The organism is Streptomyces sp. ALB3 (assembly GCF_044385685.1).
GTDB lineage: Bacteria > Actinomycetota > Actinomycetes > Streptomycetales > Streptomycetaceae > Streptomyces.
The window spans coordinates 1-57,047 of sequence record NZ_JBISCE010000003.1 but is presented as its reverse complement, the minus strand read 5'-3'; the positions used below and the strand labels follow the sequence as shown (position 1 = coordinate 57,047).

Genomic DNA, 57,047 nt, shown 5'->3' with positions numbered 1-57,047 from the left:
CGCCCTGGATGTGGCGGCCGCTGTAGCGAGGACCCCGGCGGCACACGTCACGGGCCCCGTCCCCTCCTCCGGGAGGAGGGGACGGGGCCCGTGACGAGGCTCTGCGCCCGGGACTACCGGGAGAGGTTACGGCGGGCCCTCGCATGCAGCGCGATTCCGGCCGACACCGAGACGTTGAGGGACTCGGCCGCGGGATTCATCGGAATGGAAACCGATGTGGTGGCGATGTCGGTGAGCTCTCCCGACGGGCCGATCCTCTCGCTGCCGAACATGAGCACCAGCCGCTCGTCCATACCGTCGAGATCAGCGACGGCGAGCTCTCCGTCCGCCTCGAACACCACCGGACGCATTGCGTTGTCCTGGAAGTACTGGAGCGCCTCGGCCCGGGACGCGAGAACGATGGGAAGGGAGAACACATAACCCCGGCTCGCCCTGATCAGGCGGCGGTCCGCAATGCTGCCGAGATCACTGTCCACGAGGACGATTCCCGAGGCCCCCAGGGCGAACGAGGTCCGGACGATGGCTCCGATATTGCCGACGATCTTCACTCCGTCGAGCAGGATGAGGTCACCGGCCGCGTCGGCCAGGTCCGCGAGACGGCGGGGCCGCGGGACCTTGGCGATACCGAACACCTTGGGCTTCTTCTCGGTCTTGAAAACCTGATTGGCGACCGATGAAGCGAGCAGCCGGACCTGAATTCCGCGCTTCTCGCATTCCGTGAGCAGGCTGTCCGGCACGGGCACGGTGTCGAGCCCGTAGATCTCGATGAATTCCACTCCGGAGCGAATACTCTGCAGAAGAGGCTCGATGTCCTCGATCAGCACCGTACGGACAACGGACCTCGAATGCTTGGTGACATCGATGATGCGTTGCACGGCAGAATCGGAGCGTTCGGTAATAACGTCAAGGCTGGCCACGATCACGACGTTAGCACGGGCACTCCCGCCCCCTTCACCGCCTGATCTTCGTACAGCGGTGCGCAATACGCGTGTCCCGCCGGGGTCCTGCTCACCGCTCCCCCCGCTCAAGGGCTCGCGGTCCACGCACAGCGCTCCGCCCACAGGCCGATGCCCGGCAGACGCGAAAGCGCACGTCAGACACACCTGAACCCTCGCCTTGCGCGAGCACGGTGACGCCCAGCTCAGGGGCACCGGCACCGCACCGCACGCCGTACCCGGCCCCCCGAGCGGCGACGCCCACCGCGCGGCTCCGGTCCGGCAGGGCGAGCCGCTCCGCCCGCCTGCCCTTACCGCGTCCCGCTCTCCAGGGCGATCCCCAGGCCGGCCAGCGTCTCGTGGACGCTGTTCCCCTCGGCGGTCGCCTCCACCGTGAAGCCACCGACCGAAGTCGGTGGATACCCGATGAGGTCGATCACGCGACTGACTTTGTACAGGCTCGGCATCTGCTCAGGGCTGTCCCACAGATAGACCGCACCCCACAACTGGCGCGCGGAATCGGAGAACCACGCCTTCAACCGCATTCCGTCCAGCGTGGAGTAGGCATCCACGGCGTAGTCCCGCAGGTATTCCCTGAGGCTCTCCACGGTGGCTTCCGACTTCTTCAGATCCCACATGACGATCGAAAGGTACACAGCTCCGACTCCCCCTCGCCACACATGGCGGCTTCGACAGTGCAGGCGAACTCTCCACCGACGTGGAGCACATGAAATCCAACGTACTATCAACGCACCCCCCACGGAAGGGGTCAATTGGGATTACGCGGTGACCGTGATATGGCATTTTACCGAATCACGGTCGGCAACCACGGCACGAGTCACGCCCGGAAGGCAGCCGTATTTCCCCCTGCGACCCACGCGAGTTCTCACTCATTCACCGATGACGCCACGATGTGGATCATCTTCCGCTTGAATGGACTCCGTAAGGACATTCCCCTGGACCACTCACGGAGATGATGGTGAAGGACCGACAGGACAGCGCTTATCCCTACCCCCGGACCTGCCCGCTCCACCCGCCGAAGGAATACGCGTCCCTGCGTGCGGAGCAGCCGATCACCAAGGTCACTCTGGCCTCCGGGCGGACCGCGTGGCTGCTCACCCGGCACGAGCACATACGACAGTTGCTCGCCGACCCTCAGGTGAGCTCGAACCTGGCCCACCCCGGCTATCCGCTCCACTTCGACGCGTCGCCGGAGGTCATGGAGCAGATGCGGCCCGTGCTGCTCGCCATGGACCCGCCCGTGCACACGGCGCAGCGCAGGACGGTGATCCCGGAGTTCACCGTCAAGCGGGTGCTCCGACTGCGTCCCCGCATCGAGGAGATCGTGGACGAGTGCATCTCCTCCATGCTCGCCGGCGAAGGGCCGGTCGATCTGGTCGAGGCGCTCGCCCTCCCGGTGCCCTCCCTGGTGATCTGCGAGCTGCTCGGGGTGCCCCGCGCCGACCGCGCGTTCTTCCAGGACCGCACCCACAAGCTGGTCTCGGTCGACGCCGATCCTCAGGAGCGCAACAGCGCGCACCAGGAGCTCCACGCGTACTTCTCCGAGCTGGTCACCGCGCAGGAGGCGGACCCTGGCGACGATCTGCTCGGCAGGCTCGTCATGAAGAACCGCGAGACCCGCACGTTCGACCACGCGGGACTGGTCGGGATGGCGAACGTCCTCCTGGTCGGCGGTCACGAAACCACCGCGAACATGATTTCCCTCGGCGTCGTGGGCCTGCTGGAGAACCCCGACCAGCTGGCCAAGCTCAGGGCCGACCCGGGTCTGGCCCCGCAGGCCGTCGACGAGCTGCTGCGCTACTTCAGCATCGCCGACCAGGTGACCTCCCGGGTGGCGACGGCCGATCTCGAGATCGGCGGGGTGCTGATCCGCGCGGGCGAAGGCGTCATCGGACTCAGCGCCTCGGGCAACCACGACGAGGCGGTGTTCCCCGACCCGGACCGCCTGGACATCGAGCGCGGCGGCAGGCACCACCTGGCGTTCGGACACGGCATCCACCAGTGCATCGGCCAGAACCTCGCCAAGCTGGAGCTGGAGGTCGTGTTCAACGCCCTCTTCGCGAGGATTCCCGGTCTGAAGCTGGCCACCCCGGTCGCGGAGCTGCCGTTCAAGGACAGCATGGGGGTCTACGGCCTGCACCAGCTTCCGGTGAGCTGGTGACGCACCGGTGAGGTCTCCGTCCTGCGCACGTCCTCCAGGGAAGGGCCCGCGCGGGACGGAGGCTCCGGGCTTCCGGCACCGGGGCGCAGGCGCAGGCGCAGGCGCACAGCATGATCCCGACAACGACCGGCCCTACCCGTCCATCGCTTCCAGGCCCCGGCGCACGAGGTACGCGACGAGCCCTTCGGCGGCGGGAACCAGGCCGAGACGGTTGTTGGTGGTGTGCACGTAGTTCGAGAGGCAGCCCGGGTACGGCGTTCCGTCGAGCCGGAGGTCGCGGACATCGCCGCCGGGCTCCGCCCCGCACACGGAACGGGCGCGGGCGGCGGCCTCCGCGCTGATGTCGTGGAACACGTCCGTGGCGCCGTCACGCCAGACCGCCGCGCACAGATTCGTCATCTGTGCCGACACGCCGTCGAACAGTCTCGGCCAGGCACGCTGCATGTCCTCCGGCGCGTACTTGCGCCACCAGTCCTCGTACTCCCGGAGGAACAGCACTGCGGCCTCCGGGTCGAGGCCCGCTCCACGGAGGAACATCGCCATGATCCTCGCCGCTTCCCCGATCGGTGCCCGGCGCTCGTCCACCCACGCCCGCGGTTGCCCGCCCAGCAGGCCGAGGACCGCCACCGACGACTCGCGGAAGACGGTCTCGGCGATCTGCAGCCCCTCCGTTCCCCCGTACTTGCGGTACTCCGGCTCGTAGGCCACCCGGTCGAGGGCCCCTATGGGCCGGCCCTCCTCCGAGGTCTCCTTCTCCAGGCGCGCGAGCTCGTCCTGCAAGGTCACCCCGAGCGCGTACTCCTCCCGGGCCTGCGCACCGAACTCCGGCATCGCACGTGCCAGACCCGCGACGACCTGTTCGGCCGCATCGGCCGAACCGGCCCCTGGCCCGCAGAGCATCCGCAGCCGCAGATGGGGGCCGCCCTGCCAGTAGCGGAGGAAGAAGAAGTGGTCCAGGAGCCCCTCGGACCGGAGCAGCGGCTCGACCACGTCGCAGAGGATGGGAGTGTGCAGCGAGTGCGGGACGTGGATGTGGACCGTCCTCCACTCACGCGTCCCGGCCTGCCCGTCAGTTGTCGGTACACAGTTCAACGAAGAACTCCTCTGCTGCGGTCCAGCCCGTGTCCGGGCCGTAGTCGTCCACCGAAGGAAGGCACTCACGGATCGACGCGATGACGTCGCCACGCGACAGGGCCGACTTGGCGAAGCTCCGGACCAGGAACGGGTTCCGGAAGTCGACGTACATCGGCTTGTGGACGCTGGCGCGCCGCAGGTGCGCGTAGTCCGCCCACCGGCGGGTCGCCTTCCGGCTGCGCCCTGCCATGACGTCACGTTCCTCGGGCGTCTGGCACAGCACGAAAGCGTGGCGGGGCAGGCCCCGCGACAGGCGCCACGCGTCGAAGGCCACGAGCGCCTCGGGCGCGTCCCGGCTCAGATCCTGGAGCAGGGGGATCTCGGCCGCGGCCACGTTCCAGGACCTGCGGTCGGCCACGACGTCACCCACGACGAGGCGGGGCGCCGTGTCGCCGTACACCGCGGGTCCTCCCGCGTCCCTGATGTCGTCCAGGGGCTTCCACAGGTACCGGTTGGACGGGGACAGCGCCTCGAGCAGACGGTAGAGCAGGGGGACCCCGATCGGAGTCATGAAGTTCATGGGCACGAGGTCGAGGGTCTCCCGCGCCTCCGGGTCCCAGAGGCGCAGCGACTTGGTGGCGGGATCCGCGCGGACCTCCAGACGCGCCGGCTCGTAGACCGTCCGCTCGGCGCCGAGCGACACCGCGCCGGGGTAGTTCACGACCCGCCGGGTCACCGAGGGGTGCAGGTTGAAGTTGAATCCGAGTACGGAGTTGAGGTCGGCCTGGCCGGGGAACCTGCGTGCGAGATGCTCCCGCTGGGCGGCCGGCAGTGACCAGTCGCCGGTGCCCTCGACGAACGAGCCGAACCGGGAGAAGTAGACGCCGTAGCCGGTGAGCAGGCCGTTCACGACCAGCGTCCGGTCGCGGTCGGGCAGCACCCCCCGGGCGAACTGCGCGCGGAACGTCACCGACTCGGTGTCGAGGAGGTCCTCCACGCCCTCGCAGGCCTTCTCGATGACCGAGGGCTCCAGGTGCACGGTGTCGTCCCCGGGGACCAGCCGCTGCCGGATCGTGCGCAGGGCCTCCGTCCGCTGCGCCGTGTACCTCCCGACCGCCTCGACGTCGCGGCCCATGAACACGTCGACCTGCTCCTGGTCCGTCAGCGACGAGAAGGCCTGGAAGAACTCGAGGAAGGGCATCGTGCTGCGGTCGCCGAGCACGCGGGTGGCGAAGGAGTAGAGACCGAGTCGCTTCACCTGGCCGTTGTCCATCATCGAGGCCAGACGCCAGAGGCCGGTCAGTGCGGGAATGCTCTGCTCCACCGTCGGCAGGTGCCAGGCCTGGGGCGCCGTGCATGCCGGAGTGTCCTCGAAGACGGGTGACTTCAGGACCTCCTCCGGGGGCGGGGAGACCTTGCACAGCTCGGCGATGCCACCGATCGCCGTGTACGCCGAGTCGAGCAGCTTCTGCCTCTCGTCGGCCGGCGCCGTGGAGAAGTCCGTCTCCAGCCGCCTGAGTTCGGAGAAGTGTCCGCGTAGCGCGGCCGTCTCCGGCGTCCCGCCGGCGGCGAGTACGCGGTCGAGTGCGATCGAGTAGTCGGGGTCGTGGTCGTCGGTCTCCGGCCGGAAGAACAGGATGCCGGCCCGGATCAGCCCCTGCACGACCTTCCGGCTCGCCTCCGCCTTCCCGGTGACGGCGGTGAGGTCGCGCAGCACCGTGGCCGCCGGAGCCGATCCTTCGGGCATCGCCGCGAGCAGTGCGTCGAGGAGTCCCTCCCGGCGCACGCGCAGCACCCTCTCGGTGGCCATCCGGCCGTCCTCGCGGGAGCCGGGTACGACACCGACGAACTCGACGAACTCGTCGCCGGCCCGCAGGGTGGAGTTCAGCACGAGGTGCCCCGGCTCCATACCGCCCGGTACGAGCGGCAACCCGGCGAGCACCCAGTTGACGAGGAGACGGTTCAGCGTCGTGACCGACTCCTGCGTCCCGCCGTCCCGGACGCCCGTATCCGCCGGGCGCGGGTCGTCCGGAGGGAACGCACCGATCTCGGTGAACCGCCCGAAGGGGGACGGCTTCAGACTCGCCCGGTAGGCGAAGTTGACGAGGGACGACTCGCGCAGCCGGGCCTTGCTCGGTTTGAGGGCCGCCGCCTCGTCACCGGAGACGAGGTCGCGCAGGCCCCGGTACAACCGGTCGCCGGAGAGCTGGATGCTGCGGGCCATCGCATCGTGCTCGAAGAGGGTGCCGAAGCCGTCGGCGGCCCGCGCCTTCTCACGCTCGAGCTCCTCGCGCCCCGCTCGCTCGCACTGCTCGGCACGGACACCGAGCGCGCACCAGGTCTCGACCTCGGCGGCCACCTCGGGGGCGAGATGCGGACGGAGTGGCCGCAACCGTGCCGCCGCCCGGTCGTGCCGCAGATTGTGCACGTCACGCCGCAGCCTGATCAGGTCGGCCCGGACGTCGTCCCCCAGCGTCGGCACGAGCTCGCCGAGCCGGTCGGCCAGACCGACGGCGAGCTCGCCGATCTCGTCGCGCAGAGCGTGCAGTTCATCGATGCGCGACCAGGCGGCGGTGAACGACATCGCCCCGAGCTCGCCCAGTGGGAGTCTGCTGCGTCGGTAGACGACGTACGGACTGATGTTCACACCCATAGGAATCCCCCAACTTCGTCACGCCGGCCCGGTACACCGCGTGCGGACTTCGGGGGCCGGGCAGCTCAGAGGCGCCCCGCCGCACGGAGCCCGCCCGTCACTTCGCCACGCACCGGTCAGTTCGCGCTCGACAACATACGCACCGGCTCTCGACCGGCCGGCGTCACACGAGCCCCGTCCTCGTCCGGGGCACGACGCCCGCACCCCTGAACTCACATCCGGGGGCGGCGCTGATCCTCGCATCGCGCAGAGACGCCAGGACTGCAGAAGGCCACCGCCGAGGAACACCCCGACGGTGGCTCAACTGTTTCCCGGTCCCTAAATTCAGGACGAGGACGACGAACTCGTCGAAACACTGGTGGTCGTGCACGAGGCGGCCATCACCTGCGCCAGGTCATCGTTCTCCCCGGCACCTGCGATGAGTTCCGAAATCTCGAGCACATCAAGTTCGATCTGCTGCTCCATTGATTACACCCCCTTTCGTCAATGTGCTTCGAATCTAGGCATTCGACCGATCGCAAGGCAAGCGACTATCGGAGTGATGCAGATCACACCGGAGGCGGGGTTCCTTCCCCTCGTCTCTCTGAGTTACGGTCGATTACAAGATCACGTGACGGACCGTCCGGCGCCGTCCGAAATCTCGGGGGTTTCATTCGTGCACTTGTTTGCCACCATCCCGCAGCCAGTTGGTTCAAAATACAACGACACGTTCGGGCCCCTGATCCGCGAATTGTTCGCGCCGGATCGGGTAGGTGGAGCAGGCGGTCACGGCCCTTACTACTTCGTGCGCACCCAGGACGAGCGACTGGGCACGGACGTCCTGCAGATCAGCATCGAAGGGGTGTCCGACGAGGGCTCCACCCGCGCTGACCTGCACAGAGCAGCCGAACGACACGGGTGCTCCGCCCAGGTGGACGCGATACCACTCACTTCGGTTCCCTCACCCCTGTGGAACGCGGGCTTTTCCGGAACCGGATTCTCCGCTTCCTCCAAGCGGCTCTTCCAGGAGGCCGCACCGACTCTCGTCTCATTCCTGAATCGTGCGGCAGAGACACCTCAGTCACCTCCGCCGGCACTCGGTGCCATCCGCCTCATGGCAGCGCACACCAGAGCGACTCTTCTGAGATCCCCGCAAAGAGAAATCGAAGGATACGAATTCCGCAAGCTGCTTTCCCTGCGCCTCCTGAGCTACCGTTCGCATTTCGAGGCGATTTATCTGCGCACCAGGGATCCGCAATCCTTCGACGCCGCCTGCGCCCGGTTCTACGAACAGGTGGGTGCCACCGTCCGGGAATTCATCACGGCCTGCGGCGATCCGGACAGTGATCCGGAGGACGAGATGGTTCGACTCTGGACGAAATCCATCACGTCCGAATCAAGCCATCTGGCCGAGAGTTTTTCGGACGGGTCCTTCGTCAATGCCGGACACACGCTCGAAGACCTCGTGCGGAAGCGGGGCGCCCCGGTCGAACCGACCCGCTTCCACACGCCACCGATCCCCGAGCTGGACCACCTGATGCACCGCGACGCCGACTTCCTGGCCTTCCGGCTGCAGACCAGCCTGCTGTACAGCTGCCTGTACACCCTCGGTTTCAGCCTGGCGGAGAGGTACGTCTTCTGCTATGTCGTCGCACGAGCGAACGAAGAGGTCTGCGGAAAGTCGATGAAGGAGCTCCAGGACGAGCTCGACGAACTGGCCCGGAGCATGGCGTCGGGAACCACGACGACCGCCGATTAGCGCGGCAGGGGCACGGGGAACATCCGGACGCGGGAAGAAGAACCACATGCATCTGAACAGGCATCAGGAGCACATCTCGGCCGAGCTGCGCGGTCTCGAGGAGCTCGTCTCGCCGTACGGACTGGTGTCACGCACCGCGCCGCTGCCGGTGCGCGAGGGCGAACCGCCCTTCGCCGTCCAGCTGGCCCATCTCGGTGTCCCGTCCCGTGCTCTCCCCAACCTGCGGACATGGGCCCACGACGAGGACACCGGTAACTCCGACGGCGCGGGCACGGGGCTCACGCCCGAACGCGCCAAGCTGGTCTCCATCGCGGAAGCGCTCGAGCGGTACTCCACCTGTGCGTGGGACGACGACGCGATGGTGGTCGCCGCCGAGAACGACCTCACCGAGGAGTTCGTGTCGCCGTCCCGGTGGCCCAGCTGCTCGCCCACCGAGCTGGCCCGCGACGACTGCAGCCTGACGGCGTACGACCCGTCGGTCCCGATCCGATGGGTGCGCGCGTGGTCGCTCACCCGGCGGATACCGGTGCTCGTGCCGGCGATCTGCGTGTACCTCCACATGCCCTACCAGTCGAAGTCCGAAGAGTTCATCCGCGGGATCACCACGGGTGCCGCGGTGCACTCCGACGTACGCAGCGCCGTGCTCGGCGGGTTGCTGGAGGTCGTCGAGCGGGACGCCATCGCGCTGGTCTGGCTCCAGCAGCTGCGGCTGCCCGAGCTGGTCGTGGATCCGGCGCGGCTCGACGCAGGCGTCCGGGAACTGCACCGCGTCGGCACCTCCACGGACCTGCGGGTGAGACTGTTCGACGCGACGACGGACTTCGGCGTCCCGGTGATCTACGCCGTGCAGCTCTCCGACGTCGACCCCGCGCTCGCCCAGATCGTCGCCGCCACCTGTGACGTCCGTCCGGAGCAGGCGCTGGGCAAGATCTACCGCGAACTGTCCTCCCTGCGGGTGGCGTTGCGCGGATACCTGTCGGCGTACGCCGGGCGCGAGCCCGATCCGGCCAAGGTGAGCGTCGTCGGCGGTGCGGTCCACAACGCGTCGCGCGACCGGCGGAACGTGTTCGGCTTCCTGCTGGACGGTGAACGCCCGACGTACGACCTCGACGGCATGCCCGGACTTCCCGCGGAGGCGGACCCCTTGGACACCGTGGTCTCCCGTCTCGCGGCACGGGGTGCCGAGGTGCTCGTCACGGACATCACCACGGACGAGGCGCGCCAGGTGGGCATGCGGGCGGTGAAGGTGCTCGTGCCCGAGGCGATGCCCGTGTCGTTCGTACACACCGAGCGGTACCTCGGCACCCCGCGCCTCTACGACGCGCCGCGCGCGATGGGGCACCCGAGCCACGCCGAGGACGCGGTCAACCCCGTGCAGCAGCCGTTCGCATGAGCGAGAAGAAGGAGCAGAGCAGCATGCCGCACGATCCGGGTCAGCAGTGCCTGTACCTCGTCGGTGACACCTTCGGCCGCCGGCTCATGGAGCACCGCGGCGTCCCACCGGAGCGGCAGGTGTCCTTCGAGGACTTCCTGAGCGAAACGCCCCCGCCCGCGGATGTCGTCGTCCCCGTGCACGCCGGCGGGGACCCCGAGTTCCGCGACGAGACCGACCGGGTCTGCGCGGAACGGAGCACACCGTCCGTCGGGCTCCAGTTGCTGCCGACCAAGATCCTCTGCGGGCCTGTCGTGGTCCCCGGCCGGACGGCCTGCTACGCGTGCTTCAGGAAGCGTGCCGCGCAACACGCGGGCAGCGCCCGCCCGTACGACATGGACGCCGCCCTGTCCGGCCTGCCCGAGGGGTTCGGCCGGCAGCACCTGTCCGTCGCCTCCGGCCTCCTGGACCTCGCCCTGGCCGAGATCGCCACGGGCGTCACGGGTATCGGGGGCACCGTACGTACGTTCAATCTCGTGTCCGGAGCCGTCTCGTCCGCGGTGACGGTCTCGGTGAACCGGTGCCCGCGCTGCGGGGACCGGTTCTCCCAGGCGCGTGCGGACAGCGCCATGCCGGTTCCGGAACTGCTGCGGTGAAGAGGGAGATCGATCATGGTTGCCGAGATGAAGGCCGAGCAGATCGGGCGGGCCGCACGTACGGACATGCAGTTGACCGTCCCCGTCCGTCCCGTCCTGCGACGAGGGGTGAGGCTGCGCAGGGCGGGGGAATCCGTCGTGCTCGACGGGGCCGACCGGGCCCAGGTGTTCTCCGGGGCGTTCGCGCGCGAGGGGCTCGTGCCGCTGACCGAGGCGTGTGACGGCACCCGCGACCACGCGGAACTGGCGCTCAAGACCGGATTCGACGAGGCAACGGTCTACAAGTGCGTGGCCCTGCTGTGGACGGCCGGGGCGGTCGAGGAGGCCGTGTCCGGCGAGGAGCCGGACGTCCCGCCCGAATGGGCCGTCTTCCTCTCCAGGCTGGGCAACTCCACCGGATCGAACCCGTCATGGGCGGACGCCGCGGCGCGGCCCGCCTCGCGCCCGGTGCGCCTCGAGGGAGACGCCGCCCTGGTCACCAGGGCCCGCCGGGCGCTGCGGGAGGTGTGCCCGGTGGTCACGGAACCGACCGGTCCGTCGGGCCCCGTGGACGAGCTCACCGTGTTCTTCGAGACGCCCTCGTCGGCACCACTGCTCGCCGCCACCGAGGAACGGTGCCGAAGGGAGGGGCGTCCGTTGCTGCGGGTACGCACCGACGCGCGGACGATCACCATCGGCCCGTACGCCGACCTCTCGATCACGCCCTGCCTGGACTGCGGCCGGCACGGCGAGGCGGACCTCGCCGGCGAGCCGCCGGAGCACCTGTACGACCTGGCCGTCGGCCTGGCCTCCCACCACGTCACGGCGTTGCTCGCCCGGGCCACGATCTCGCACCTCCCCGGCGACTTCACCGTCATCGACACCGCGACCCTGAGCACGACCTACCGGCCGGTCGTCGTCCGCCCGGGGTGCCCCCGCTGCTCCTACGCCCGGGGGCCGGTCGCGCCGCAGGCGCCCGCCGGTGCCGTCTACGAGGCCTCGGTCGCGATGCCCCCACGCGCCTTCCTGGCTCCGAAGGACCACCAGGCGCACTACTACGCGTCCAACCTGCGCCTGCAGTCGCAGTTCAAGGACTGGCCGAGCCGCCCGCACACACCGCTCCCCGCCCTCGATCTCTCCGTGCTCGCCGGGTCCGGACGGCACGACCCTTCCCAGGGCGACGTCCCGCTCACCCTGAGCTCCCTGGGGCTGCTGCTGAAGATCGCCTTCGGGGTGAGGGAGGACGAGACCACTCCGGAGCGCGTCAAACGATGGACCGCCGCGTCGGGAAACATCGGCAGCACCACGGCCTACGTGGTGCTGCGCGACGAGCGGGTCATGCCTCCAGGGGTCTACGCGTACGCCCAGAGCAGCCACACCCTCGTGACCGTCTCCGACGAGGTGCCTCCGGGGGACTCGCCGTGCGACGTCATCATCACCGGCGATCTCAGGAAGGTCATGACCAAGTACGGCACGTTCGGCTTCCGGCTCGTCTTCCTGGACGCGGGCTGCAACCTGGCCAGTCTGCGCGAGCTCGCACAGCACCTCGGTCTCGGCTTCACACCCAGGACGGACTGGGACGACGACGCGCTGGCCCGGCTGCTCGGCACTTCACCCGCGGACGAGCCCGTGGCGGCCTTCGCGACCCTGGGAGGTACCGCATGAGGAACGACCTGACCTCCATGACGGCCGTGCTGGAGGGCTTCAGCTCCCGGACGCCCACGTCGGACGGCCGGGCTGCCGAGCGCAGGCCGGTGCCGTTCGCGGTCTCCGTGCCCACCGAACCGCACCCGTCGGCCGATGACCTCCGGCCGGTCCACGACCTGCGAGGCACGCTCGAACGGCGCCGCTCCTCGCTGCACTACGCGCCGTTGCCGGTACGCACGGACGTGATCCTCTCGCTGTCGCGTGACGTGCTGCGTCGGGACCGTGACGACTGGGGGCTCGACGCCTCGGCGGGCGCACTGGAGGCCTTCGTCTTCGCGTTCCGCAGCGAGGGCGCCGAGCCGGGGCTGTACCGGGTGACCGCCGAGGAGACGAGCTACCTCGCCGGGCTGGAAGAGATCGGCCCGCCCGAGAACCTCGGCGTCCAGCGGGAGTTCTCCACCGGAGCGGGGATCGTCGCCCTGTACGCGAGTCTGGACCAGGCGGACACCTGGGCGGGCTCCCACGGCTACCGCATCAGTGCGCTGCGGGCGTCGATGGCCACCTACGACCTCAATCTCCGCTGCCAGGCACGAGGGCTCGTCGGCACACTGTTCGGCGGCTTCGTCCCGTCGTCCGTGCACCACCTGGTCCACAGCGACGGGGCGACCCGCCATTCCCTGCTGGCCACCACGTACGCGCGACCGACACGGAGCTGACCGCGCCTGCCGACGCCGACGACACCCACGCCACGACGGCCCGCACCCCCCTGGGAGGTGCGGGCCGTCGTCGCGTCTCCGCGAACCCGCGGAGACGGCACAGGGCCCGTACGGCGTGACGCCGTACGGGCCCTGCTTGGTGCTGTGTGCTCAGTTCAGAGCAACCGGGTTACCCCGACCATCAAGTAAACGGAATTACTTGGTGATCTTGGTGACCTGGCCGGCGCCCACCGTACGACCACCCTCACGGATGGCGAACTTCAGGCCCTCTTCCATGGCGACCGGCTGGATCAGCGCGACGTCCATGAGGGTGTTGTCACCCGGCATGACCATCTCGGTGCCCTCGGGAAGGGTCACCACGCCCGTCACGTCCGTGGTACGGAAGTAGAACTGCGGGCGGTAGTTGTTGAAGAAGGGGGTGTGACGGCCACCCTCGTCCTTCGACAGGATGTAGGCCTGGGCCTGGAACTCGGTGTGCGGCGTGACCGAACCCGGCTTGATGATGACCTGGCCGCGCTCGACGTCCTCGCGCTTGATGCCACGAAGCAGCAGACCGACGTTCTCACCGGCCTGGCCCTCGTCGAGCAGCTTGCGGAACATCTCGATGCCGGTGACCGTGGTGGTGGTCTTCTCGGTCTTGATACCGACGATGTCGACGGTCTCGTTGACCTTGAGGACACCACGCTCGATGCGGCCGGTGACGACCGTACCGCGACCGGTGATCGTGAAGACGTCCTCGATGGGCATGAGGAACGGCTTCTCGACGTCACGCTCGGGCTGCGGGATGGCCTCGTCGACGGCGGCCATGAGGTTGAGGACCGACTGGCCCCACTCCTTGTCGCCCTCGAGCGCCTTGAGCGCCGAGACCTTGACGACGGGAACGTCGTCGCCCGGGAACTCGTACTCGGAGAGGAGCTCACGGACCTCGAGCTCGACGAGCTCCAGGATCTCCTCGTCGTCCACCATGTCGGCCTTGTTCAGCGCGACGACGATGTACGGCACGCCGACCTGGCGGGCCAGGAGCACGTGCTCCTTGGTCTGCGGCATCGGGCCGTCGGTGGCCGCGACCACGAGGATGGCGCCGTCCATCTGCGCCGCACCCGTGATCATGTTCTTGATGTAGTCGGCGTGACCCGGGCAGTCGACGTGCGCGTAGTGACGCGACTCCGTCTGGTACTCGACGTGCGCGATCGAGATCGTGATACCGCGCTGACGCTCCTCAGGAGCCTTGTCGATCTGGTCGAAGGCCGAGGCCTCGTTCAGGTCCGGGTACGCGTCGTGCAGCACCTTGGTAATGGCGGCCGTGAGGGTCGTCTTACCGTGGTCGATGTGACCGATGGTGCCGATGTTGACGTGCGGCTTAGTCCGCTCGAACTTTGCCTTCGCCACTGGGGTCCTCCTGAGTGGTTCTGTACGCCTTGCTTCATCGGCGCCAGGTGATCTTTGCTGGAATGCCGGTGCCGGGGGGCATCCGCCGCTCTGCGACGGATGCCCGGCCGGGCTCCGGTGACAAGCCTAAAGCGTGAGCTCGGAAGAGTTACTCGCCCTTGGCCTTCGCGATGATCTCCTCGGCGACGTTCCGCGGAACCTCGGCGTAGGAGTCGAACTGCATCGAGTAGCTTGCGCGACCCGAGGTCTTGCTGCGGAGGTCTCCGACGTAGCCGAACATCTCCGAGAGGGGCACGAGGCCCTTCACGACGCGAGCGCCGTGGCGCTCCTCCATGGCCTGGATCTGGCCACGGCGGGAGTTGATGTCGCCGACGACTTCACCCATGTAGTCCTCGGGCGTGGTGACCTCGACGGCCATCATCGGCTCGAGAAGCACGGGGGACGCCTTGCGAGCACCCTCCTTGAACGCCTGCGAACCGGCGATCTTGAAGGCGAGCTCCGAGGAGTCGACCTCGTGGTAACCACCGTCGAGAAGGGTGACGCGGACGCCCACCATCTCGTAGCCGGCCAGGATGCCGAACTGCATGGCTTCCTGGGCACCCGCGTCCACCGAGGGGATGTACTCACGGGGGATGCGGCCACCGGTGACCTTGTTGACGAACTCGTACGACGCGTCGCCGCCCTCGATGGGCTCGATCGCGATCTGCACCTTCGCGAACTGGCCGGTACCACCAGTCTGCTTCTTGTGCGTGTAGTCGATGCGCTCGACGGCCTTGCGGATCGTCTCACGATATGCGACCTGGGGCTTGCCGACGTTCGCCTCGACGCGGAACTCGCGCTTCATGCGGTCGACGAGCACCTCGAGGTGAAGCTCGCCCATACCACCGATGATGGTCTGGCCGGTCTCCTCGTCGGAGTGCACCTGGAAGGAGGGGTCCTCCTCCGAGAGGCGCTGGATGGCGACACCCAGCTTCTCCTGGTCACCCTTGGACTTGGGCTCGATGGCGACCTGGATCACCGGCGCCGGGAAGTCCATGGACTCCAGGATCACCGGGTGCTTGTCGTCGCACAGCGTCTCACCGGTGGTGGTCTGCTTCAGGCCCATGACGGCGACGATGTCACCGGCGCCCACCGACGCGATCTCCTCACGCTTGTTCGCGTGCATGCGGTAGATCTTGCCGATGCGCTCCTTCTTGCCCTTGACCGAGTTCAGCACCGCGGTGCCGGCCTCGAGGCGACCGGAGTAGATCCGGACGAAGGTGAGCTTGCCGAGGTGCGGGTCGCTCGCGATCTTGAACGCCAGGCCGGAGAACGGCTCGTCGTCCGAGGGCTTGCGCTTGACGACGACCTCGGGGTCCTTGACGTCGTGGCCCTCGATGGCCTCGACGTCCAGGGGGGAAGGCAGGTAGCGGACGACCGCGTCGAGCAGGGGCTGGACGCCCTTGTTCTTGAACGCCGTGCCACAGAAGACGGGGGTCACGGTGACGGAGTCGGCCGTGCCCTTCGACGCGAGGGTGATCCGACGGATCGCCTCGTGCAGCTGCTCCTCGGTGGGCTCTTCGCCCTCGAGGTACAGCTCCATCATCTGGTCGTCGTTCTCCGAGACGGCCTCAAGGAGCTTGCCGCGCCATTCCTCGGCGGCCTCCTTGTGGGTGTCCGGGATCTCGACGGTGTCGTACATCTCGCCCTTGGCGGCCTCGTCCGACCACACGAAGGCCTTCATCGACACGAGGTCGACGACGCCCTTGAAGTCGGCTTCGGCACCGATGGGGAGCTGCATGACCAGCGGGACCGCGCCCAGGCGCTGCACGATCATGTCGACGCAGCGGTGGAACTCGGCACCGGTGCGGTCGAGCTTGTTGACGAAGCAGATGCGCGGCACGCCGTAGCGGTCCGCCTGACGCCAGACGGTCTCGGACTGCGGCTCGACGCCGGCCACACCGTCGAACACGGTGACGGCACCGTCGAGGACGCGGAGCGAACGCTCCACCTCGACGGTGAAGTCGACGTGACCCGGGGTGTCGATGATGTTGATGGTGTGGTCAACATCATTGAGCGGCCAGTGACAGGTCGTCGCGGCGGACGTGATCGTGATGCCGCGCTCCTGCTCCTGCTCCATCCAGTCCATCGTGGCTGCGCCGTCGTGGACTTCACCGATCTTGTACGAGACGCCGGTGTAGAAGAGGATCCGCTCAGTGGTGGTCGTCTTGCCCGCGTCGATGTGGGCCATGATCCCGATGTTGCGGACCTTGGCCAGGTCAAGCGAAGTGGTGGCCATAAGGCTCAATCTTCTCTCGGTCTCGATGGGGGAAGCGACTACCAGCGGTAGTGCGCGAAGGCCTTGTTGGACTCGGCCATCTTGTGGGTGTCCTCGCGCTTCTTGACGGCAGCGCCAAGACCGTTGGAGGCGTCGAGCAGCTCGTTCATGAGGCGCTCGGTCATGGTCTTCTCGCGACGGGCGCGGGAGTAACCCACGACCCAGCGCAGAGCGAGGGTGGCGGCGCGACCGGGCTTGACCTCGATCGGCACCTGGTAGGTGGCGCCACCGACACGGCGGGACTTGACCTCGAGCGAGGGCTTGACGTTCTCAAGCGCGCGCTTCAGCGTGATGACCGGGTCAGCGCCGGTCTTCTCGCGGAGGCCTTCCATGGCGCCGTACACGATCCGCTCGGCGGTGGAACGCTTGCCGTCGAGCAGGATCTTGTTGATCAGCGAGGTGACAAGAGGAGAGCTGTAGACCGGGTCGATGATGACCGGGCGCTTCGGGGCGGGGCCCTTACGAGGCATTCTTACTTCTCCTTCTTGGCGCCGTAGCGGCTGCGGGCCTGCTTGCGGTTCTTGACACCCTGGGTGTCGAGCGAACCGCGGATGATCTTGTAACGAACACCCGGCAGGTCCTTCACACGGCCACCACGCACGAGCACGATGGAGTGCTCCTGCAGGTTGTGCCCCTCACCCGGGATGTAGGCCGTGACCTCGATACCGGAGGTCAGACGCACACGCGCGACCTTACGGAGCGCCGAGTTCGGCTTCTTCGGGGTGGTCGTGAACACACGCGTGCAGACACCACGACGCTGGGGCGAACCCTCGAGCGCGGGCGTCTTGTTCTTCTCGACCTTGTCCTGCCGGCCCTTCCGGACCAGCTGCTGGATCGTAGGCACTACTTCTCCGGTTTCTGTGTGCCGTTCGTGAAACTAACCTGGAACACTCGCCGACCCACGCGGTCGGGTGTGTCGAATACTGCACGCCCCTGCCGGAAGGCAGAAGGAACACAGATTGCGGTGGCCACTTACGGACTCGCCATGCGGTTGAGGACACGCACCCGAGCCCAGGCACACCCCAGGCACAAGGCTTGAGCGTACCTACCTCACGGAGCTGGGTCAAAACAAATGCCGTCCACCCCCGGCCCCCGGCCTCCGCGGTCCGGCGCCCCGAGGTGGGGAGCGGCCTCCGGGCGGCAGCCTGTCGGCCGGCACTGCCCTCCTCACCAGGCAGAACGGCCCGCGCACACCCCGGCACGGCGGCCGCGACCCGGCCGTCGGCGTCCGGCGTCCGGTCACCCCTGGTGACCGACCTCACGCCCGTCGGCGCCGGGCACGCGAAAGGGCGCCCACCCCGTCCGCTCGACGGGGGTGGGCGCCCTTCTCACTCACTTCTACTGGTTGTACGGACCGTAGTCGTAGTCCTCCAGCGGAACGGCCTGGCCGGAGCCCGTGCCGAACGGCGAGTAGTCGATGTCGTCGTAGCCGACGGCCGAGTACATCGCGGCCTTGGCTTCCTCGGTCGGCTCGACCCGGATGTTGCGGTAGCGGGAGAGACCCGTACCGGCCGGGATGAGCTTACCGATGATGACGTTCTCCTTGAGGCCGATCAGGGAGTCCGACTTGGCGTTGATCGCCGCGTCGGTCAGGACCCTGGTCGTCTCCTGGAAGGACGCCGCCGACAGCCACGACTCGGTGGCGAGCGAGGCCTTGGTGATACCCATCAGCTGCGGACGGCCGGAGGCGGGGTGACCGCCCTCGGTGACCACACGACGGTTCTCGGTCTCGAACTTCGACCGCTCGACGAGCTCGCCCGGCAGCAGCTCCGCGTCGCCGGACTCGATGATCGTCACACGGCGCAGCATCTGCCGGATGATGATCTCGATGTGCTTGTCGTGGATCGACACGCCCTGCGAGTTGTAGACCTTCTGGACCTCGCCGACCAGGTGGACCTGGACCGCGCGCTGACCGAGGATCCGGAGCACGTCGTGCGGGTTGGTGGCACCGACGGTGAGCTTCTGGCCCACCTCGACCGGGTCGCCCTCGCCGACCAGGAGACGGGCACGCTTGGAGATCGGGAACGCCGTCTCCTCGCTGCCGTCGTCCGGGGTGACGACGAGCTTCTTGGTCTTCTCGGTCTCCTCGATACGGACGCGGCCGGCCGCCTCCGAGATCGGGGCGACACCCTTGGGCGTACGGGCCTCGAAGAGCTCGACGACACGCGGCAGACCCTGGGTGATGTCGTCACCGGCCACACCACCGGTGTGGAAGGTACGCATCGTCAGCTGGGTACCGGGCTCACCGATGGACTGGGCGGCGATGATGCCGACCGCCTCACCGATGTCGACCAGCTTGCCGGTGGCGAGCGAGCGTCCGTAGCAGAAGGCACAGGTGCCGACCGCGGACTCACAGGTCAGGACCGAGCGGGTCTTGACCTCCTCGACTCCGGCGCCCACCAGGGCGTCGATCAGGACGTCACCGAGGTCGACGTTGGCAGGCGCGATGACCTTGCCGTCGACGACGACGTCCTCGGCGAGCATGCGGGCGTAGACCGAGGTCTCGACGTCGTCCGTCTTGCGGAGGACACCGTCGGCGCCCTTGACGGCGATCTTCAGCTTGAGGCCGCGGTCGGTGCCGCAGTCCTCCTCGCGGATGATCACGTCCTGCGAGACGTCCACCAGACGACGGGTCAGGTAACCCGAGTCGGCGGTACGCAGGGCGGTGTCAGCCAGACCCTTACGGGCACCGTGCGTGGAGATGAAGTACTCCAGAACGGTGAGGCCCTCACGGAAGGACGCCTTGATGGGACGGGGAATCGTCTCGTTCTTGGCGTTCGACACCAGACCACGCATACCCGCGATCTGACGCATCTGCATCATGTTTCCTCGGGCACCCGAGTCGACCATCATGAAGATGGGGTTCGTCTTCGGGAAGTTCGCGTTCATCGCCTCGGCGACCTCGTTGGTCGCCTTGGTCCAGATCGCGATGAGCTCCTGCGTGCGCTCGTCCTTGGTGATGAGACCGCGCTCGTACTGCTTCTGGACCTTCTCGTCCTGCTCCTCGTAGCCCTTGACGATGGCCTTCTTGGCCTCGGGCACGACGACGTCGGAGATGGCCACGGTCACACCGGAGCGGGTCGCCCAGTGGAAACCGGCCGCCTTCAGGTTGTCGAGCGTCGCCGCCACGATGACCTTGGGGTAGCGCTCGGCCAGGTCGTTGACGATCTCGGAGAGCTGCTTCTTGCCCACCGAGTAGTCGACGAACGGGTAGTCCTCGGGCAGCAGCTCGTTGAAGAGCGCGCGGCCCAGGCTCGTACGCAGGCGGAAGGTGTCACCCGGCTGGTACTCGGGCTCGCCCTCCTCGGCGACCGGCGGCACCCAGCCACGCGGAGGCATGGTGCCCACCGGGAAGCGGATGTCGACCTTCGCCTGGAGCGACAGCTCGCGGGCGTCGAAGGCCATGGTGGCCTCGGCCGTGGAGCCGAACGCACGGTCCGTGCCCTTGACGTTGCGGCCCTCTTCGTCCGTGGTGAGGAAGAAGAGGCCCAGCACCATGTCCTGGGTCGGCATGGTGACGGGACGGCCGTCAGCCGGCTTCAGGATGTTGTTCGAGGACAGCATCAGGATGCGGGCCTCGGCCTGCGCCTCCGCGGAGAGCGGCAGGTGCACGGCCATCTGGTCACCGTCGAAGTCCGCGTTGAACGCGGTGCAGACGAGCGGGTGGATCTGGATGGCCTTGCCCTCGACCAGCTGGGGCTCGAAGGCCTGGATGCCGAGGCGGTGCAGGGTGGGCGCACGGTTCAGCAGCACCGGGTGCTCGGCGATGACCTCTTCGAGGACGTCGTACACGACGGTGCGGCCACGCTCGACCATGCGCTTGGCCGACTTGATGTTCTGCGCGTGGTTCAGGTCGACCAGGCGCTTCATCACGAACGGCTTGAAGAGCTCCAGCGCCATCGCCTTCGGCAGACCGCACTGGTGCAGCTTGAGCTGCGGACCGACGACGATCACGGAACGCGCGGAGTAGTCCACGCGCTTGCCGAGGAGGTTCTGGCGGAAACGGCCCTGCTTGCCCTTCAGCATGTCGCTGAGGGACTTCAGGGGACGGTTACCGGGACCGGTGACCGGGCGACCGCGGCGGCCGTTGTCGAACAGCGCGTCGACGGCCTCCTGCAGCATCCGCTTCTCGTTGTTCACGATGATCTCGGGGGCACCGAGGTCGAGGAGACGCTTGAGGCGGTTGTTGCGGTTGATCACACGGCGGTACAGGTCGTTCAGGTCGGAGGTCGCGAAGCGGCCACCGTCCAGCTGCACCATCGGACGCAGGTCCGGCGGGATGACCGGCACGCAGTCGAGCACCATGCCCTTGGGCTTGTTGCTCGTCTGCAGGAACGCGGAGACGACCTTGAGGCGCTTGAGCGCACGGGTCTTCTTCTGGCCCTTGCCGGTGCGGATGATCTCGCGGAGGCGCTCGGCCTCCTCGTCGAGGTCGAAGGACTCCAGGCGCTTCTGCAGGGCGGCGGCGCCCATGCAGCCGTCGAAGTACGTGCCGAAGCGGTCACGCAGCTCGCGGTAGAGCAGCTCGTCGCCCTCGAGGTCCTGGACCTTGAGGTTCTTGAAGCGGCTCCACACCTCGTCGAGACGGTCGATCTCGCGCTGCGCACGGTCGCGCAGCTGCTTCATCTCACGCTCGGCGCCTTCGCGCACCTTGCGGCGCACGTCGGCCTTGGCGCCCTCGGCCTCGAGCTCGGCCAGGTCGGTCTCGAGCTTCTTGGCGCGGTTCTCGAGGTCCGAGTCGCGGCGGTTCTCGATCTGCTGGCGCTCGACGGAGACGTGCGCCTCCAGCGACGGGAGGTCACGCGTGCGGCGCTCCTCGTCGACGAACGTGATCATGTACGCGGCGAAGTAGATGACCTTCTCGAGGTCCTTCGGCGCGAGGTCCAGCAGGTATCCGAGGCGCGACGGGACGCCCTTGAAGTACCAGATGTGGGTGACGGGAGCGGCAAGCTCGATGTGGCCCATGCGCTCACGGCGCACCTTGGCGCGCGTGACCTCCACGCCACAGCGCTCACAGATGATGCCCTTGAAGCGGACACGCTTGTACTTGCCGCAGTAGCACTCCCAGTCCCGGGTCGGACCGAAGATCTTCTCGCAGAAGAGTCCGTCCTTCTCGGGCTTGAGCGTGCGGTAGTTGATGGTCTCCGGCTTCTTCACTTCGCCGTGGGACCAGGTCCGGATGTCGTCCGCGGTGGCAAGGCCGATCCGCAGCTCGTCGAAGAAGTTGACGTCGAGCACTTGTCGTCAATCCCTCTTTCGGGGGTTCGAGCCCCCTCGCTCACGCGAGAAATCGGGGCACTTCAGCAATGGTCTGAACGGGTCCGGGGAGGGCCGGCCGGATCACGAGGATCCGGCCGGGCAACCCGTCAGACCTCTTCGACGCTGCTCGGCTCTCGCCGGGACAGGTCGATACCGAGCTCCTCCGCCGCGCGGAAGACGTCCTCGTCCGTGTCGCGCATCTCGATGGACATGCCGTCCGAGGACAGCACCTCCACGTTGAGGCAGAGCGACTGCATTTCCTTGATGAGCACCTTGAAGGACTCGGGAATGCCCGGCTCGGGGATGTTCTCGCCCTTGACGATCGCCTCGTAGACCTTCACGCGGCCGGTGACGTCGTCGGACTTGATCGTCAGCAGTTCCTGGAGGGCGTATGCGGCGCCGTAAGCCTCAAGGGCCCACACCTCCATCTCACCGAATCGCTGCCCACCGAACTGCGCCTTACCACCCAGCGGCTGCTGCGTGATCATGGAGTACGGGCCGGTCGAACGCGCGTGGAGCTTGTCGTCGACCAGGTGGTGCAGCTTGAGGATGTACATGTACCCGACCGAGACCGGGTCCGGGAACGGCTCGCCGGAGCGGCCGTCGAACAGGTTGGCCTTGCCCGAGGGCTGGACCAGCCGGTCGCCGTCGCGGTTGGGGATCGTGGCCTGGAAGAGGCCGGTGATCTCGTCCTCGCGCGCGCCGTCGAAGACGGGCGTGGCGACGTTGGTGCCGGGTGCGACCTGGTCGGCGCCGATGGCCTGCAGGCGCTGGGCCCACTCGTCACCGAGGCCGGAGACGTCCCAGCCGCGGCTGGCGAGCCAGCCGAGGTGGATCTCCAGGACCTGTCCCGGGTTCATTCGGGACGGGACACCCAGCGGGTTGAGGATGATGTCGACCGGGGTGCCGTCCTCGAGGAACGGCATGTCCTCGATCGGGAGGATCTTGGAGATGACACCCTTGTTGCCGTGACGGCCGGCGAGCTTGTCACCGTCGGTGATCTTGCGCTTCTGCGCGACGTAGACGCGGACCAGCTGGTTCACGCCCGGCGGCAGCTCGTCGCCCTCTTCGCGGTCGAAGACGCGGACGCCGATGACCTTGCCGATCTCGCCGTGCGGGACCTTCAGCGAGGTGTCGCGCACCTCGCGCGCCTTCTCACCGAAGATCGCGCGGAGCAGGCGCTCCTCGGGGGTCAGCTCGGTCTCACCCTTGGGCGTGACCTTGCCGACGAGGATGTCGCCGGCGACGACCTCGGCACCGATGCGGATGATGCCGCGCTCGTCGAGGTCGGCGAGGACCTCCTCGGAGACGTTCGGGATGTCCCGGGTGATCTCCTCCGGGCCGAGCTTGGTGTCACGGGCGTCGACCTCGTGCTCCTCGATGTGGATCGAGGAGAGGACGTCGTCCTGCACGAGGCGCTGCGACAGGATGATCGCGTCCTCGTAGTTGTGGCCCTCCCACGGCATGAACGCCACGAGCAGGTTCTTGCCGAGCGCCATCTCACCGTTCTCGGTGGCCGGCCCGTCGGCGAGGACCTGGCTCTCGATCACGCGGTCGCCCTCGGAGACGACGACCTTCTGGTTGACCGAGGTGCCCTGGTTGGAGCGCGAGAACTTGGCGATGCGGTACGTGGTGTACGTGCCGTCGTCGTTCGTCACGGTGATGTAGTCCGCGGAGACCTCCTGGACCACACCCGCCTTCTCCGCCTTGAGCACGTCACCGGCGTCGGTGGCACAGCGGTACTCCATGCCGGTACCGACCAGCGGCGCCTCGCTCTTGATGAGCGGGACGGCCTGACGCATCATGTTCGCGCCCATGAGGGCGCGGTTGGCGTCGTCGTGCTCGAGGAACGGGATCATCGCGGTGGCGACGGACACCATCTGGCGCGGCGAGACGTCCATGTAGTCGACGTCGTCGCCGGGGATGTAGTCGATCTCCCCGCCACGACGGCGGACCAGGACGCGGGCCTCGGTGAAGCGCATGTCCTCGGAGAGCGTCGCGTTCGCCTGGGCGATCACGAAGCGGTCCTCTTCGTCGGCCGTCAGGTAGTCGACGTCGTCGGTGACGACGCCCTCGACGACCTTGCGGTACGGCGTCTCGATGAAGCCGAACGGGTTGATGCGCCCGTAGGAGGCCAGCGAGCCGATCAGACCGATGTTCGGGCCTTCGGGCGTCTCGATCGGGCACATGCGGCCGTAGTGCGACGGGTGGACGTCACGGACCTCGAAGCCGGCCCGCTCACGGGACAGACCACCCGGGCCGAGGGCGTTGAGACGACGCTTGTGCGTCAGGCCCGACAGCGGGTTGTTCTGGTCCATGAACTGGGACAGCTGGCTGGTGCCGAAGAACTCCTTGATGGAGGCGACGACCGGCCGGATGTTGATCAGGGTCTGCGGCGTGATCGCCTCGACGTCCTGGGTGGTCATGCGCTCACGCACGACACGCTCCATACGGGCGAGACCCGTACGGACCTGGTTCTGGATCAGCTCACCGACGTTACGGATACGACGGTTGCCGAAGTGGTCGATGTCGTCGGTCTCGACCATGATCGAGCGACCGGACTCACCGACCGTCTCGGTCTCACCGGCGTGCAGCTTCACCAGGTACTTGATGGTGGCGATGATGTCGTCGCTGGTGAGGACACCGGCGTCGAGCGGCTCGTCGGCGCCGAGCTTCTTGTTCACCTTGTAGCGGCCGACCTTCGCGAGGTCGTAGCGCTTCGGGTTGAAGTAGAGGTTCTCGAGCAGCGTCTGAGCGGCCTCGCGCGTGGGCGGCTCGCCCGGGCGCAGCTTGCGGTAGATGTCGAGCAGCGCGTCGTCCTGGCCCTGGGTGTGGTCCTTCTCCAGGGTGGCGCGCATGGACTCGTACTCGCCGAACTCCTCGAGGATCTGCTCGGTGGTCCAGCCGAGAGCCTTCAGGAGGACGGTGACGGACTGCTTGCGCTTGCGGTCGATGCGGACACCGACCATGTCGCGCTTGTCGATCTCCATCTCCAGCCAGGCACCCCGGGACGGGATGATCTTGGCGGAGAAGATGTCCTTGTCGGACGTCTTGTCGATGGAGGAGTCGAAGTAGACACCCGGCGAGCGCACGAGCTGCGACACGACGACACGCTCGGTGCCGTTGATGACGAAGGTGCCCTTGTTGGTCATGAGCGGGAAGTCGCCCATGAAGACCGTCTGGGACTTGATCTCGCCGGTCTCGTTGTTGGTGAACTCGGCCGTGACGAAGAGCGGCGCGGCGAACGTGAAGTCGCGCTCCTTGCACTCGTCGATCGAGTTCTTCGGGGGCTCGAAGCGGTGGTCGCGGAAGGTGAGCGACATCGACCCGGAGAAGTCCTCGATCGGCGAGATCTCCTCGAAGATCTCCTCCAGGCCGGACTTGGTGGGGACGTCTTGTCCGCTGTCCAGAGCAGCCTCGACGCGAGCCTTCCAGGCGGCATTGCCGAGGAGCCAGTCAAAGCTCTCGGTCTGCAGCGCGAGGAGGTTCGGAACCTCGAGGGGCTCCTTGATCTTTGCAAAAGAGATGCGCAGCGGGGCGGTGCTGGCACCGTTGTTCGTATTCGAGGTCGAGGCGTTGCGCGAGGCGGCCAAGAGGGGGTCCTTCCGAGGGCTCGGACTCACTACGCGCGTACCGGCCCCAAGCCGTACACAGAGACAGAAATCCCAAGGTCAGGGATTATCCGGTCGTCGGTGCCAGGCGTGGGCATGCCCCTGGTGACGGGCAGGAGGCAGCTAACAGGCAGCGCAAAGGGTCAGTGTAGCCAAACGCCACACTGATGTCCAGTCGCGGTTCTCAGAGACCCACGTTGCTCTCAACAGCTGTTCTCAACACCTATGAATAGCCCTCGCGCGGTGTGCGCTCTTCTTTACTGCCCTCTTCGCTCTCGATCCATGCCTCGGAAGCGGATCGAGATGACGACGCGTCCTGAGAATTGCGCGCCGCGTGCGGTTCGTCAAGGCCCCGAGGGGCCCGGCGGACGCCCGGCGATCTTCACCTGCGCCCGGAGGACGCCGGTTGACGCCTCGCGGCGCCCGGGAGAAACGCACGGCGAAGATCACCCTACTCGTCGCACGCGGAAGATCAAGGCAGCCTCGGGGGGCACGCCAAAGGGCGACCACCCGGATGGGTGATCGCCCTTCACGCTGTGACGTCCCTGCCTCGCGGCAGGGACCGTCCTACGGAGTCAGAGGACTCGCAGGGTCACTTGACCTCGACGGAAGCGCCGGCGGTCTTGAGGGACTCGGCAGCCTTCTCGGCGGCCTCCTTGGCGACCTTCTCGAGGACGGGCTTCGGGGCGCCGTCGACGAGGTCCTTGGCCTCCTTCAGACCCAGCGAGGTCAGCTCACGCACGACCTTGATGACCTGGATCTTCTTGTCACCGGCGGCGGTGAGGATGACGTCGAACTCGTCCTGCTCCTCAGCGGCCTCGGCAGCGGCACCGGGGGCACCCGGGGCGGCGACGGCGACCGCGGCGGCGGCGGTGACGTCGAACTTCTCCTCGAAGGCCTTGACGAACTCGGAGAGCTCGATGAGGGTGAGCTCCTCGAACTGGGCGAGCAGGTCTTCCTGGCTGAGCTTCGCCATGATGGCGTCCTTCCACTAATTCGGCAGGTGCCGGATGTATATGTAGGCGGGCGTACGGGCCCGCTGCGAGCCGTGGACGCGGAGTGTTACTCCGCCACCTCGGCATCGGCGGGAGCCGGGGTACCGGCACCGCCCTGCTCGGCCTTCTTGGCACGAAGCGCTTCCGCGGTGCGGACGAACTTCGAGGGCAGAGCCTGGAAGAGCTGCGCAGTCTGCGTCTGCTTGCCCTTCATGGCGCCGGCCAGCTTGGCGAGCAGAACCTCGCGGGACTCGAGGTCCGCGAGCTTCTTGAACTCATCGGCGGTAACGGCCTTACCATCAAGGACACCGCCCTTGATGATGAGGCTCGGGTTCTCCTTGGCGAAGTCACGAAGACCCTTCGCCGACTCCACCGGGTCACCGGTGACGAAGGCAACCGCCGTCGGACCCGAGAACAGGTCGTCCAGCGTGTCGATCCCGGCCTCGTTGGCCGCAATCTTGGTCAGCGTGTTCTTCACCACGGCGTACTGGGCGTTCTCACCGAGCGAACGGCGCAGCTGCCTGAGCTGTGCCACGGTGAGACCCCGGTACTCGGTCAGCACGGCGGCGCTCGAGCTGCGGAACTGGTCCGTCAGCTCGGCTACCGCGGCAGCCTTGTCGGGCCTTGCCATGAGCGTCGGCCTCCTTCCGGGTGATGAGGACCGCTCAGAAGGGGCCGTGAAAGACGAAACGCCCCGGCGCAGGCGCCAGGGCGTAGCTCTACCGGACGAGTCCGGGAGCTCTCCATAGTCACCTGCGCGGGTCGTCCGTGCTAGACGGATCCTTCGGTCGCCGTCCCCTCTGACGAGAGTGCGGCAACGACCAGCGGTCTTTGGCTTCCTGTGGAGCTTACGTGACCGGGGCCGTTCGGAGCAAATCCGTCCCGGTTCGACCGGTCCGGGAGGTTTAAGAAGCCTCCCGGGCGGCTCGGAGCCCGCTCAGGCGGGAGTCCGACCGGAACACGCGGACGGGCCCCGCACCCTCCGAGGAGGCTGCGGGGCCCGTCCCATGCCGTTGACGCGGCTACCGGGTGAGCACGGGGGCTCAGACGGCGGCCGGGTCCTCCTCGACGAGGAGGTTGCGCACGCGGTTGGCGTCCAGCGGGATGCCGGGGCCCATCGTCGTGCTCATGGTCGCCTTCTTGATGAAGCGACCCTTGGCGGCGGACGGCTTCAGACGGAGGATCTCCTCCAGCGCCGCGCCGTAGTTCTCGACCAGCTTCGTGTCATCGAAAGAGGTCTTTCCGATGATGAAGTGCAGGTTCGAGTGCTTGTCGACGCGGAACTCGATCTTTCCGCCCTTGATGTCGTTGACGGCCTTGACGACATCGGGGGTGACGGTGCCGGTCTTCGGGTTCGGCATCAGACCACGCGGACCGAGCACGCGGCCCAGGCGGCCGACCTTGCCCATGAGGTCCGGCGTGGCGACGACGGCGTCGAAGTCCAGACGGCCCTTCGCCACCTCGTCGATGAGCTCGTCGGCGCCGACGATGTCGGCGCCCGCGGCTTCCGCGGCCGCAGCACGGTCACCGGTCGCGAAGACCAGGACCCGGGCGGTCTTGCCGGTGCCGTGCGGGAGGTTCACGGTGCCACGGACCATCTGGTCGGCCTTGCGAGGGTCGACACCCAGGCAGAACGCGACCTCGACGGTGCCGTCGAACTTGGTGGCGGCGGTGTCCTTGGCGAGACGGACGGCCTCGAGCGGGGCGTAGGTGCGCTCCCGGTCGATCTTCGCGTCCGCAGCGCGGAGGTTCTTGCTGCGCTTCACATCTACTCCTGTGGTTTTCAGAGTGTGGAGTCGTGGTGCGGACCAGCGCTTGGTCCTACCACTGAAGGCCTACGGGGCTGACTCAGCCTTCGACCGTGATGCCCATGGAACGGGCGGTGCCGGTGATGATCTTCGACGCGGCGTCGAGGTCATTGGCGTTCAGGTCGGGGAGCTTGGTCGTGGCGATCTCGCGGACCTGGTCGGCCGTGATCTTGGCGACCTTGGTCTTGTGCGGCTCGCCCGAGCCCTTGTTGACGCCCGCGGCCTTGAGGATCAGCTTGGCGGCCGGCGGAGTCTTCGTGATGAAGGTGAAAGAACGGTCCTCGTAGACCGTGATCTCCACCGGCACGACCATGCCACGCTGCGACTCGGTCGCGGCGTTGTAGGCCTTGCAGAACTCCATGATGTTGACGCCGTGCTGGCCCAGTGCGGGACCGACCGGCGGCGCCGGGTTGGCCGCACCGGCGTTGATCTGGAGCTTGATAAGCCCCGTGACCTTCTTCTTCTTGGGAGGCATTGCTCTCTCCGGGTCCTAGTGAGAGTGTTTCGCCGCCATTCCGGTCATCCGGATGGAGGCATACCGCACAACGATAACGGGTATAGCTGCGCGACCAAAAACCGAGCAGGTCAGACCGGCTGCGAAGCCCGTCTGACCTGCTCGGTAGGCATGTGTCCAGAAGCTGGCGGAAAGCCGGTCAGTTCTTCTGGATCTGGTCGAAGCTGAGCTCGACCGGGGTCTCGCGACCGAAGATCTCGACGAGGCCCTTGACCTTCTTCGAGTCGGCGTTGATCTCGTTGATCGTCGCCTGCAGGGTCGCGAACGGACCGTCGGTGACGGTGACCGAGTCGCCCACCTCGAAGTCCAGGACCTGGACCTCGACCTTGCGCGCCGGAGCCGGCTTGCCCTCGGCCTCGGCCGCCTCGCGGGCCGCCTTCTCCTCGGCCTCGGGGGCGAGCATCTTGACGATCTCGTCCAGGGTCAGCGGGTACGGGTCGTAGGCGTTGCCGACGAAGCCGGTGACACCGGGCGTGTTGCGGACAACACCCCAGGACTCGTTCGTCAGGTCCATGCGCACCAGGACGTAACCCGGGAGCTTGTTCTGACGGACGTTCTTCCGCTCACCGTTCTTGATCTGGACGATCTCTTCCTCGGGCACCTCGGCCTGGTAGATGAAGTCCTCGACGTTGAGCGAGACGGCGCGCTGCTCCAGGTTGGCCTTCACGCGCTTCTCGTAACCGGCGTACGTGTGGATGACGTACCACTCGCCGGGAAGTCCTCGCAGCTCGTCGCGGAGGGCGGCGACGGCGTCGACGGGGGCGGCCGGCTCGGCGTCCTCTGCGGACTCCTCGTCCTCGGCGGCGGCCTCTTCGCCCTCAGCGGCCTCTTCGTCCTCGCCGGACTCGGCGGCCTCTTCGTCCTCGTCGGACTCGACACGCACGGCATCCTGCTCGGCGGGCTCGCCCGCGGCGGCGTCAGCAGCGTCGACCTGGTCCGGGGCCACGGCATCCGCCGCCTCGACGATGTCGAGCTCGTCCTCGGCGGACTCGACGGCGCTCGCCGTGGGCTCGGCGTCGTCGTTCAGGTTCGGGTCAGACACGATGGCTGCTTCTTCCTGGATACAAATGGGTGGAACATGCGAAAGGGGCGCCGATGAGGCGCCCTCCGCGTGGATCAGCCGAAGACGTACTTGACGACCCGCGCGAATCCGAAGTCAATCACGGTGACGAGGCCGATCATGACGACCACGAACACGATCACCACGGCCGTGTAGGTCGACAGCTGGCTGCGCGTGGGCCATACGACCTTGCGGAGCTCGGCGACGATCTGGCGGTAGAAGAGCGCGAGACGGCCCAGAGGGCCCTTCTTCCCGCGCTTGCCGCCCTTCCGGGCCTTCTTCTTCGACTCGGGGGCTTCGTCCTCGGCATCAGGCATGTCGATGGAGCCCACGGCGTCCGTCACGCTACTCACCTGATTCCGGGTCGTGGCCGTGCCGCGCCCGGTGGAGCCGCACGGCGGTGCATTGAAGTACGTACATGCGCACACATCCTGGCGAAGGAGTGTGTAGCAGGGCCGGAGGGACTTGAACCCCCAACCGCTGGTTTTGGAGACCAGTGCTCTACCAATTGAGCTACGACCCTTTGTGGATTCCACCAACCTACCGCATCCTCCCCGGCGAGCCGGACGGGAAAACGGTGTGACTGATGAAGGCCAACGACAGGTGAGTGTACGTGCTCAGGGGCGTCGCGTCGAACAGACAACGACCGACCGGTCCTGTCCGGATGCTGTCCGACTCCTGTCCGGTCCCTGAAACCCCTGTGCCCGGGGCATTTCCGGTCTGGGAGCATGGGGGCATGAGCGCTGCAACTTCTCCCACCGAGCGCCGGGTCTCGGCCCGCATCGGTGCGATCTCCGAGTCCGCCACCCTCGCCGTCGACGCCAAGGCCAAGGCCCTCAAGGCAGCCGGGCGTCCGGTGATCGGCTTCGGCGCCGGCGAGCCCGACTTCCCGACCCCCGGCTACATCGTGGACGCCGCGATCGAGGCGTGCCGCAACCCGAAGTACCACCGCTACACCCCGGCGGGCGGGCTCCCCGAGCTCAAGTCCGCGATCGTGGCGAAGACGCTGCGCGACTCCGGTTACGAGGTCGACGCCTCCCAGGTCCTGGTCACCAACGGCGGCAAGCAGGCCATCTACGAGGCCTTCGCCGCGGTCCTCGACCCGGGTGACGAGGTCATCGTCCCCGCCCCCTACTGGACGACCTACCCCGAGTCGATCCGTCTCGCCGGCGGTGTCCCGGTCGAGGTCGTGGCCGACGAGACCACCGGCTACCGGGTGTCCGTCGAGCAGCTCGAGGCGGCGCGCACCGAGCGCACGAAGGTCGTCCTGTTCGTGTCCCCGTCCAACCCGACGGGTGCCGTCTACAGCGAGGCCGAGACCGAGGCGATCGGCCGCTGGGCCGTCGAGCACGGCCTGTGGGTCATGACGGACGAGATCTACGAGCACCTGGTCTACGGTGGCGCGGCCGCCGCCTCGCTCCCCGCTGTCGTGCCCGAGCTGCGGGACAAGTGCATCGTGGTCAACGGGGTCGCCAAGACCTACGCCATGACCGGCTGGCGGGTGGGCTGGATCATCGGCCCGAAGGACATCGTGAAGGCCGCGACCAACCTGCAGTCGCACGCCACCTCGAACGTCAGCAACGTCGCGCAGGCCGCCGCGCTGGCCGCCGTCTCGGGTTCGCTGGACGCGGTGGCCGAGATGCGGTCCGCCTTCGACCGCCGCCGTAAGACGATCGTGCACATGCTCAACGAGATCGACGGCGTGCTGTGCCCCGAGCCCGAGGGCGCCTTCTACGCGTACCCGTCGGTGAAGGGCCTGCTCGGCAAGGAGATCCGCGGCAGGCGCCCGGCTGACTCCGTCGAGCTCGCGGCCCTCATCCTGGACGAGGCCGAGGTCGCCGTGGTCCCGGGCGAGGCGTTCGGCACCCCGGGCTACCTGCGGCTGTCCTACGCACTGGGCGACGACGACCTGGTCGAGGGCATCTCCCGGCTCCAGAAGCTGCTGGGCGAGGCCCGCGACTGACGCGGGACCTCCACCTGAGAGACGTGGCCCCCGGCTCCGGCCGGGGGCCACTTCTCTGTTCGAGCCGTAACTCACAAGGGGTTCCGGCTACCGCAGGACCCCTCGCGTGCGGCAAGATCCTTCAATGGAGCGTGACGTACGGCGGTTGCCCAAGGCCCATCTGCACCTGCACTTCACCGGGTCGATGCGGCCGACGACCCTGCTCGAACTGGCGGACAAGTACGGGGTCCGCCTGCCCGAGGCCCTGACCGGGGGCGAGCCACCGAGTCTGCGGGCCACGGACGAACGCGGCTGGTTCCGCTTCCAGCGCCTGTACGACATCGCCCGGTCCTGTCTGCGCGAGCCGGAGGACATCCAGCGGCTGGTGCGTGAGACGGCCATGGAGGACGTGGCCGACGGGTCCGGCTGGCTGGAGATCCAGGTCGACCCGACCTCGTACGCCCCCTTGCTCGGCGGGCTCATCCCTGCCATCGAGATCATCCTGGACGCCGTGGACCGCGCGGCCCGCGACACCGGGCTCGGGATCCGGGTGGTCATCGCGGCGAACCGGATGAAGCACCCGCTGGACGCCCGCACGCTGGCCCGGCTGGCCGTGCGGTACGCGGACCGGGGCGTCATCGGCTTCGGGCTCTCCAACGACGAGCGGCGCGGGATGGCGCGCGACTTCGACCGCGCCTTCGCCATCGCCCGCGAGGGCGGTCTGATCGCCGCCCCGCACGGAGGTGAGCTCTCGGGCCCCTCCAGCGTCCGGGACTGCCTGGACGACCTCGACGCGGTCCGGATCGGACACGGCGTGCGGGCCGCGGAGGACCCCGGGCTGCTGCGCAGGCTCGCGGAGCGCGGGGTGACCTGCGAGGTCTGCCCGGCGTCCAACGTGGCTCTCGGCGTCTACGAGAAGCCCACGGACGTACCCCTGCGCACCCTGTTCGACGCGGGGGTGCCGATGGCGCTCGGTGCGGACGACCCACTGCTCTTCGGGTCCCGGCTGGCCGCGCAGTACGACCTCGTGCGCCGGCACCACGCCTTCACCGACGAGGAACTCGCGGAGCTGGCACGGCAGTCCGTGCGGGCCTCGGTGGCACCCTTCGAGGTACGGGAGAAGCTGCTGGGCGGTATCGACGCGTGGCTGGCTAGCTGATCCCGCCCAGCAGGGTGCGCGCGAGGGACGCGGCGAAGTCGTCCAGCGGCTGCGGGGCTCCGCCCATCTCGTAGGCGAAGGCGCGCTGGGCGCAGGCACCGAGCAGGAGGGAGGCCGCGGCGTAGGTGTCGGCCCCGGGGCTGACGCGGCCCGCGCGCTGTTCGGCGCGGAGGTACGCGTCGAGGCCCTGGATCGGCTTGTGCGGGCCCGTACCCATCTCGCGCATGGCCGCTTCGTGCCGGTCCTTGAGCCGGGGTTCGGCATACAGCGAGGCGAGCACCGGGAAGGTCTGCTGGTAGAAGAGCGCGGCCTGGCGGGCGACCTCGGTGAGATTGCGCTCCAGGTCGCCCTCGCCCGCCTCCAGGTCGCTCAGGAGCGGGACGAGTCTCGGCATGCGTTCGCCGAGCACGGTCACGAAGATCTCTTCCTTGTTCCTGAAGTACTTGTACAGCGCCGCCTCGGAACAGCCGGCGGCCTTGGCGATCTCCTTCGTCGTCGTCCGCGCGAGACCGATGCCGAGCATCAGCTCATGGGCCGCGTCGACGATGCGGACGCGGGCCGGCTTCTGCTCCATGGGTGCTCCACAAGGGTTGACGAAAGGGTGAGCGTCCACTCACCCTAAAGGTGAGTGAATACTCACCCACTGTGGAAGGACGTGCGCGATGAGGCTCACCGTGTTCGGAGCGACGGGGGGCGTCGGCCAGGAGGTCGTGCGGCAGGCACGGGCGGCCGGGCACGAGGTGACGGCGGTGGTCCGGGATCCCGCCCGGCTCCCGGACGGGCTCAGGAACGCCGCCCCGCACGCCGTCGTGCCACTGGGCGACGCGGGAGCGGTACGCGAGGCGGTCGCGGGGCGGGACGCCGTCCTGTCGGGGCTCGGGGCCCGGGGCCGGAAGGCCGGCGGTGTGGCGGAGCGGCTCACCGCGCAGGTGCTGGGGGCGATGGAGGCGGAGGGGGTGCGGCGGCTGATGGTGGTGAGCGCCGCGCCGGTCGGCCCGGAGCCGGCCGACGACCCCGTGCTGGACCGTGCGGTCCGCAAGGTGGTCGGCTCGGTGCTCAGGGAGGTGTACGCCGACCTGGAGCGCATGGAGGCCGCGCTGGCGGCCAGTGCGACGGACTGGACGTCGGTGCGGCCGCCGAAGCTGACGAACGGCCCGCTGACGGGCACCTACCGGACGGTCGTGGGAGGCACCCCGCGCAGCGGCCGGTCCCTGTCGCGCGCCGATGTGGCCCACGCGATGCTGGCCCTGGTCGACGAGCCGGCCGCGGTGAGGCAGGGCGTGGGAGTCGCCTACTGAGCCGGCGCGGGCGGACCACCGCGCGCCGGACGGGACACACCCGCCCGGCACCGGCGCGCAGCGGCTGGACGAGTCCCACCGGGCCCCAGGGACCCCAGGGGCCCGGTCCGAGGCCCCCAGGGATCCCAGGGGTCGGCCGCACCCGGAGCGCCACGTCCGCGTCAGGCCCGCCGCCCGGGGCGGCGCACGCCCGACGGCGGCGCCTCTACAGGCTGACGCCGACCGTCACCGGTTCGTTGACGAGTGTGACCCCGAAGGCCTCGTGCACCCCGGCCACGACCTCGCGGGCCAGGGCCAGCAGGTCCTCGGTGGTCGCGCCGCCCCGGTTGGTGAGGGCGAGCGTGTGCTTGGTGGAGATGCGCGCGGGGCCGGTGCCGTACCCCTTGGTGAAGCCGGCCTTGTCGATCAGCCAGGCGGCAGAGGTCTTCACCAGGCCGTCGCCCGCGGGGAAGGCCGGGGGCGTGACGTCCGCACCCAGGCGCTCTTCGGCGCGGGCGAGGAGAAGGGCGTGCTGCGCCTCGTCGAGGACCGGGTTGGTGAAGAAGGACCCGGCCGACCAGGTGTCGTGGTCCTCCGCGTCGAGCACCATCCCCTTGCCCGCCCTCAGCCTCAGGACGGTCTCCCTGGCTGAGGCGAGGGGGACGCGGTCGCCCTGTCCGACGCCCATGGCCCTGGCCGTCTCGGGGTAGCGCAGGGGGGCGGACAGCCCGCCCGCGTCCTCCAGCCCGAACCGGACGCGGAGCACCACGAAGCGGTCGGGACCGGCCTTGAAGCGGCTGTGGCGGTACGAGAACGCACAGGCCTCGTTCGGGAGGGTGACCGTCTCACGGGTGTGACGGTCGTAGGCGACGACCTCGGTGATGACCGAGGACACTTCCTGCCCGTAGGCACCGACGTTCTGGATGGGCGTCGCCCCGGCGGACCCGGGGATCCCGGCCAGGCACTCGATGCCGGCCAGGCCCGCCTCGACCGTACGGGCCACGGCGTCGGTCCAGACCTCGCCGGCGGCCAGTTCGAGCGCCGTGCCGGACAGCTCGAAGCCCGTGGTCGCGACGCGCAGGGCTGTTCCGTCGAAGCCCTTGTCGCCGATGACGAGGTTCGAGCCGCCGCCGACGACCAGGAGCGGGGTGCCGCTGTCGTCGGCCTCGCGTACGGCGGCGATCACCTCCGCGTCGGTCGTTGCCGTCAGGAGGCGGTTGGCCGGGCCACCGAGCCGGAAGGTGGTCAGGGGGGCGAGGGGGGCGTCGTGGAGTTCCTGCACGGGACAAGAGTACGGTCCGTGGCCCCGCCGCCAGGGCACGGCCACGGAGCGCCGAAGGGCGCCCTCCCGAGGAGGGCGCCCTTCGGGCGACAGCGGCGGCCGTGGGTCAGGCGAGGCGGACGACGGCGCGGGCCATGCCCAGCACCTTCTTGTCGCCGCTCGTCGCCGTCAGGTCGACGCGTACGCGGTTGTCGTCCAGCACGGCGGCGACCTTGCCGCTCACCTCGATCAGCGCCCCCGTCGCGTCATTCGGCACGACGACCGGTTTGGTGAACCGCACGCCGTACTCGACGACCGCGCCCGGGTCCCCGGCCCAGTCCGTGACCACCCGGATCGCCTCGGCCATGGTGAACATGCCGTGCGCGATCACGTCCGGGAGACCGACCTCGCGTGCGAACTTCTCGTTCCAGTGGATCGGGTTGAAGTCCCCGGAGGCGCCCGCGTACTGCACCAGCGTCGCCCGCGTCACGGGGAACGACTGCGCCGGAAGCTCCGTACCGACCTCGACCGTCTCGTGAGCGATGCTCGCCGTCATCACGCCTCCTCGGCGGCGCGGGCCACCAGCTTCATCAACGTGGTCACCACGTGTTCACCGGACTCGTCGTGCACCTCGCCGCGGATGTCCAGGATGTCGTTGCCCGCCATCGATTTGACGGCCTCGATGGTCGAGGTGACCGTCAGCCGGTCCCCCGCCCGTACGGGACGCGTGTACGCGAACTTCTGGTCACCGTGCACGACACGGCTGTAGTCCAGGCCCAGCTGCGGGTCCTGCACCACCTGCCCGGCGGCCCGGTAGGTGAGGGAGAAGACGAACGTGGGCGGAGCGATCACGTCCGGATATCCCAGCGCCTTGGCGGCCTCCGGGTCGACGTACGCGGGGCAGGTGTCACCCACTGCTTCCGCGAACTCCCGGATCTTCTCCCGGCCGACCTCGTACGCCGGGGTGGGCGGATAGGTCCGCCCGACGAAGGACTGGTCGAGCGCCATGGGCCCGGTACCTCCTGGTGAAAAGTCGAAATGGGGCGAGGGACGACCCGAGCCATCAAGATAAACGACACGAGGCCGCCCCCAATGGGGACGGCCTCGTGTACGAGCCTGTTTTCAGCGCGTTTCGCGGTGCGCGGTGTGCGAGTTGCAGCGCGGGCAGTGCTTCTTCATCTCAAGACGGTCCGGGTTGTTACGCCGGTTCTTCTTGGTGATGTAGTTCCGCTCCTTGCACTCCACGCAGGCCAGCGTGATCTTCGGGCGGACGTCGGTGGCAGCCACGTGAGTGCTCCTTGGACGGACGGATGGACGGATGAACGCAAAAAAGAGTAGCCGATCGAAGGACCGACCCCACAATCGGCTACCGTTTAGTAGCGGTGACCGGACTTGAACCGGTGACACAGCGATTATGAGCCGCTTGCTCTACCGACTGAGCTACACCGCTTTGATGCCGGGCTTCCCCGCCGAAGCGGGGTCACCCGATCACCAGAGCCCCAATGCGGAATCGAACCGCAGACCTTCTCCTTACCATGGAGACGCTCTACCGACTGAGCTATTGGGGCGAGCGAGGAAGACATTACACGGTCTGTCGCCGATCGCCCAAATCCGTTTCCGCGGTCCTCCACGGACGCCCTCACGCACCGGTGCCGCCCCTGGGCCGAGCCCCCTGATCAGGCCCTTGATCAGCCCGTACACCGTCCCCGGCCGCCGCCCCGCCGGCCCGCACGACGCCCCTCCCTCCGCCTGCCTCACCCGGCCACATTCGTAGGACTAATTGCTCCTCCTCGGAGCGGAGCCCACCCCCGCCTAGGCTCGGCGCACACTGCGTGATCTTGAATTCCTCCAGGAGCGGCGCGATGCCCGTAAGTACCGCCGACGTGTCCGCACTCCTCCTCGGCGGGGCACGGCTCGTGGACGGGCGCACCGTGGACGTACTGCTCGGCGGCCCGCGCATCGAGGCGGTCGGCACGGCGGGCAGCCTCACCACCCCCGGGCACCGCATCGACCTGCGCGGCTACCTCCTCCTGCCGGCCCCCGCCGAGCCCCATGCCCACGCCGACACGGCGCTCACCGGCGCATCGGCCGGCCCGCCGTCCCACCGGCCCGAGGACGTCCGGCGCCGTGCCACCGAGGCGGCGCTGCTCCAGCTCAGCCACGGAGCCACCGCGCTGCGCGCACACGTGCGCGTCGGTGACGTACGGGGGCTCGGCTCCCTGGAGGGTGTCCTGGCGGCCCGGAGCTCACTGCGCGGCCTCACCGACCTGACCGCCGTCGCCGTGCCCCGGCTCCTCACCGGAGTCGCGGGCGCCGGCAATCTCGCCGCCCTCCGTGACGCCGTGGACATGGGCGCGGGCGTGATCGGCGGCTGTCCCGACCTCGACCCCGATCCGGCCGGCTACACGGAGGCCGTCCTGGATCTCGCCGCCTCCCACGGCCGGCCCGTCGACCTGCACACGGACGGCGACGACCCCGGCCGCCTCGCCCGGCTGGCCGCCATGGCCGCGGGCCATCGCCCGGGCGTCTGTCTCGGCCCCTGCGCGGGGCTCTCCCGGCTTCCCCCTGACGAGGCGGCCCGCACGGCGGACCGGCTCTCCGCCGCCGCCGTGACCGTGGTCTGCCTCCCCCAGGGCTGCTGCTCCCTGGCCAGGCTGCGCGGAGCCCCACCGGTACGCCTGCTGCGTGCCGCCGGCGTCCGGGTGGTGGCCGGCAGCGGGGCCCTGCGCGACCACGCCAACCCCGTGGGCCGCGGCGACCCGCTGGAGGCGGCTTACCTGCTGGCCTCGCAGGAGGGCCTGCGCCCCGCTGACGCCTACGACGCCGTCTCCACCGGCACCAGGGCTGCCCTGGGCCTGCCGGGAGTACGCGTCGAGGCCGGCTTCCCCGCCGAGCTGCTCGCCGTACGCGGGGACGGGCTGGCCGGCGCGCTCTCCCTCGCGTACAGCAGGATCGTGGTGCACGGTGGACGTGTGGTGGCCCGGACGAGCGCCGTGCGCGAGTACCGCGACTCAGGGGCCTCCCTCGGCCTCCCCCGCCAGGGACGCACCGATTCCGGCCCCGGCGGCGGGCCTTGAGCACGAGGGCAAGCCGCGGCGTACGGTCGGAAGCATGCGCATTGTCATTGCAGGTGGACATGGTCAGATCGCACTGCGGCTCGAGCGGCTGCTCGCCGCGCGCGGTGATGAGGCGGTGGGAGTCATCCGTGACCCGCGGCAGAGCGGGGACCTGAGAGCCGCGGGAGCCGAGCCGGTCGTCCTCGACCTCGAATCGGCGTCCGTGGAGGAGGCGGCGGAGGTGCTGCGAGGGGCCGACGCCGTGGTCTTCGCGGCCGGCGCCGGGCCGAACAGCGGCACGGCGCGCAAGGACACGGTGGACCGCGGAGCCGCCGTGCTGTTCGCGGACGCGGCGGAGCGGGCCGGGGTGCGGCGGTACGTCGTGGTGTCCTCGATGGGTGCCGACCCCGCACACCCCGGGGACGAGGTCTTCGACGTCTACCAGCGGGCCAAGGGCGAGGCCGACGCGTACGTGCGTTCCCGCGGCGGCCTGGACTGGACGATCCTGCGCCCCGGCATGCTCACGGACGACGCCGGAACCGGACAGGTCCTGCTCTCCGCCTCGACGGGCCGGGGCCCGGTCCCCCGGGACGACGTGGCCGCGGTCCTGCTCGAACTGCTGGACACCCCGGCCACGGCGGGCCTGACCTTGGAGCTGATCAGCGGGAGCAAGCCGGTGGCGGTCGCGGTCAAGGACATCGCGGGCAACTGAGGAGCTGCCGGCCGGCGCCCAGCCCGCGGACCGCGGAGGACCGCGGCTCGGCCGTCCCCATGCCGGCGGCCCGAGCCGCGGTCCTCACGTGGTGGGCGATCGGGGGTAGACGCCCCTGGGTAATGACCCGCCGGCTTGGAGACTCACATGCATCTCACGTACGCGGCTTCGCCGCAGGAGCCCTCGGGCGGTATCGCGGGCTGGGCCGCGGGGCTCGTCGAGACCATGGGCGGCCCCGGAGCGGGCCTGGCCATCGCCCTGGAGAACCTCTTCCCGCCGTTGCCGAGCGAGGTGATCCTCCCGCTGACCGGGTTCGCCGCCGGGCAGGGAGTCCTCAGCCTGGCCTCGGCGCTGTTCTGGACCACGCTCGGCTCGGTGGTGGGGGCCCTGGCCCTCTACTGGATCGGCGCGTGGGTGGGCCGTGAGCGCATGCACACCATCTGGGCGAAGCTGCCCCTGGTGAAGGCCTCCGATCTGGTGCGTACGGAGGAGTGGTTCGCGAAGCACGGCACCAAGGCGGTCTTCTTCGGCCGTATGGTGCCGGTCTTCCGCAGCCTCATCTCGGTTCCCGCCGGTGTGGAGCGCATGCCCCTGCACGTCTTCGTCACGCTGACCACGCTCGGCAGCCTGATCTGGAACTCGGTCCTCGTGATGGCCGGCTACTGGCTGGGAGACCGGTGGGAGGCCGTGGGGACGTACGTCGGACTCGCCTCCAAGGTGGTGCTGGCCCTGGCGGCCGTGGCACTCGTGACGTACGTGGTCATGCGGCTGCGCGGCGCCGACCGGGCTCACCACCGCCGCAGTTCGTGACCCGGCCCGGACACCGGACACCTCCGGGACACGGCGCCGCCTCCCGGCCGGCCCGGGTGTCCCTGTCGCGGCCCCAGGACGCACGAGGCTCCGCACCCGGCGGGGGGACCCGGCAGGCTCACCACCGGTGACCGGGTCGCGGGCCGGCAGTGCGACTCCGGGGGCCGTCCGGCACTCGCGGTGCGAGGCGATCCGGCCTGCGGGAGCGTCCGCGGGATAGCGTCGGGCGCATGGACGGTGGCCTTGATCGCCGAGGTTGGCTCCCCTGCTACCTCAGCGGGGCGGTGTTCGCCGTGTGCATGGCGGGAACGACCCTGCCGACCCCTCTCTACAGCCTCTACCAGCAGAAGCTCGGGTTCTCCGAGCTGACGGTGACCGTCGTGTACGCGGTGTACGCCTTCGGGGTCATCGGGGTACTGCTGCTGGCGGGGAACGCCTCCGACGCGTTGGGCCGGCGCCCCGTGCTGCTGTGGGGCCTGGGCTGCGCGGCGGCGAGTGCCGTCTGCTTCCTGTGCGCCACCGCTCTGGGCTGGCTGTACGCGGGCCGCCTGCTGTCGGGCCTGTCGGCCGGCTTCTTCACCGGTGCTGCCACCGCGTACGTCATGGAGCTGGCACCCGGCAAGGGATCGTCCCGGGCCTCGTTCGTGGCGACGGCCGCCAACATGGGCGGCCTGGGCTGCGGGCCGCTGCTCGCCGGGATCCTCGCGCAGTACGCCCCCTGGCCGCTGTACCTGCCGTTCCTCGTGCACCTCGCCCTGCTGGCGATCTCGGCCGTCGTCCTGTCCGGCCTCAGGGAGACCGTCGACGAGCGGCGCCCCCTGAAGACCGTCCGCCCGCAGCGCCCCGGGCTGCCGTCCGAGGTGCGAACGGTCTTCAGGCCGGCCGCGCTGGCCTCCTTCGCGGGGTTCGCGCTGTTCGGTGTGTTCACCTCGGTCAGTCCGGCGTTCCTCTCCCAGTTCCTCGACGTCGACAACCACGCCGTGAGCGGGATGATCGTCGCGCTGGCCTTCTTCGCCTCGATCGCCGGGCAGTCCGCGGTGGGCCGGATCGGTGAGCGGCGGTCACTGCCACTGGGCTGCGCGGGCCTCCTCGGCGGGCTGGCGCTGCTCGCGGCAGCACTGTGGTGGCAGCTGCTGCCCCTGGTCGTGCTGAGCGCGCTCCTCGGCGGCGCGGGCCAGGGCCTCACCTTCCGGGCCGCCCTGTCCCAGGTGGCCGCCGCGTCACCCGTGGACCGGCGGGCGGCGGTGATCTCGACGCTGTTCGTGGTGGCGTACGCGGGCATCTCGCTGCCGGTGATCGGTGTGGGCGTCCTCTCGGTCCACACCGGCCTCCAGGACGCCGGGCTGGTCTTCATCGCGTGCATGGCCGTCCTGGTCACGTACGCCGGGCTCTACCTCCTGCGGCGCCGGGCCGAAAACGCGCCACGACGGGCACGAAGGGGATGAACATGCGTCAAGAGGCCGGGGGCGGCAGGTGAGCGGGACCGAGGAGACCGCCGAGGGCACAGGGCCGTTCACGACCCGGCTGACCTGGCACCTCTCCGACGGGGGCACCGCGGTCTGGGAGTCACGTCCGGCACGCAAGCGCGGCCTGCTCTCCGTGCGAACCGCAAGCGGGCCGGAGGCCCGCTCCCGGCGCGCGGACGGCGAATCGGTGGCCCGACTCGGCAGGCTGAACGCCGTAGCCGCAGGCACGTTCACGGTCGGCGGCGCCTTGTTCGCCTCGGGGGCCGCTGTCGCCCAGTTCGGCGCGGGCGACCTGACGAGCGCCTGGATCTACTTCGCCGGCGGTCTCTTCTTCAACACGGGCGGCTTCGCGTCGCTGCTCCAGGCCGTCAACGCCCCGCGCCCCGACAGCGGATTCGGGACTCCTCCCACACGGGCCTGGAGATGGTGGGTCTACGAGCCCGGCCGGATCGACTGGCTGAGCACCTTCCTGCTGTTCGTGGGGACACTGGTGTTCGGCGTCAACCTGCTGGGTTCACTGCTGCACGGGCTCTCGGTACGGCAGATGGACAGCCTGGTCTGGGCCCCCGACGTGGTCGGGTGCATCCTGTTCCTCGTCTCGGGGCACCTGGCGCTGGCAGAGGTCTGTCATGGCCGGCTGGGCATCCGTCCGCGCGAGCTCGGCTGGTGGATCGTCGCGGTCAATCAGCTCGGATCCGCGCTCTTCATGGCTTCGGCACTGGCCGACTTCACCCGTCCCGCGACGGGGAGCGTCGTGAACGTCGACGTCGCCAACTGGGGCACGCTCACCGGCGCCCTCTGCTTCTCCGTCGGAGGGGTGCTCCAGTTCTTCGAGCGCCCCCGGCCCTGACGCGCGAACGCGCCGGCGCGCCGGCGCCGCGGGCCGCAGCGAGCACTCTGCCGACGGCGCCGCACGGCTCGGCCTCACCCGGCCGACTCGCTCGACGGCAGGCCCCCTTGGGCCATCGGCCACCGAACAACGAAAGAGGGCCCGTGCTCAGCATCTCTGCTGTTCACGGGCCCTCTGGTTCCTGTGGCGGCGCCAGGGTTCGAACCTGGGTAGGCTGAGCCGGCAGATTTACAGTCTGCTCCCTTTGGCCACTCGGGCACACCGCCTGGAACGACGCGTCGGATCCCTGGTGGGGGCTCCTTGGCGACGACGTAAACGATACCTGATGCCCAGGGGTGCTCCGCCACTCGGTTGATCAGCGCCGGGCGCGGGCGGGGGTGGCTAGGCTTTGTGCCGTACCCCACCGCATACGACGCAAGGAGCCACACGTCATGGCCGACTCCAGTTTCGACATCGTCTCGAAGGTCGAGCGGCAGGAGGTCGACAACGCCCTCAACCAGGCCGCCAAGGAGATCTCCCAGCGCTTCGACTTCAAGGGGACGAACGCGTCGATCTCCTGGTCCGGCGAGAAGATCCTCATGGAGGCGAACGGCGAGGAGCGGGTCAAGGCGATCCTCGACATCTTCCAGTCCAAGCTGGTCAAGCGCGGGATCTCCCTCAAGTCGCTGGACGCGGGCGAGCCGCAGCTCTCCGGCAAGGAGTACAAGATCTTCGCCACGATCGAGGAGGGCATCTCCCAGGAGAACGCCAAGAAGGTGGCGAAGATCATCCGCGACGAGGGTCCGAAGGGCGTCAAGGCTCAGGTCCAGGGTGACGAGCTGCGGGTCACCTCCAAGAGCCGGGACGACCTGCAGGCGGTGCAGGCCCTGATCAAGGGCAAGGACCTGGACTTCGCCGTGCAGTTCGCCAACTACCGGTAGACCTGCCGCTGCCGTGCGCAGCCGGCCGTGGGCGGGGCGGGGTGTGCCGGTCGGCACTGCCCGCCCCGTCCCGTGTCCCCAGGGGCTTCACGGGCGCGGGATCAGCGGCGGTCGCGGGAGTTGCCGAACAGCAGCCGGTAGGCGATCAGCAGGACGAGGGATCCGGCGACGGCCGCGACCCAGGTGGCCGTGTCGTAGAAGTCCGCGCTGATGGGGCGGTCGAGGAAGCGGGACGAGAGCCAGCCTCCGAGGAAGGCGCCCACGACCCCTATGAGAGTCGTGCCGATGATGCCGCCGGGGTCACGGCCCGGCAGAAGCAGTTTGGCTATGGCGCCGGCCAGCAGCCCGAGGATGATCCAGCTGATGATGCTCATGTTCGCGTCCTACCCGTCGCTCGTTCCTGCAAGCAAGGACGCCTGCGGGGGCTGGTGCGGTTGCCGGCCGCGGCCCCCGTGCGACGGGTGGCGGGCGTCTATCGGGTGGCGAACGGCTGGTCGGTGCGCACGATCTCCTTGCCGAAGGGCATCAGCGAGACCGGGATGAGCTTGAAGTTGGCGATGCCCAGCGGAATGCCGATGATCGTGACGCACAGGGCGATGCCGGTGAAGATGTGGCCGAGCGCGAGCCACCAGCCGGCCAGGATCACCCAGAGGACGTTGCCGATGAGGGAGCCGCCTCCGGCGTCATGGCGGTCGACGACGGAGTAGCCGAAGGGCCAGAGGGCGTAGACGCCGATGCGGAACGCGGCCACGCCGAAGGGGATGCCGATGATCGTGATGCAGAGCAGGAGCCCTGCGGCGATGTAGCCGAGGAACATCCAGAGTCCGCACAGGACCAGCCATATGACGTTCAGGATTGTTTTCACGGTCGGTACCCTGCCATCTGCTCGAGTCGGGAGATGCGTTCGGCCATGGGCGGGTGGGTGGAGAACATCTTCGACATGCCCTGGCCGGGGCGGAACGGGTTCGCGATCATCATGTGGCTCGCGGTCTCGATCCGCGGTTCAGGCGGGAGCGGAAGCTGTTTGGTCCCGGCGTCGAGCTTGCGCAGGGCGGACGCCAGGGCGAGCGGGTCGCCGGTGAGCTGGGCCCCGGACGCGTCGGCCTGGTACTCGCGGGAACGGCTCACGGCGAGCTGGATCACGGAGGCGGCGAGCGGGCCGAGGATCATGATCAGCAGCATTCCGAGGAGGCCGGGGCCGTCGTCGTCGTCCGACCGGCCGACGGGGATGAGCCAGGCGAAGTTGACCAGGAACATGACGACCGAGGCGAGGGCGCCCGCGACGGACGAGATGAGGATGTCGCGGTTGTAGACGTGGCTCAGCTCGTGGCCGAGGACGCCGCGCAGCTCGCGCTCGTCGAGGATCTGAAGGATCCCCTCGGTGCAGCACACGGCGGCGTTGCGCGGGTTGCGTCCGGTGGCGAAGGCGTTGGGTGCCTGCGTGGGGGAGATGTAGAGCCGGGGCATGGGCTGGCGCGCGGCGGTCGAGAGCTCACGGACGGTGCGGTAGAGCTGCGGTGCCTCGAATTCGCTGACCGGGCGTGCCCTCATGGCCCGCAGGGCGAGCTTGTCGCTGTTCCAGTACGCGTAGGCGTTGGTGGCGAGCGCGACGAGGAGGGCCACGATGAGGCCGGTCCGTCCGAAGAAGCTGCCGATGACGATGATGAGGGCCGACAGGCCCCCGAGGAGTACAGCGGTTTTCAGCCCGTTGTGCCGGCGGTGCACGGTACGCCCTCCAAGTGGTGCAGCAGGGGAACCCTTGCTCGGTGGTGCTCCACTCCCCAGTGGAGCCTCCCGTACCGGTCAACGCGAGGCGAAGGGAGCTAGTTCCCTTGTGCCTGGTGGCCGGGGGCACAGGCCGCAGGGGCGGATCCGGGTGGATCCGCCCCTGGGCCGTACGGGTGGGCGCGCTCGTGAGGGTGTGCGGCAGCGGTCAGCGCGGGGCGGGGAGTCCCGCGAGGGCGCGGGCTTCCGCGTCCGGCTCGACGTCGCTGGTGCAGTGGGCGCAGCGGGTGGCGATGGAGGGGATCTCGGTGAAGCAGCGGGGACAGTCGCGCAGGGCGGCCTTGATGTCGGCCTTCTGCTCGTCCTCCTTGGCCGTGAAGCGGTTCTGGACCTTCGCCATGGGGAGGACGACGAGGAAGTAGAGGACCGCGGCGGTGATGAGGAAGGCGATGGCGGCGCTGACGAAGAGGCCGTACGGGAACGTCACGCCGTCGACGCTGTAGGAGGCCTTGCTGAAGTCTCCGGTGCCCCGGGTGACGAGGCCGATCAACGGCACGATGAACGCGTTGCTGAAGCCGGTGACCACGGCGGTGAAGGCGGCCCCGACGGCGAGGCCGATCGCCATCGAGACGACGTTCCCGCGGAGGATGAAGTCCTTGAACCCGTTCAGCACCGCTCTGGCTCCTCTGTGCTCTTCATGCGTGCTCGTCCTGCGCATTTATTTACGTGACACGTGCACGCATGACCATGCCCTGCGCGTGGCACCGGGGGCAAGCCGGTCGTAGCCGGTCAGAACAGGCTGACCGCGGCGAAACGGAGGATGAGCTGGGGGGCGCCGGACAGGGCGATTCCCGCCGCGGCGGTGAGGACGATCGCCAGCGTGAGGGGGGCGGGTACCCGGTGCTTGTGCGCCGGGGGCTCCGCCTGGGGCGTGCTGTCCGTCTCCGGGGACCTGAAGAGCGCGGCGGTCCACTGAAGGTAGTAGTAGAGCGCGATCACCACGTTGACGGCCATGACGACGGCGAGCCAGCCGAGCCCCGCGTCGACGGCCGAGGAGAAGACCGTGACCTTGGCGAAGAGACCGATGATGCCGGGTGGCAGGCCGGCCAGGCAGAGCAGGAAGAAGCCCATGGCCAGGGCGGCCAGGGGGCGGGTGGCGTACAGGCCGCGGTAGTCGCTGAGGCGGTTGCCGGGGCGGGTGCGGGCGACGAGGGCGGCCACCGCGAAGGCCCCGAGGTTCACCACGGCGTACATGAGCGCGTAGGCGACGGTCGAGCCGATCTGGGTGTCGCTGGAGTACGCGGCGGCGGCGATCGGGACGAGGAGGTAGCCGGCCTGGCCGACGGACGACCAGGCGAGGAGCCGTACGGCGCTTCGGGCGCGGGTGGCGGTCTGCCGGAGTGCGGCGACGTTGCCGATGGTCATGGTGAATGCGGCGAGGACGGCCAGGGCGGGTCCCCACACGTCCGCGTACGAGGGGAACGCGATGACCGTGACGAGGACGAGGCCGGAGAAGCCGACCGCCTTGCCGACGACCGAGAGGTAGGCGGCGATGGGGAGCGGAGCTCCCACGTACGTGTCCGGGACCCAGAAGTGGAACGGCGCGGCGGCCGTCTTGAAGGCGAAGCCGACGAGGGTGAGGACCACGCCTGCCTCGGCGAGCGTGGAGAACCTGTCCGGTACGTCGTCGAGGTGGGCGGCGATCTCCGTGAGGTGCATGGTGCCGGTCGTCGCGTAGACGAAGCTGACGCCCAGGAGCATGACGGCCGTGGCGACGACGGAGGAGAGGAAGAACTTCAGGGCCGCTTCCGAGGAGCGGCGGTCGCCGCGCTTGATGCCGACCAGCGCGAACGCGGGGAGTGACGCCACTTCGAGGGCGACGACGAGGGTGGCGAGGTCCCGGGCGGCGGGGAGGAGCGCGGCTCCGGCCGCGGAGGACAGCAGCAGGAACCAGAACTCGCCCGCGGGGAGCTTGCGGGTCTCGCCGGCCGAGAGCAGCGCGGTGAGCAGGGCCCCGCCGAGCACGAGGACCTGGATGACGAGGGCGAAGTGGTCGGCGGTGTAGCTGCAGGCCCGTGTCGCGCCGGTGAGGCAGAAGGTGGAGCGGTCTCCGGCGCGCAGCGGGACGGTCATGGCGAGGGCGGCGACGAGCCCGGCGACGGCTCCGTAGCCGAGGAGCGGCTTGTGCCGTTCGCCGGTGAAGAGGTCGGCGACGAGGACGAGCAGGGCGACGGACGCCGCGATGACGGGGGGTGCGATCGCGAGCCAGTCGACGGACTGGACGAGACTCGCCGCCCCGGTTGCGCTGTCGGCTGCCACGGTCACGACTTGCCTCCTGCGAGGAGCTTCTGCACGGCCGGGTCGGTGAGGCCGAGGAGGACGGCGGGCCAGAGTCCGGCGAGGACGGTCAGGGCGGCGAGCGGGGTCCAGGCTGCGAACTCGTGGTGCTGGATGTCGGCGACCGGCTGCGGCTGCTCCCGGTGCTCACCCATGCAGACGCGGCGTACGACGATCAGCATGTACGCGGCTGTGAGCAGGGTGCCGAGGGCCCCGATGGACATGAAGGTGAGGAAGGCGGGGCGGCTGAGCCCTTCGGCGGGGTCGAACGCGCCGAAGAGGGTGAGCATCTCGCCCCAGAACCCGGCGAGGCCGGGGAGCCCGAGCGAGGCCACCGCGGCGAAGGCGAGGAGGCCTCCGAGCCGGGGCGCACGGCCGTAGAGGGCCGCCCCGGTGGCCCCCGACAGGGTGTCGAGGTCCGCCGTGCCGTAGCGGTCCTTGACGGCGCCGACCAGGAAGAACAGCAGACCGGTGATGAGTCCGTGGGCGATGTTCGCGAAGAGTGCGCCGTTCACGCCTGTGGGGGTCATCGTCGCGATGCCGAGGAGCACGAAGCCCATGTGGCCCACGGAGGAGTAGGCGATCAGTCGCTTGAGGTCGCCCTTGGCGCCGGGACGGGCGAGGGCGAGGCAGGCGAGGGATCCGTAGATGATCCCGACCACGGCGAAGGCCGCCAGATACGGCGCGAAGGTCTGCATCCCGTCCGGGGTGACGGGCAGGAGGATGCGGACGAATCCATACGTACCCATCTTCAGCAGTACGCCGGCGAGAAGGACGGATCCCACGGTGGGGGCCGCGGTGTGGGCGTCGGGCAGCCAGCTGTGCAGCGGCCACATCGGGGTCTTCACCGCCAGGCCGAGCCCGACCGCCAGAACGGCGATGACCTGCACGGATGTGGTGAGGCCGCGGCCGTTGTCAGTGGCGAGTGCCACCATGTCGAAGGTGCCGCTCTTCAGTCCGATGAGGAGCAGCCCCAGCAGCATGATCACGGAGCCGAGCAGCGTGTAGAGGATGAACCTCCAGGCGGCGGGCTGCTTCCGGTCGCCGCCCCAGCGGGCGATGAGGAAGTACATCGGGATGAGGACCATCTCGAAGGCCAGGAAGAAGAGCAGCAGGTCGAGGACGGCGAAGGTCGCGAGGGTGCCGGACTCGAGGACGAGGACGAGAGCGACGAAGGCCTTCGGGGAGGGGCCTGCGGGGGGCTTGAAGTAGCTGTGGAGCGCGCAGAGGAAGGTCAGCAGCGCGGTCAGCACGAGCAGGGGGAGCGAGATGCCGTCGGTGCCGAGGTGGATCCGGACGTCGAGAGCCGGGATCCAGCTGATGTCCGTGGTGGCCTGCATGGTCGACGGATGGTCGTGGTCGAAGCCCGCGGCCAGGACGAGCGCGGCGAGGAGTACGGCGCCGGTGACGGTCACGCCGTGGCGGAGCACGGCCTGGTCGGGGTGCCTGCCCCTGAGCCCGGGCGGGGCGGGCAGGAGTGCGGCGGCCGCGCCGAGTAGCGGGGCGACGACGATGAACGCCAGAAGGAACTGCATCACGGATGCGCTGATATCGAGCACGGTTCACGCCCCGGCGTAGACGTTGGCGAAGACGACGGCTGCGATCGCCAGGACAAGGGTTCCGGCGAGCAGCGCGCCGAGGTAGGTCTGCACGTTGCCGGTCTGGGAGCGGCGGACCAGGGTGCCGAGCCCTCGGGTGATGCTGCCCGAGCCGCGTACGTAGGTGTCGACGACCTCGCGGTCCAGGAAGCGGACGAGTCGTGCGGCGGCTTCCACGGGGCGGACGAACAGCGCCGTGTAGAGGGCGTCGAGGTGGAAGCCGGTGACCGCGTGCCGGTGCAGCGGCCCGAGGAGGAGCCTGCCGGGGTCCGAGGGGTCCGGGGCGTCCGCGATGGTGCCGTACGCCGCCGTGTGCGAGGCGATCGCCTCGGCCTCCACGAGGGCCGGCTCGGCTTCGGGGTGGGCGGCGACGGCGCCGACCGCGGGACGGTCGGCGTGCGCCGTGGTGTGGCGCCATGCGCCGTAGGTGACGAGTCCGCCGACGAGTCCGACGCCGGTGGACAGGACGGCGGTCGTGAGGGAGGGGGTGAGGCTGTGGCCGTCGAACCAGTCGGTGAGGGCGCCGGCGGTGAGGCCGAACGCGATCGTGGGGACGGCGAGGACCCACAGGACGGAGGTCATCGCGGCGGGCTGCCTGCCGTGGTCGGGGACCTCGGGTCCACGCCCGCGGAAGGCGAGGAGCCACAGCCTGGTGGCATAGGCGGCGGTGAGGACGGCGGCGGCGAGCCCGGCGACGAGGATCGTCCAGCCGGCGGCGGCCGGGGCGACGCCACGGTCACCGAGGGCGGTGTGCTCGGCGGCGACGAGGACGGCTTCCTTGGAGAAGAAGCCGGCGAACGGGGGGATGGCGGCGAGCGCGAGGAGCGCGACGGTCATCGTCCAGTAGGCGTCGGGGATGCGCTTGGTCAGCCCGCTCATGCGGGACATGGCGGCGAGTGAGTTGGTCCCCGCCGCGTGGATGACGACGCCCGCCGCGAGGAAGAGCACGGCTTTGAAGGCGCCGTGCGACAGGAGGTGGAAGACGGCGGCTCCGCGGTCGGCGACGGCCAGGGCACCCGCCATGTAGCCGAGCTGGCCGATCGTCGAGTAGGCGAGGACCCGCTTGATGTCGTCCTGGGCGAGTGCGGCGAGTCCCGAGCCGGTCATCGTGACGGCCGCCATCACGGCGAGGACGACGAGGGCGGCGCCGGAGGCGGCGAAGACGGGGAGGAGCCGTGCCACGAAGTAGATGCCGGCGGCGACCATCGTCGCTGCGTGGATGAGCGCGGAGACCGGCGTGGGGCCGGCCATCGCGTCGGGCAGCCAGGTGTGCAGGGGGAACTGCGCGGACTTGCCCGCGACGCCGGCGAGGAGCAGCAGGGCGATGAGGGTGGGGTGGTCGAGTCCGCCGTTGCCGACGGCGGCCAGGATGCCGGTGATGCGGAAGGTGCCGGTGTCGGCGGCGAGCGCGAACAGGCCGATGAGGAAGGGAACGTCGCCGAGTTTGGTGACGAGGAAGGCCTTGAGGGACGCGGCGCGGGCTTCCGGGGTCTCCCAGTAGTGGCCGACGAGGAAGTACGAGCAGATGCCCATGATCTCCCAGCCGACCAGGAGCACCATGAGGTCGCCGGAGTAGACCACGAGCAGCATCGCGGAGGTGAAGAGGGAGACGAGGGCCGCGTACGAGGGGTAGCGGGCGTCGTTCTTCAGGTACGCCGTCGAGTAGATCTGTACGCAGGTGGCGACGAGCCCGACCAGGACGGCGACGAGGACGGCGAAGCCGTCGAGGTGCAGGGCCAGGTCGACCGGGACCGAGCCGGTGGGGGTCAGCCGGGTCGCGGCGTCGACGGCCCGGCCGCCGCCCTGCCGGCCGGCGACGACGACGGCGAGAGCGGCGGCGGCGAGGGTCGGCAGGACCGCGAGGGGACGGACGAAGCCGGGTGCGGTCCGGCCCAGGAGCAGCCCCGCGGCGGCGCCCAGGAAGGGCAGGAGGGGGACGAGGACGGCGAGGGTCGTGGTGGTCACGCGGTGGCCTCTGCCTTCTTTGCCTTCCCTGCCGGAGCAGTGGCCTGGTCTGCGGTGGTGTCCGTGGCGTCGTCGTCCGCGTCGTCCGGGAGCGCTTCGGCCTCCTCGGTCTCCGCGGTGTCGCGGAGGCGGTCGACGTCCGAGCTGCCGCGGTTGCGGTAGACGGCCAGGACGATCGCGAGGCCGATACCGATCTCGGCCGCGGCGATGGCGATCGTGAACAGGGTGAGCGCCTGGCCCCCGTGGAGTGCGTCACGGAGCCAGACGTCGAAAGCGACCAGGTTGAGGTTCACGGCGTTGAGCATGAGCTCGACGGACATCAGGACGAGGATCGCGTTGCGTCGGGCGAGAACCCCGTACAGCCCCGTGCAGAAGAGGAGGACGGCGAGGACGGCCGGATAGGCGAGGTGCATCAGCTCTTGTCCCCCTGGCTTCCCCGGCGGTCCGGGCGCCCCTGGCGGGCCTTGCTTCCTATGCGGTCCGGGCTCCCCCGGCCGGCCTTGCCTCCCGGGCGGGCCCGCAGACCCTGGGGGTCCTCGGGGTCCTCGGGGTCCTTGCGGGACAGGACGATCGCGCCGACGAGGGCGGCGAGAAGCAGCACGGAGAGCGCTTCGAAGGGGAGCACCCAGTGCCGGAAGAGGAACTCTCCGGAGGCCTTGGTGGAGCCCTGCGCCGGACCGTCCAGGTCGATCCAGGTCGTACGGAAGGCGTCCACGACGACCCAGACGAGGGCTGCGGCGGAGGCGACGGCAGCGCCGAGGGCGACCCATCGGTTGCCCGAGTCGGCATCGGGGGAACGCCCGATGGGGGCCCGGGTGAGCATCAGGCCGAAGAGGAGGAGGACCACGATGGAACCGACGTAGATGAGGACCTGCACCCAGGCGATGAACTCGGCCGTCAGCAGGAGGTACTCCACCGCGATGCCGCCGAGCGCCACGACGAGCCAGAGGGCCGCGTGCACGAGTTGCTTGGTGGTGACGGTGATCAGGGCCGCGCCGAGGGTGGCGAGCCCGACCAGGACGAAGGCGATCTCCACGCCGGTCGGTGAGAGGAAGCCTGGGTGTCCGGCGGAAGCCGCGAGGATCACTGCTGTCCCTCCTCTTCCGCTGTCCGGCCCCTCTGGGCTTCCTGGGCCGCTTCGGCAGCCTGGGCTTCCGCTTCCTGGGCTGCTCGGGCCTGGAGCTTGTCGGCCGTCTTGCGGGCGGCGGCGACCTCCTTGGGTTCCTCGGCTCCGGGATCGAGCGCGGGCGGCTCGGGCACGGTCCACATCCACTCGCGGAGCTTGTCGCGCTCGTGGGTGAGTTCGTGGATGTCCGTCTCCGCGTACTCGAACTCGGGCGACCAGAACAGCGCGTCGAACGGACACACCTCGATGCAGATACCGCAGTACATGCACAGGGCGAAGTCGATCGCGAAGCGGTCCAGCACGTTGCGGCTGCGTTCCCGGCCGCCGGGGGCGGCCGGGGGCACCGTCTCCTTGTGGGAGTCGATGTAGATGCACCAGTCGGGGCACTCACGGGCACAGAGCATGCAGACGGTGCAGTTCTCCTCGAACAGTCCGATGACACCCCGGCTGCGGGGTGGGAGTTCGGGCTGTACGTCGGGGTACTGCGCGGTGACCGTGCGCTTCGTCATGGTCCGCAGGGTGACGGCGAGGCCCTTGGCCAGGCCTGAGCCGGGGATCGGGGGCACTAGTTGATCGCCACCTTCACGATGCCGGTGAGCGCGATCTGCGCGAGGGCGAGGGGGATGAGCGTGGTCCAGGCGAGTTTCTGAAGCTGGTCCTCGCGCAGGCGGGGATAGGTGACCCGGAGCCAGATGACCACGAACGCGAGGACGCCGGTCTTGAGCAGGGTCCAGACCCAGCCGAGTCCGTCGGCGCCCAGCGGTCCGTGCCATCCGCCGAGGAAGAGGACGGTCGTCAGACCGCACAGGACGACGATGCCGGCGTACTCGGCCAGCAGGAACAGGGCGAAGCGCAGACCTGTGTACTCGGTGTACGCGCCGAAGATGATCTCCGAGTCGGCGACCGGCATGTCGAAGGGCGGACGCTGGAGTTCGGCGAGGCCGGCCACGAAGAAGACCAGGGCGCCGACGATCTGCCAGGGCAGCCACCACCACTCGAAGGCGTTGAGGATGCCGGGGAGCGAGACGGTACCGGCGGCCATCGCCACGGAGGCGGCGGCGAGCAGCATCGGCAGCTCGTACGCGAGTAGCTGCGCGGCGGTACGGAGACCACCGAGGAGGGAGAACTTGTTGGCCGAGGCCCAGCCCGCCATGAGCGAGCCGAGTACGCCGACACCCATGACGGCCAGCACGAAGAAGATTCCCGCGTCGACGACCTGGCCGACCGCTCCCTCGCTGGGGCCGATCGGGATGGCGACGAGCACGAGGAGGTACGGGAGCAGGGCGACGGCGGGGGCCAGCTGGAAGATGCGGCGGTCCGCGTCGGCCGGTACGACGTCTTCCTTCTGCGCGAACTTCACCCCGTCCGCGACGAGCTGGGCCCATCCGTGGAAACCGCCCGCGTACATGGGTCCCAGGCGGCCCTGCATGTGGGCCATCACCTTGTGTTCCGCCTGCCCCACGACGAGCGGGACCACCATGAACACGGCGAAGACGATGACGAGGCGGAGGGCGACGTCGAGTACGTCGTTCACGCGGTATCGCCTCCGGCGGGACGGTCGGGACCGGCGGGACGGCCGGTCGGTGACGAGGAGTCGGGAGCAGACCCGGGAGCGGGGCCGCTGCCGGGCCCGGAGGCGCGGGTGCCGTCCGGGCGGTGGGCGGGGGCTCCCTGCTCGGGAGCCTCCGCCCTGTCGGGCTCCGACGGCTGGTCAGGGCCCGGGGCGGGCGCCTGCGCGGACTCCGACGCCCCGTCCGGGCCCGGGTCAGGCGCCTGCGCGGACTCCGACGGCTGCTCGGGACCCGGCTCGGGCGTCGGTGCCTGGTCAGGGTTCGGCTCGGGCGGCGGCGCGGACTCCGACGCCTGGTCCGGCCCTGGAGCGGGCTCAGGCTCGGTCTCCGACGGCTGCTCGGGGCCGGGCGTCGGCACCGGCTCCGACGGCTGCGCGGGTGCGTGTTCGGCTTCCGGCGCATCGGGTTCCGGCCGGCCCGGGGCCTCCGAAGGCGCGGGACGGCCCGGCGCGGGCCGCTCCGGGTCGTCGTCGAAGGCGGGGCGTGCGTCATGCCAGGGCGCGTCGACGCTGCCGGCCGCCCCGGTCGCGCGTACCGCGCCACCGCCCGCCGCGCCGTCGGCGTCCGTCGTCCCGGCTGCGGGTGCGGCTGCCGGGCCGGTGGCCTGGCTCGCCGAGCCCTGGGAGACGCTGCGGCTTCGGCGCGGCGGCGCTGTCTGCGGGGCCTCCGCCGCGTCCGGCCGCTGCGCCGCCGAGCCCTCACTCGCGCTGCGGGCCCGCCTCGCCGGGCGGTCGCCCGCCGCGCGCGCCCCTCGGGCCGGGCGGGCCGGGGCAGGCGGGAGCTGGCCCTTGAGCGGGCCCCATTCGTTGGGATCCGGCACGCCCGGCGGCAGCATCGTGCGCCGCTTGGGCCCGCCGTGTTCGGACTCGCCCGGCTCCTTCGCGCCCGGCCACGCCTTGGCCACCCGGGCCGCCAGGACGAAGTCCTTGCGCAGCGGGTGGCCCTCGAAGGTCTCGGGCAGCAGCAGCGGGACGAGATGGGGGTGGTCCTCGAACGCGACGCCGAACATCTCGTACGTCTCGCGCTCGTGCCACGCGGCGCCCGCGTAGACGCCCACGGCTGTGGGCAGGGTCGCCGCGTCGTGCGGGACGGTCGTGCGGAGCAGCAGGCGCCGTACCGTGCCGCCGCCGATGGCGACGACATGGGCGCAGACGCGGAAGCCGGTGCCGGGTTCGTCGACGGCGCTCAGCCAGTCGAAATACGTGCAGTCCAGGTCGTCACGGGCTGTCTCGAGGGCGTCGGTCCAGGAGGCGGCGGGGACGTCGACGGTCAGCAGGTCGTACGCGTACACGGCGGTGGCGTCCGCGCCGAAGACGTCCGTGACGGCATCCGGCAGGCGGGCGTACGTGTCGGAGGCGGTACCCGGGCCGCTGCCCGGGCCGGTGTCCGGAGCGGTCACGTCCCCTCCTCCCCCGGCGTCTTCGGTGCTGCGACGAGGCCGCTGCGCAGGGCGGCGGCCGAGGGGCGGGCCGTGTCCCCGGTGGCGTACCGCTCGGCGAGCGATTCGCGGGCGATCTTCTCCTGGAGCTTGAGGATGCCCTGGAGGAGCGCCTCGGGCCGGGGCGGGCAGCCGGGTACGTACACGTCGACGGGGATGATCTGGTCGACGCCCTTCGTCACGGAGTAGGAATCCCAGTACGGTCCGCCGCAGTTGGAGCAGGCGCCGAAGGAGATGACGTACTTCGGTTCGGGCATCTGCTCGTAGAGCCGCTTCACGGCCGGGGCCATCTTGTCCGTCACCGTGCCGGAGACGACCATCAGGTCGGCCTGCCGGGGGCCGGGCGCGAAGGGGATGACGCCGAGGCGGATGAAGTCGTGCCGCGCCATGGAGGCGGCGATGAACTCGATGGCGCAGCAGGCGAGCCCGAAGTTGAAGACCCAGAGGCTGTAGCGACGGCCCCAGTTGAGGACCACCTTCATCGGCTCCGGCGCGAGCCGGGACAGCACACCGAGCTTCTGCGGCCCGGGCAGCGGCGTCGGGTCGGGCAGCGGCACGGGGGGTTCGGGGTTCGGCCGGTTCGTCACGCCCATTCGAGGACGCCCTTCTTCCATGCGTAGAGCAGTCCCACGGCCAGGAAACCGAGGAAGATGAACATCTCCACCAGTGTCGTCGCCCCGTACCCGGGAGCCGCGAAGACGGTCGCCCACGGGAAGAGGAAGATCGAGTCGACTGCGAAGATCACGTACAGGAAGGCGTACACGTAATAGCGAACCTGGGTGTGGGCCCAGCCCTCCCCCACGGGGTCGACACCGCACTCGTACGTGAGGAGTTTCTCCGGCGTCGGGACCACGGGCCTCAGCAGCCGGCCGGCCCCGAAGGCGACGGCCACGAACAGCACGCCCACCAGGGCGAGCAGTCCGACCACTGAGTAGCTCTGGAAGTAGTCCGACGCGAGAACGGTCGGTCCCGGCACGTCCGCCACGTCCGTCCCTCGCTCCCTCAACCTGTCCGACGGTCTGTACGCACGGGAGTCTAGGCCCTGTTAAAGAAAGGGTAAGCAGCCCCGTCGCACAACGCGTGAGGCGGGAGGCGACAGGGGAGGCGCGACGCGAGGTGGGGTTATCCCTACTCGGCCCCACCCACGAACCCCATGGCGTGGGCGGCCCCGGCCCGGCACGCTGGTCGTATGACCATGAGCCCCTCCCTGCCGGAGAACGACCGGCCGCCGCCCGCGCGCTTCGCCTACGACCGGTGGACGTGGAAGGAGATCGCGTATCTCCTGGCCAATCTGCCCATGGCGATCGCCGGGTTCGTGTACACCGTGTTCCTGATCGGCGTGGGCGCCGGGCTCTCCGTCACCGTCGTCGGGCTGCCGCTGCTCGCTGTGGGGTTGCAGGGCGCGCGCGGTCTCGGCCGCGCCGAGCGCGGCCGGGCCCGGAGGATGCTCGGGGTGCGCGTCGAGGAGCCGAGCCCCATGGCGCTGAGCCGTCGGGGGCAGGGGTTCTTCACCTGGCTGTGGTCGGGGCTGAAGGATCCGGTGGGCTGGCGGACGCTGCTGTACTCGTTCATCCGGCTTCCGTGGGGCGTGGCGACGTTCGCCGTGACACTGGTGGGCCTGATCGTCCTGTGGCCCGTGCTCCCCTACCTCGCGCGCGGTCTGACGAACGCGGACCGGGCGATGGCGCGGGCGCTGCTGTCGCCCTCCGACGAACTGGAGCGCAGGATCGCCGAGCTGGAGTCGGACCGGGGTGTCGTCGTGGACACGGCAGCCGCCGACCTGCGCCGCATCGAGCGCGACCTCCACGACGGCGCACAGGCCCGCCTGGTCGCCCTCGCCATGGGCCTGGGTCTGGCGAAGGAGAAGCTCACCGACGACCCCGAAGCCGCGGCCCGCATGGTCGACGAGGCCCACGGCGAGGTGAAGGT

53 protein-coding genes and 4 tRNA genes (1 of these 57 running past the window's edge) are annotated in these 57,047 nt (G+C 69.3%); 17 read left to right on the top strand and 40 right to left on the bottom strand.

From position 1 onward, the window contains the following. On the top strand, window positions 1-26 hold the end of the coding sequence (locus ACHFIV_RS02085; RefSeq protein WP_398962624.1) for a PIG-L family deacetylase. The gene continues 2,029 nt to the left of window position 1, outside the view; 26 of the gene's 2,055 nt are visible here — the last part of the coding sequence; the start codon falls outside the window, past its left edge; its stop codon occupies window positions 24-26. A gap of 87 nt (window positions 27-113) precedes the next feature. Here the strand turns inward: ACHFIV_RS02085 and nshR are convergent, their stop codons facing one another. Further along, the gene (nshR, locus tag ACHFIV_RS02080; RefSeq protein WP_398962621.1) at window positions 114-917 is read right to left on the bottom strand and encodes an NshR/TsnR family 23S rRNA methyltransferase; all 804 of its coding nucleotides are present in this window, start codon (window positions 915-917) and stop codon (window positions 114-116) included. A gap of 329 nt (window positions 918-1,246) precedes the next feature. Beyond that, window positions 1,247-1,591, bottom strand: a complete 345-nt coding sequence (locus ACHFIV_RS02075; protein WP_398962619.1) for a hypothetical protein — start codon at window positions 1,589-1,591, stop codon at window positions 1,247-1,249. A gap of 323 nt (window positions 1,592-1,914) precedes the next feature. Here ACHFIV_RS02075 and ACHFIV_RS02070 point away from each other — a divergent pair, with 323 nt between their 5' ends. After that, window positions 1,915-3,117 (top strand): cytochrome P450, encoded by a 1,203-nt coding sequence (locus ACHFIV_RS02070; protein WP_398962617.1) that lies wholly within the window; start codon window positions 1,915-1,917, stop codon window positions 3,115-3,117. 132 nt (window positions 3,118-3,249) lie between these two features. On the opposite strand, the gene ACHFIV_RS02065 is transcribed toward ACHFIV_RS02070, so the two are convergent. The 3 genes from ACHFIV_RS02065 to ACHFIV_RS02055 all read right to left on the bottom strand — a co-directional run bounded on the left by ACHFIV_RS02065 (window position 3,250) and on the right by ACHFIV_RS02055 (window position 7,309). Beyond that, window positions 3,250-4,209: a lantibiotic dehydratase C-terminal domain-containing protein gene (locus ACHFIV_RS02065; protein WP_398962615.1), complete on the bottom strand. Its 960-nt coding sequence runs from the start codon at window positions 4,207-4,209 to the stop codon at window positions 3,250-3,252. After that, window positions 4,187-6,838 (bottom strand): lantibiotic dehydratase, encoded by a 2,652-nt coding sequence (locus ACHFIV_RS02060; RefSeq protein WP_398962612.1) that lies wholly within the window; start codon window positions 6,836-6,838, stop codon window positions 4,187-4,189. The genes ACHFIV_RS02065 and ACHFIV_RS02060 overlap by 23 nt, the downstream gene beginning before the upstream one ends. 330 nt (window positions 6,839-7,168) lie before the next feature. Continuing rightward, entirely contained in the window at window positions 7,169-7,309 is a 141-nt protein-coding gene (locus ACHFIV_RS02055; RefSeq protein ID WP_250287929.1) for a thiocillin/thiostrepton family thiazolyl peptide, read from the bottom strand. A 76-nt stretch (window positions 7,310-7,385) separates the two neighbouring features. Between ACHFIV_RS02055 and ACHFIV_RS02050 the strand changes: the two genes are divergently transcribed. The 5 genes from ACHFIV_RS02050 to ACHFIV_RS02030 are packed head-to-tail and all read left to right on the top strand — an operon-like array spanning window position 7,386 to window position 12,952. Then, on the top strand, window positions 7,386-8,582 hold the full coding sequence (locus ACHFIV_RS02050) for a hypothetical protein (protein WP_398962609.1): 1,197 nt from the start codon (window positions 7,386-7,388) through the stop codon (window positions 8,580-8,582). A gap of 46 nt (window positions 8,583-8,628) precedes the next feature. After that, on the top strand, window positions 8,629-9,975 hold the full coding sequence (locus tag ACHFIV_RS02045) for a YcaO-like family protein (protein ID WP_398962606.1): 1,347 nt from the start codon (window positions 8,629-8,631) through the stop codon (window positions 9,973-9,975). Beyond that, a complete protein-coding gene (locus ACHFIV_RS02040; RefSeq protein WP_398962603.1) occupies window positions 9,972-10,610 on the top strand; it encodes a TOMM precursor leader peptide-binding protein in 639 nt (212 codons plus the stop codon). The genes ACHFIV_RS02045 and ACHFIV_RS02040 overlap by 4 nt, the downstream gene beginning before the upstream one ends. 15 nt (window positions 10,611-10,625) lie before the next feature. Further along, window positions 10,626-12,254, top strand: a complete 1,629-nt coding sequence (locus ACHFIV_RS02035; protein WP_398962601.1) for a nitroreductase family protein — start codon at window positions 10,626-10,628, stop codon at window positions 12,252-12,254. Continuing rightward, window positions 12,251-12,952, top strand: coding sequence for a tpaF (locus tag ACHFIV_RS02030; protein ID WP_398962598.1), 702 nt, complete (start codon window positions 12,251-12,253; stop codon window positions 12,950-12,952). The genes ACHFIV_RS02035 and ACHFIV_RS02030 overlap by 4 nt, the downstream gene beginning before the upstream one ends. Window positions 12,953-13,147: 195 nt before the next feature. Here the strand turns inward: ACHFIV_RS02030 and tuf are convergent, their stop codons facing one another. From tuf to ACHFIV_RS01965, 13 genes are all read right to left on the bottom strand, one after another. Next, window positions 13,148-14,341 (bottom strand): elongation factor Tu, encoded by a 1,194-nt coding sequence (gene tuf, locus ACHFIV_RS02025; RefSeq protein ID WP_398962595.1) that lies wholly within the window; start codon window positions 14,339-14,341, stop codon window positions 13,148-13,150. A gap of 148 nt (window positions 14,342-14,489) precedes the next feature. Beyond that, window positions 14,490-16,619, bottom strand: a complete 2,130-nt coding sequence (gene fusA / locus ACHFIV_RS02020) for an elongation factor G (protein ID WP_398962592.1) — start codon at window positions 16,617-16,619, stop codon at window positions 14,490-14,492. 38 nt (window positions 16,620-16,657) lie between these two features. Continuing rightward, complete coding sequence (gene rpsG, locus ACHFIV_RS02015; protein ID WP_018101248.1) at window positions 16,658-17,128, bottom strand: 30S ribosomal protein S7; 471 nt, start codon at window positions 17,126-17,128, stop codon at window positions 16,658-16,660. Between the two features lie 2 nt (window positions 17,129-17,130). After that, window positions 17,131-17,502, bottom strand: coding sequence for a 30S ribosomal protein S12 (gene rpsL / locus ACHFIV_RS02010; RefSeq protein ID WP_003948652.1), 372 nt, complete (start codon window positions 17,500-17,502; stop codon window positions 17,131-17,133). Between the two features lie 494 nt (window positions 17,503-17,996). Beyond that, entirely contained in the window at window positions 17,997-21,896 is a 3,900-nt protein-coding gene (locus ACHFIV_RS02005; protein ID WP_398962589.1) for a DNA-directed RNA polymerase subunit beta', read from the bottom strand. Window positions 21,897-22,024: 128 nt separating this feature from the next. Continuing rightward, window positions 22,025-25,510, bottom strand: coding sequence for a DNA-directed RNA polymerase subunit beta (gene rpoB / locus ACHFIV_RS02000; protein ID WP_398962586.1), 3,486 nt, complete (start codon window positions 25,508-25,510; stop codon window positions 22,025-22,027). Window positions 25,511-26,120: 610 nt separating this feature from the next. Beyond that, a complete protein-coding gene (rplL, locus tag ACHFIV_RS01995; protein WP_033297587.1) occupies window positions 26,121-26,504 on the bottom strand; it encodes a 50S ribosomal protein L7/L12 in 384 nt (127 codons plus the stop codon). A gap of 86 nt (window positions 26,505-26,590) precedes the next feature. Continuing rightward, entirely contained in the window at window positions 26,591-27,154 is a 564-nt protein-coding gene (gene rplJ / locus ACHFIV_RS01990; protein ID WP_033297586.1) for a 50S ribosomal protein L10, read from the bottom strand. Window positions 27,155-27,566: 412 nt separating this feature from the next. Then, window positions 27,567-28,289, bottom strand: a complete 723-nt coding sequence (gene rplA / locus ACHFIV_RS01985; RefSeq protein ID WP_014154604.1) for a 50S ribosomal protein L1 — start codon at window positions 28,287-28,289, stop codon at window positions 27,567-27,569. An 82-nt stretch (window positions 28,290-28,371) separates the two neighbouring features. After that, a complete protein-coding gene (gene rplK, locus ACHFIV_RS01980) occupies window positions 28,372-28,806 on the bottom strand; it encodes a 50S ribosomal protein L11 (RefSeq protein ID WP_398962583.1) in 435 nt (144 codons plus the stop codon). A 178-nt stretch (window positions 28,807-28,984) separates the two neighbouring features. Next, window positions 28,985-29,887, bottom strand: coding sequence for a transcription termination/antitermination protein NusG (gene nusG, locus ACHFIV_RS01975; protein ID WP_398962580.1), 903 nt, complete (start codon window positions 29,885-29,887; stop codon window positions 28,985-28,987). Between the two features lie 74 nt (window positions 29,888-29,961). After that, window positions 29,962-30,249 (bottom strand): preprotein translocase subunit SecE, encoded by a 288-nt coding sequence (gene secE / locus ACHFIV_RS01970; protein WP_398962577.1) that lies wholly within the window; start codon window positions 30,247-30,249, stop codon window positions 29,962-29,964. Between the two features lie 106 nt (window positions 30,250-30,355). Beyond that, a tRNA-Trp gene (locus ACHFIV_RS01965) sits at window positions 30,356-30,428 on the bottom strand. Between the two features lie 213 nt (window positions 30,429-30,641). Here ACHFIV_RS01965 and ACHFIV_RS01960 point away from each other — a divergent pair. Further along, complete coding sequence (locus ACHFIV_RS01960) at window positions 30,642-31,868, top strand: pyridoxal phosphate-dependent aminotransferase (protein WP_398962574.1); 1,227 nt, start codon at window positions 30,642-30,644, stop codon at window positions 31,866-31,868. Between the two features lie 124 nt (window positions 31,869-31,992). Beyond that, window positions 31,993-33,006 (top strand): adenosine deaminase, encoded by a 1,014-nt coding sequence (locus ACHFIV_RS01955; RefSeq protein ID WP_398962571.1) that lies wholly within the window; start codon window positions 31,993-31,995, stop codon window positions 33,004-33,006. Here ACHFIV_RS01955 and ACHFIV_RS01950 read toward each other — a convergent pair. After that, window positions 32,999-33,580 (bottom strand): TetR/AcrR family transcriptional regulator, encoded by a 582-nt coding sequence (locus ACHFIV_RS01950; RefSeq protein ID WP_398962568.1) that lies wholly within the window; start codon window positions 33,578-33,580, stop codon window positions 32,999-33,001. The genes ACHFIV_RS01955 and ACHFIV_RS01950 overlap by 8 nt on opposite strands. 88 nt (window positions 33,581-33,668) lie before the next feature. Here ACHFIV_RS01950 and ACHFIV_RS01945 point away from each other — a divergent pair, with 88 nt between their 5' ends. After that, window positions 33,669-34,304 (top strand): NAD(P)-dependent oxidoreductase, encoded by a 636-nt coding sequence (locus tag ACHFIV_RS01945; protein ID WP_398962565.1) that lies wholly within the window; start codon window positions 33,669-33,671, stop codon window positions 34,302-34,304. A 205-nt stretch (window positions 34,305-34,509) separates the two neighbouring features. On the opposite strand, the gene ACHFIV_RS01940 is transcribed toward ACHFIV_RS01945, so the two are convergent. The 6 genes from ACHFIV_RS01940 to ACHFIV_RS01915 all read right to left on the bottom strand — a co-directional run bounded on the left by ACHFIV_RS01940 (window position 34,510) and on the right by ACHFIV_RS01915 (window position 37,112). Further along, window positions 34,510-35,565, bottom strand: a complete 1,056-nt coding sequence (locus ACHFIV_RS01940; RefSeq protein ID WP_398962562.1) for a UDP-N-acetylmuramate dehydrogenase — start codon at window positions 35,563-35,565, stop codon at window positions 34,510-34,512. Between the two features lie 106 nt (window positions 35,566-35,671). After that, window positions 35,672-36,100, bottom strand: a complete 429-nt coding sequence (locus ACHFIV_RS01935; RefSeq protein ID WP_398962559.1) for a MaoC family dehydratase — start codon at window positions 36,098-36,100, stop codon at window positions 35,672-35,674. Beyond that, on the bottom strand, window positions 36,100-36,552 hold the full coding sequence (locus ACHFIV_RS01930; RefSeq protein ID WP_398962556.1) for an FAS1-like dehydratase domain-containing protein: 453 nt from the start codon (window positions 36,550-36,552) through the stop codon (window positions 36,100-36,102). The genes ACHFIV_RS01935 and ACHFIV_RS01930 overlap by 1 nt, the downstream gene beginning before the upstream one ends. Before the next feature lie 114 nt (window positions 36,553-36,666). Continuing rightward, window positions 36,667-36,831 (bottom strand): 50S ribosomal protein L33, encoded by a 165-nt coding sequence (gene rpmG / locus ACHFIV_RS01925; protein WP_003956487.1) that lies wholly within the window; start codon window positions 36,829-36,831, stop codon window positions 36,667-36,669. A 90-nt stretch (window positions 36,832-36,921) separates the two neighbouring features. Continuing rightward, window positions 36,922-36,994, bottom strand: a tRNA-Met gene (locus ACHFIV_RS01920). Window positions 36,995-37,039: 45 nt separating this feature from the next. Further along, window positions 37,040-37,112: transfer RNA gene (locus ACHFIV_RS01915), tRNA-Thr, on the bottom strand. 294 nt (window positions 37,113-37,406) lie between these two features. On the opposite strand from ACHFIV_RS01915, the gene ACHFIV_RS01910 reads away from it, so the two are divergent. The 5 genes from ACHFIV_RS01910 (at window position 37,407) to ACHFIV_RS01890 (ending at window position 42,438) form a co-directional block, all read left to right on the top strand. Next, window positions 37,407-38,621, top strand: coding sequence for an amidohydrolase family protein (locus ACHFIV_RS01910; RefSeq protein WP_398962553.1), 1,215 nt, complete (start codon window positions 37,407-37,409; stop codon window positions 38,619-38,621). Window positions 38,622-38,655: 34 nt separating this feature from the next. Further along, window positions 38,656-39,312 carry an SDR family oxidoreductase gene (locus ACHFIV_RS01905; protein WP_398962550.1) on the top strand — a complete coding sequence of 219 codons (657 nt, stop codon included), beginning with the start codon at window positions 38,656-38,658 and terminating at the stop codon, window positions 39,310-39,312. 147 nt (window positions 39,313-39,459) lie between these two features. Further along, a complete protein-coding gene (locus ACHFIV_RS01900) occupies window positions 39,460-40,122 on the top strand; it encodes a DedA family protein (RefSeq protein WP_398962547.1) in 663 nt (220 codons plus the stop codon). A gap of 230 nt (window positions 40,123-40,352) precedes the next feature. Continuing rightward, complete coding sequence (locus tag ACHFIV_RS01895) at window positions 40,353-41,567, top strand: MFS transporter (protein ID WP_398962544.1); 1,215 nt, start codon at window positions 40,353-40,355, stop codon at window positions 41,565-41,567. 28 nt (window positions 41,568-41,595) lie between these two features. Then, on the top strand, window positions 41,596-42,438 hold the full coding sequence (locus ACHFIV_RS01890) for a hypothetical protein (protein WP_398962542.1): 843 nt from the start codon (window positions 41,596-41,598) through the stop codon (window positions 42,436-42,438). A 184-nt stretch (window positions 42,439-42,622) separates the two neighbouring features. On the opposite strand, the gene ACHFIV_RS01885 is transcribed toward ACHFIV_RS01890, so the two are convergent. Then, window positions 42,623-42,704: transfer RNA gene (locus ACHFIV_RS01885), tRNA-Tyr, on the bottom strand. Window positions 42,705-42,869: 165 nt separating this feature from the next. Between ACHFIV_RS01885 and ACHFIV_RS01880 the strand changes: the two genes are divergently transcribed. Beyond that, window positions 42,870-43,358: a YajQ family cyclic di-GMP-binding protein gene (locus ACHFIV_RS01880; protein WP_398962540.1), complete on the top strand. Its 489-nt coding sequence runs from the start codon at window positions 42,870-42,872 to the stop codon at window positions 43,356-43,358. A 101-nt stretch (window positions 43,359-43,459) separates the two neighbouring features. Here the strand turns inward: ACHFIV_RS01880 and ACHFIV_RS01875 are convergent, their stop codons facing one another. The 14 genes from ACHFIV_RS01875 to ACHFIV_RS01810 all read right to left on the bottom strand — a co-directional run bounded on the left by ACHFIV_RS01875 (window position 43,460) and on the right by ACHFIV_RS01810 (window position 56,103). Then, window positions 43,460-43,732 (bottom strand): GlsB/YeaQ/YmgE family stress response membrane protein, encoded by a 273-nt coding sequence (locus ACHFIV_RS01875; RefSeq protein ID WP_398962537.1) that lies wholly within the window; start codon window positions 43,730-43,732, stop codon window positions 43,460-43,462. Window positions 43,733-43,830: 98 nt separating this feature from the next. Then, window positions 43,831-44,223: a YccF domain-containing protein gene (locus tag ACHFIV_RS01870; protein ID WP_398962534.1), complete on the bottom strand. Its 393-nt coding sequence runs from the start codon at window positions 44,221-44,223 to the stop codon at window positions 43,831-43,833. Then, the gene (gene htpX / locus ACHFIV_RS01865) at window positions 44,220-45,083 is read right to left on the bottom strand and encodes a zinc metalloprotease HtpX (RefSeq protein ID WP_398962531.1); all 864 of its coding nucleotides are present in this window, start codon (window positions 45,081-45,083) and stop codon (window positions 44,220-44,222) included. The genes ACHFIV_RS01870 and htpX overlap by 4 nt, the downstream gene beginning before the upstream one ends. Window positions 45,084-45,291: 208 nt before the next feature. Continuing rightward, window positions 45,292-45,756 carry a large conductance mechanosensitive channel protein MscL gene (mscL, locus tag ACHFIV_RS01860; protein ID WP_398962528.1) on the bottom strand — a complete coding sequence of 155 codons (465 nt, stop codon included), beginning with the start codon at window positions 45,754-45,756 and terminating at the stop codon, window positions 45,292-45,294. A 116-nt stretch (window positions 45,757-45,872) separates the two neighbouring features. Further along, complete coding sequence (locus ACHFIV_RS01855; protein ID WP_398962525.1) at window positions 45,873-47,408, bottom strand: NADH-quinone oxidoreductase subunit N; 1,536 nt, start codon at window positions 47,406-47,408, stop codon at window positions 45,873-45,875. Next, window positions 47,405-48,955, bottom strand: a complete 1,551-nt coding sequence (locus tag ACHFIV_RS01850; protein ID WP_398964165.1) for a NuoM family protein — start codon at window positions 48,953-48,955, stop codon at window positions 47,405-47,407. The genes ACHFIV_RS01855 and ACHFIV_RS01850 overlap by 4 nt, the downstream gene beginning before the upstream one ends. A 27-nt stretch (window positions 48,956-48,982) precedes the next feature. After that, a complete protein-coding gene (locus ACHFIV_RS01845; protein ID WP_398962522.1) occupies window positions 48,983-50,983 on the bottom strand; it encodes an NADH-quinone oxidoreductase subunit L in 2,001 nt (666 codons plus the stop codon). Next, window positions 50,980-51,396, bottom strand: coding sequence for an NADH-quinone oxidoreductase subunit NuoK (gene nuoK / locus ACHFIV_RS01840; protein ID WP_398962519.1), 417 nt, complete (start codon window positions 51,394-51,396; stop codon window positions 50,980-50,982). Before nuoK ends, ACHFIV_RS01845 begins: the two co-directional genes overlap by 4 nt. After that, the gene (locus tag ACHFIV_RS01835) at window positions 51,396-52,070 is read right to left on the bottom strand and encodes an NADH-quinone oxidoreductase subunit J (protein ID WP_398962517.1); all 675 of its coding nucleotides are present in this window, start codon (window positions 52,068-52,070) and stop codon (window positions 51,396-51,398) included. Before ACHFIV_RS01835 ends, nuoK begins: the two co-directional genes overlap by 1 nt. Beyond that, entirely contained in the window at window positions 52,067-52,675 is a 609-nt protein-coding gene (locus tag ACHFIV_RS01830) for a NuoI/complex I 23 kDa subunit family protein (protein ID WP_398962513.1), read from the bottom strand. The genes ACHFIV_RS01835 and ACHFIV_RS01830 overlap by 4 nt, the downstream gene beginning before the upstream one ends. Continuing rightward, complete coding sequence (locus ACHFIV_RS01825; RefSeq protein WP_398962510.1) at window positions 52,675-53,643, bottom strand: complex I subunit 1/NuoH family protein; 969 nt, start codon at window positions 53,641-53,643, stop codon at window positions 52,675-52,677. Before ACHFIV_RS01825 ends, ACHFIV_RS01830 begins: the two co-directional genes overlap by 1 nt. Next, on the bottom strand, window positions 53,640-55,079 hold the full coding sequence (locus ACHFIV_RS01820; RefSeq protein WP_398962508.1) for an NADH-quinone oxidoreductase subunit C: 1,440 nt from the start codon (window positions 55,077-55,079) through the stop codon (window positions 53,640-53,642). Before ACHFIV_RS01820 ends, ACHFIV_RS01825 begins: the two co-directional genes overlap by 4 nt. Continuing rightward, window positions 55,076-55,711, bottom strand: coding sequence for an NADH-quinone oxidoreductase subunit B (locus ACHFIV_RS01815; RefSeq protein ID WP_398962506.1), 636 nt, complete (start codon window positions 55,709-55,711; stop codon window positions 55,076-55,078). The genes ACHFIV_RS01820 and ACHFIV_RS01815 overlap by 4 nt, the downstream gene beginning before the upstream one ends. Next, window positions 55,702-56,103, bottom strand: a complete 402-nt coding sequence (locus ACHFIV_RS01810; RefSeq protein WP_053930253.1) for an NADH-quinone oxidoreductase subunit A — start codon at window positions 56,101-56,103, stop codon at window positions 55,702-55,704. The genes ACHFIV_RS01815 and ACHFIV_RS01810 overlap by 10 nt, the downstream gene beginning before the upstream one ends. A gap of 204 nt (window positions 56,104-56,307) precedes the next feature. On the opposite strand from ACHFIV_RS01810, the gene ACHFIV_RS01805 reads away from it, so the two are divergent. Beyond that, on the top strand, window positions 56,308-57,047 hold a 740-nt coding region (locus ACHFIV_RS01805), incomplete at its 3' end, for a sensor histidine kinase (protein WP_398962502.1).

Excerpts from the sequence above, each read along its gene's own strand:
- ACHFIV_RS02055 (WP_250287929.1), bottom strand. The coding sequence starts at position 7,309 with ATGGAGCAGCAGATCGAACTTGATGTGCTCGAGATTTCGGAACTCATC.
- ACHFIV_RS02050 (WP_398962609.1), top strand. The coding sequence starts at position 7,386 with ATGCAGATCACACCGGAGGCGGGGTTCCTTCCCCTCGTCTCTCTGAGT.
- ACHFIV_RS02045 (WP_398962606.1), top strand. The coding sequence starts at position 8,629 with ATGCATCTGAACAGGCATCAGGAGCACATCTCGGCCGAGCTGCGCGGT.
- ACHFIV_RS02040 (WP_398962603.1), top strand. The coding sequence starts at position 9,972 with ATGAGCGAGAAGAAGGAGCAGAGCAGCATGCCGCACGATCCGGGTCAG.
- ACHFIV_RS02035 (WP_398962601.1), top strand. The coding sequence starts at position 10,626 with ATGGTTGCCGAGATGAAGGCCGAGCAGATCGGGCGGGCCGCACGTACG.
- ACHFIV_RS02030 (WP_398962598.1), top strand. The coding sequence starts at position 12,251 with ATGAGGAACGACCTGACCTCCATGACGGCCGTGCTGGAGGGCTTCAGC.
- fusA (WP_398962592.1), bottom strand. The coding sequence starts at position 16,619 with ATGGCCACCACTTCGCTTGACCTGGCCAAGGTCCGCAACATCGGGATC.
- rpsG (WP_018101248.1), bottom strand. The coding sequence starts at position 17,128 with ATGCCTCGTAAGGGCCCCGCCCCGAAGCGCCCGGTCATCATCGACCCG.
- rplL (WP_033297587.1), bottom strand. The coding sequence starts at position 26,504 with ATGGCGAAGCTCAGCCAGGAAGACCTGCTCGCCCAGTTCGAGGAGCTC.
- rplJ (WP_033297586.1), bottom strand. The coding sequence starts at position 27,154 with ATGGCAAGGCCCGACAAGGCTGCCGCGGTAGCCGAGCTGACGGACCAG.
- rplK (WP_398962583.1), bottom strand. The coding sequence starts at position 28,806 with ATGCCTCCCAAGAAGAAGAAGGTCACGGGGCTTATCAAGCTCCAGATC.
- ACHFIV_RS01960 (WP_398962574.1), top strand. The coding sequence starts at position 30,642 with ATGAGCGCTGCAACTTCTCCCACCGAGCGCCGGGTCTCGGCCCGCATC.
- ACHFIV_RS01955 (WP_398962571.1), top strand. The coding sequence starts at position 31,993 with ATGGAGCGTGACGTACGGCGGTTGCCCAAGGCCCATCTGCACCTGCAC.
- ACHFIV_RS01950 (WP_398962568.1), bottom strand. The coding sequence starts at position 33,580 with ATGGAGCAGAAGCCGGCCCGCGTCCGCATCGTCGACGCGGCCCATGAG.
- ACHFIV_RS01945 (WP_398962565.1), top strand. The coding sequence starts at position 33,669 with ATGAGGCTCACCGTGTTCGGAGCGACGGGGGGCGTCGGCCAGGAGGTC.
- ACHFIV_RS01935 (WP_398962559.1), bottom strand. The coding sequence starts at position 36,100 with ATGACGGCGAGCATCGCTCACGAGACGGTCGAGGTCGGTACGGAGCTT.
- ACHFIV_RS01930 (WP_398962556.1), bottom strand. The coding sequence starts at position 36,552 with ATGGCGCTCGACCAGTCCTTCGTCGGGCGGACCTATCCGCCCACCCCG.
- ACHFIV_RS01910 (WP_398962553.1), top strand. The coding sequence starts at position 37,407 with ATGCCCGTAAGTACCGCCGACGTGTCCGCACTCCTCCTCGGCGGGGCA.
- ACHFIV_RS01905 (WP_398962550.1), top strand. The coding sequence starts at position 38,656 with ATGCGCATTGTCATTGCAGGTGGACATGGTCAGATCGCACTGCGGCTC.
- ACHFIV_RS01900 (WP_398962547.1), top strand. The coding sequence starts at position 39,460 with ATGCATCTCACGTACGCGGCTTCGCCGCAGGAGCCCTCGGGCGGTATC.
- ACHFIV_RS01895 (WP_398962544.1), top strand. The coding sequence starts at position 40,353 with ATGGACGGTGGCCTTGATCGCCGAGGTTGGCTCCCCTGCTACCTCAGC.
- ACHFIV_RS01880 (WP_398962540.1), top strand. The coding sequence starts at position 42,870 with ATGGCCGACTCCAGTTTCGACATCGTCTCGAAGGTCGAGCGGCAGGAG.
- ACHFIV_RS01875 (WP_398962537.1), bottom strand. The coding sequence starts at position 43,732 with ATGAGCATCATCAGCTGGATCATCCTCGGGCTGCTGGCCGGCGCCATA.
- ACHFIV_RS01850 (WP_398964165.1), bottom strand. The coding sequence starts at position 48,955 with ATGCAGTTCCTTCTGGCGTTCATCGTCGTCGCCCCGCTACTCGGCGCG.
- nuoK (WP_398962519.1), bottom strand. The coding sequence starts at position 51,396 with ATGCACCTCGCCTATCCGGCCGTCCTCGCCGTCCTCCTCTTCTGCACG.
- ACHFIV_RS01815 (WP_398962506.1), bottom strand. The coding sequence starts at position 55,711 with ATGGGCGTGACGAACCGGCCGAACCCCGAACCCCCCGTGCCGCTGCCC.